General features: G+C 63.3%; 44 protein-coding genes, 4 tRNA genes and 2 pseudogenes (2 of these 50 cut by a window edge). 31 read left to right on the top strand and 19 right to left on the bottom strand.

Features of this window, described 5'->3' with window-relative positions; translation table 11 throughout:
- The 3 genes from ACP691_RS01395 to ACP691_RS01385 all read left to right on the top strand — a co-directional run.
- Positions 1-165, top strand: partial view of a TRAP transporter substrate-binding protein gene (locus ACP691_RS01395; protein WP_426149750.1) — the 3' portion only. 819 nt of this gene lie to the left of the window's left edge; only the last 165 of its 984 coding nucleotides appear in the window; its start codon lies off the left edge, out of view; its stop codon occupies positions 163-165.
- 64 nt (positions 166-229) lie between these two features.
- Positions 230-757 carry a TRAP transporter small permease gene (locus ACP691_RS01390; protein WP_426149749.1) on the top strand — a complete coding sequence of 176 codons (528 nt, stop codon included), beginning with the start codon at positions 230-232 and terminating at the stop codon, positions 755-757.
- The gene (locus ACP691_RS01385; RefSeq protein ID WP_426149748.1) at positions 758-2038 is read left to right on the top strand and encodes a TRAP transporter large permease; all 1281 of its coding nucleotides are present in this window, start codon (positions 758-760) and stop codon (positions 2036-2038) included.
- Between the two features lie 182 nt (positions 2039-2220).
- On the opposite strand, the gene ACP691_RS01380 is transcribed toward ACP691_RS01385, so the two are convergent.
- The 3 genes from ACP691_RS01380 to ptsP are packed head-to-tail and all read right to left on the bottom strand — an operon-like array spanning position 2221 to position 7768.
- Positions 2221-3951 carry a PTS fructose-like transporter subunit IIB gene (locus ACP691_RS01380; RefSeq protein WP_426149747.1) on the bottom strand — a complete coding sequence of 577 codons (1731 nt, stop codon included), beginning with the start codon at positions 3949-3951 and terminating at the stop codon, positions 2221-2223.
- On the bottom strand, positions 3948-4904 hold the full coding sequence (gene pfkB, locus ACP691_RS01375; protein ID WP_426149746.1) for a 1-phosphofructokinase: 957 nt from the start codon (positions 4902-4904) through the stop codon (positions 3948-3950). Before pfkB ends, ACP691_RS01380 begins: the two co-directional genes overlap by 4 nt.
- Complete coding sequence (gene ptsP, locus ACP691_RS01370; RefSeq protein ID WP_426149745.1) at positions 4904-7768, bottom strand: phosphoenolpyruvate--protein phosphotransferase; 2865 nt, start codon at positions 7766-7768, stop codon at positions 4904-4906. The genes pfkB and ptsP overlap by 1 nt, the downstream gene beginning before the upstream one ends.
- A gap of 374 nt (positions 7769-8142) precedes the next feature.
- On the opposite strand from ptsP, the gene cra reads away from it, so the two are divergent.
- Positions 8143-9159 carry a catabolite repressor/activator gene (gene cra, locus ACP691_RS01365; protein WP_426149744.1) on the top strand — a complete coding sequence of 339 codons (1017 nt, stop codon included), beginning with the start codon at positions 8143-8145 and terminating at the stop codon, positions 9157-9159.
- Entirely contained in the window at positions 9156-9962 is an 807-nt protein-coding gene (locus ACP691_RS01360) for a TatD family hydrolase (RefSeq protein WP_426149743.1), read from the top strand. Before cra ends, ACP691_RS01360 begins: the two co-directional genes overlap by 4 nt.
- Before the next feature lie 150 nt (positions 9963-10112).
- On the opposite strand, the gene ampE is transcribed toward ACP691_RS01360, so the two are convergent.
- The 3 genes from ampE to ACP691_RS01345 form a co-directional block, all read right to left on the bottom strand.
- Entirely contained in the window at positions 10113-10946 is an 834-nt protein-coding gene (gene ampE / locus ACP691_RS01355; protein ID WP_426149742.1) for a regulatory signaling modulator protein AmpE, read from the bottom strand.
- Positions 10943-11521 (bottom strand): 1,6-anhydro-N-acetylmuramyl-L-alanine amidase AmpD, encoded by a 579-nt coding sequence (gene ampD, locus ACP691_RS01350; protein ID WP_426149741.1) that lies wholly within the window; start codon positions 11519-11521, stop codon positions 10943-10945. The genes ampE and ampD overlap by 4 nt, the downstream gene beginning before the upstream one ends.
- 80 nt (positions 11522-11601) lie before the next feature.
- Positions 11602-13836, bottom strand: a complete 2235-nt coding sequence (locus ACP691_RS01345) for a DUF1631 domain-containing protein (RefSeq protein WP_426149740.1) — start codon at positions 13834-13836, stop codon at positions 11602-11604.
- A 353-nt stretch (positions 13837-14189) separates the two neighbouring features.
- On the opposite strand from ACP691_RS01345, the gene nadC reads away from it, so the two are divergent.
- Both nadC and ACP691_RS01335 read left to right on the top strand, forming a co-directional pair.
- Positions 14190-15038: a carboxylating nicotinate-nucleotide diphosphorylase gene (nadC, locus tag ACP691_RS01340; protein WP_426149739.1), complete on the top strand. Its 849-nt coding sequence runs from the start codon at positions 14190-14192 to the stop codon at positions 15036-15038.
- A 41-nt stretch (positions 15039-15079) separates the two neighbouring features.
- Complete coding sequence (locus ACP691_RS01335; protein WP_040261712.1) at positions 15080-15625, top strand: cupin domain-containing protein; 546 nt, start codon at positions 15080-15082, stop codon at positions 15623-15625.
- A 14-nt stretch (positions 15626-15639) separates the two neighbouring features.
- On the opposite strand, the gene ACP691_RS01330 is transcribed toward ACP691_RS01335, so the two are convergent.
- On the bottom strand, positions 15640-16416 hold the full coding sequence (locus ACP691_RS01330) for an EAL domain-containing protein (protein WP_426149738.1): 777 nt from the start codon (positions 16414-16416) through the stop codon (positions 15640-15642).
- Between the two features lie 131 nt (positions 16417-16547).
- On the opposite strand from ACP691_RS01330, the pseudogene ACP691_RS01325 reads away from it, so the two are divergent.
- The 7 genes and pseudogenes from ACP691_RS01325 to ACP691_RS01295 form a co-directional block, all read left to right on the top strand.
- A pseudogene (locus ACP691_RS01325) lies at positions 16548-17405 on the top strand (HAMP domain-containing protein); the annotation flags it as partial.
- Between the two features lie 117 nt (positions 17406-17522).
- Positions 17523-18290: a methyl-accepting chemotaxis protein gene (locus ACP691_RS01320; protein ID WP_426150196.1), complete on the top strand. Its 768-nt coding sequence runs from the start codon at positions 17523-17525 to the stop codon at positions 18288-18290.
- A gap of 231 nt (positions 18291-18521) precedes the next feature.
- Positions 18522-19208: pseudogene (locus ACP691_RS01315) on the top strand (HAMP domain-containing protein); the annotation flags it as partial.
- Positions 19200-20063 (top strand): methyl-accepting chemotaxis protein, encoded by an 864-nt coding sequence (locus ACP691_RS01310; protein ID WP_426150195.1) that lies wholly within the window; start codon positions 19200-19202, stop codon positions 20061-20063. The pseudogene ACP691_RS01315 and the gene ACP691_RS01310, both read left to right, overlap by 9 nt.
- Positions 20064-20180: 117 nt before the next feature.
- Positions 20181-21470: an arsenic transporter gene (locus ACP691_RS01305; RefSeq protein ID WP_426149737.1), complete on the top strand. Its 1290-nt coding sequence runs from the start codon at positions 20181-20183 to the stop codon at positions 21468-21470.
- Positions 21471-21605: 135 nt separating this feature from the next.
- Positions 21606-21869, top strand: a complete 264-nt coding sequence (locus tag ACP691_RS01300) for a CopG family ribbon-helix-helix protein (RefSeq protein WP_426149736.1) — start codon at positions 21606-21608, stop codon at positions 21867-21869.
- Between the two features lies 1 nt (position 21870).
- Positions 21871-22122, top strand: coding sequence for a type II toxin-antitoxin system RelE/ParE family toxin (locus tag ACP691_RS01295; protein ID WP_426149735.1), 252 nt, complete (start codon positions 21871-21873; stop codon positions 22120-22122).
- Positions 22123-22319: 197 nt separating this feature from the next.
- Here the strand turns inward: ACP691_RS01295 and ACP691_RS01290 are convergent.
- Together ACP691_RS01290 and ACP691_RS01285 are read right to left on the bottom strand one after the other, a co-directional pair.
- Positions 22320-22395 (bottom strand) — tRNA-Thr (locus ACP691_RS01290).
- 194 nt (positions 22396-22589) lie between these two features.
- A complete protein-coding gene (locus ACP691_RS01285; protein ID WP_426149734.1) occupies positions 22590-23003 on the bottom strand; it encodes a pilin in 414 nt (137 codons plus the stop codon).
- 223 nt (positions 23004-23226) lie between these two features.
- Between ACP691_RS01285 and pilB the strand changes: the two genes are divergently transcribed.
- The 8 genes from pilB to hutH all read left to right on the top strand — a co-directional run bounded on the left by pilB (position 23227) and on the right by hutH (position 31970).
- Positions 23227-24921, top strand: a complete 1695-nt coding sequence (gene pilB / locus ACP691_RS01280; protein WP_426149733.1) for a type IV-A pilus assembly ATPase PilB — start codon at positions 23227-23229, stop codon at positions 24919-24921.
- A gap of 3 nt (positions 24922-24924) precedes the next feature.
- Positions 24925-26151 carry a type II secretion system F family protein gene (locus tag ACP691_RS01275; protein WP_426149732.1) on the top strand — a complete coding sequence of 409 codons (1227 nt, stop codon included), beginning with the start codon at positions 24925-24927 and terminating at the stop codon, positions 26149-26151.
- The gene (locus ACP691_RS01270) at positions 26152-27027 is read left to right on the top strand and encodes a prepilin peptidase (protein ID WP_426149731.1); all 876 of its coding nucleotides are present in this window, start codon (positions 26152-26154) and stop codon (positions 27025-27027) included.
- Entirely contained in the window at positions 27024-27647 is a 624-nt protein-coding gene (coaE, locus tag ACP691_RS01265) for a dephospho-CoA kinase (RefSeq protein ID WP_426149730.1), read from the top strand. Before ACP691_RS01270 ends, coaE begins: the two co-directional genes overlap by 4 nt.
- Complete coding sequence (gene yacG / locus ACP691_RS01260; protein ID WP_426149729.1) at positions 27644-27847, top strand: DNA gyrase inhibitor YacG; 204 nt, start codon at positions 27644-27646, stop codon at positions 27845-27847. The genes coaE and yacG overlap by 4 nt, the downstream gene beginning before the upstream one ends.
- A gap of 89 nt (positions 27848-27936) precedes the next feature.
- Complete coding sequence (locus ACP691_RS01255; protein ID WP_426149728.1) at positions 27937-28566, top strand: DUF1780 domain-containing protein; 630 nt, start codon at positions 27937-27939, stop codon at positions 28564-28566.
- Positions 28567-28871: 305 nt separating this feature from the next.
- Complete coding sequence (locus ACP691_RS01250; RefSeq protein WP_426149727.1) at positions 28872-30170, top strand: NAD(P)/FAD-dependent oxidoreductase; 1299 nt, start codon at positions 28872-28874, stop codon at positions 30168-30170.
- A gap of 267 nt (positions 30171-30437) precedes the next feature.
- A complete protein-coding gene (gene hutH, locus ACP691_RS01245) occupies positions 30438-31970 on the top strand; it encodes a histidine ammonia-lyase (protein ID WP_426149726.1) in 1533 nt (510 codons plus the stop codon).
- 11 nt (positions 31971-31981) lie between these two features.
- Here the strand turns inward: hutH and ACP691_RS01240 are convergent, their stop codons facing one another.
- Positions 31982-33298, bottom strand: coding sequence for an MFS transporter (locus ACP691_RS01240; protein WP_426149725.1), 1317 nt, complete (start codon positions 33296-33298; stop codon positions 31982-31984).
- A 301-nt stretch (positions 33299-33599) separates the two neighbouring features.
- Between ACP691_RS01240 and proC the strand changes: the two genes are divergently transcribed.
- Together proC and ACP691_RS01230 are read left to right on the top strand one after the other, a co-directional pair.
- Entirely contained in the window at positions 33600-34388 is a 789-nt protein-coding gene (gene proC / locus ACP691_RS01235; protein ID WP_426149724.1) for a pyrroline-5-carboxylate reductase, read from the top strand.
- Positions 34389-34534: 146 nt separating this feature from the next.
- The gene (locus tag ACP691_RS01230; protein ID WP_426149723.1) at positions 34535-35560 is read left to right on the top strand and encodes a branched-chain amino acid aminotransferase; all 1026 of its coding nucleotides are present in this window, start codon (positions 34535-34537) and stop codon (positions 35558-35560) included.
- Between the two features lie 109 nt (positions 35561-35669).
- On the opposite strand, the gene ACP691_RS01225 is transcribed toward ACP691_RS01230, so the two are convergent.
- Both ACP691_RS01225 and ACP691_RS01220 read right to left on the bottom strand, forming a co-directional pair.
- Complete coding sequence (locus tag ACP691_RS01225) at positions 35670-36854, bottom strand: aromatic amino acid transaminase (RefSeq protein ID WP_426149722.1); 1185 nt, start codon at positions 36852-36854, stop codon at positions 35670-35672.
- Between the two features lie 164 nt (positions 36855-37018).
- Positions 37019-38320 carry an MFS transporter gene (locus tag ACP691_RS01220; protein ID WP_426149721.1) on the bottom strand — a complete coding sequence of 434 codons (1302 nt, stop codon included), beginning with the start codon at positions 38318-38320 and terminating at the stop codon, positions 37019-37021.
- 298 nt (positions 38321-38618) lie between these two features.
- On the opposite strand from ACP691_RS01220, the gene ACP691_RS01215 reads away from it, so the two are divergent.
- The 3 genes from ACP691_RS01215 (at position 38619) to ACP691_RS01205 (ending at position 46999) form a co-directional block, all read left to right on the top strand.
- The gene (locus tag ACP691_RS01215) at positions 38619-39446 is read left to right on the top strand and encodes an NAD-dependent epimerase/dehydratase family protein (RefSeq protein WP_426149720.1); all 828 of its coding nucleotides are present in this window, start codon (positions 38619-38621) and stop codon (positions 39444-39446) included.
- Between the two features lie 118 nt (positions 39447-39564).
- The gene (locus ACP691_RS01210) at positions 39565-41007 is read left to right on the top strand and encodes a SulP family inorganic anion transporter (RefSeq protein ID WP_426149719.1); all 1443 of its coding nucleotides are present in this window, start codon (positions 39565-39567) and stop codon (positions 41005-41007) included.
- 370 nt (positions 41008-41377) lie between these two features.
- Entirely contained in the window at positions 41378-46999 is a 5622-nt protein-coding gene (locus ACP691_RS01205) for a putative Ig domain-containing protein (RefSeq protein WP_426198491.1), read from the top strand.
- Between the two features lie 141 nt (positions 47000-47140).
- Here the strand turns inward: ACP691_RS01205 and ACP691_RS01200 are convergent, their stop codons facing one another.
- The gene (locus tag ACP691_RS01200) at positions 47141-48865 is read right to left on the bottom strand and encodes an AMP-binding protein (protein WP_426152648.1); all 1725 of its coding nucleotides are present in this window, start codon (positions 48863-48865) and stop codon (positions 47141-47143) included.
- 166 nt (positions 48866-49031) lie between these two features.
- Here ACP691_RS01200 and ACP691_RS01195 point away from each other — a divergent pair, with 166 nt between their 5' ends.
- Positions 49032-49790, top strand: a complete 759-nt coding sequence (locus tag ACP691_RS01195; RefSeq protein ID WP_426152646.1) for a sulfite exporter TauE/SafE family protein — start codon at positions 49032-49034, stop codon at positions 49788-49790.
- Positions 49791-49893: 103 nt separating this feature from the next.
- Here ACP691_RS01195 and ACP691_RS01190 read toward each other — a convergent pair.
- From ACP691_RS01190 to rluD, 6 genes are all read right to left on the bottom strand, one after another.
- A tRNA-Lys gene (locus ACP691_RS01190) sits at positions 49894-49969 on the bottom strand.
- Positions 49970-49974: 5 nt separating this feature from the next.
- Positions 49975-50051 (bottom strand) — tRNA-Pro (locus ACP691_RS01185).
- 4 nt (positions 50052-50055) lie between these two features.
- Positions 50056-50131: transfer RNA gene (locus ACP691_RS01180), tRNA-Asn, on the bottom strand.
- Positions 50132-50403: 272 nt separating this feature from the next.
- The gene (gene clpB / locus ACP691_RS01175; RefSeq protein ID WP_426152644.1) at positions 50404-52968 is read right to left on the bottom strand and encodes an ATP-dependent chaperone ClpB; all 2565 of its coding nucleotides are present in this window, start codon (positions 52966-52968) and stop codon (positions 50404-50406) included.
- Between the two features lie 106 nt (positions 52969-53074).
- Positions 53075-53824, bottom strand: a complete 750-nt coding sequence (gene pgeF, locus ACP691_RS01170) for a peptidoglycan editing factor PgeF (RefSeq protein WP_426152642.1) — start codon at positions 53822-53824, stop codon at positions 53075-53077.
- Positions 53821-54783 carry a 23S rRNA pseudouridine(1911/1915/1917) synthase RluD gene (gene rluD, locus ACP691_RS01165; RefSeq protein WP_426152640.1) on the bottom strand — a complete coding sequence of 321 codons (963 nt, stop codon included), beginning with the start codon at positions 54781-54783 and terminating at the stop codon, positions 53821-53823. Before rluD ends, pgeF begins: the two co-directional genes overlap by 4 nt.
- Before the next feature lie 158 nt (positions 54784-54941).
- On the opposite strand from rluD, the gene ACP691_RS01160 reads away from it, so the two are divergent.
- The 3 genes from ACP691_RS01160 to ACP691_RS01150 all read left to right on the top strand — a co-directional run.
- Positions 54942-55967 (top strand): outer membrane protein assembly factor BamD, encoded by a 1026-nt coding sequence (locus ACP691_RS01160; protein ID WP_426152638.1) that lies wholly within the window; start codon positions 54942-54944, stop codon positions 55965-55967.
- Positions 55968-56116: 149 nt separating this feature from the next.
- On the top strand, positions 56117-56347 hold the full coding sequence (locus ACP691_RS01155) for a PP0621 family protein (RefSeq protein WP_426152636.1): 231 nt from the start codon (positions 56117-56119) through the stop codon (positions 56345-56347).
- A protein-coding gene (locus tag ACP691_RS01150; protein WP_426152634.1) for a sensor histidine kinase crosses the window boundary here: on the top strand, positions 56337-57671 show its 5' portion. The gene runs 270 nt beyond the window's last position; only the first 1335 of its 1605 coding nucleotides appear in the window; it begins with the start codon at positions 56337-56339; its stop codon lies off the right edge, out of view. The genes ACP691_RS01155 and ACP691_RS01150 overlap by 11 nt, the downstream gene beginning before the upstream one ends.

Raw genomic sequence — 57671 nt, 5'->3', positions numbered from 1 at the left:
AAGAAGTCCGCGGAAAGCGAAGCCAAGCTCAAAGCAGCTGGCGTTGAGTTCATTACCCTCAGCCCTGAGCAGAAGAAAGCCTTCTACGATGCCACCGCCCAGGTACGTAGTAAGTACGGCGCGCCCTATGCCGACCTGATCACTCGCATCGAAGCCGTCAAATAACTTCTCCAGCAAAAATGCTTTGGTAAGCGGGTGCATGCCCGCTTGCTGGAGCGGTGGTGAGCCCATGAAAAATACGATTCTACGGTTTAACGACGCACTCTATGGCCTCTGCATCGGTGTGGCTGGCCTGTCGATGCTGGCCATGGCACTGATCATTCCATGGGGTATTTTCGCTCGATACGTCCTTGGGTCTGGCTCCAGCTGGCCTGAACCAACGGCGATCCTGCTAATGGTGGTGTTCACCTTCTTCGGCGCGGCGGCCAGCTACCGAGCCGGCGCGCACATGGCGGTGAGCATGGCCGTCGATCTGATGCAACCCGCCCTGCGCCGCGGCGCCGCGATCCTGGTACAGCTGCTGATGGCACTGGTGTGCATCTTCATGGCGATCAAAGGCCTGAAGCTGTGCCTGAACACCTGGAACCAGTTCATAGGCGAGATGCCCAGCCTGCGCGTAGGGATTTCCTATCTGCCCATTCCAATCGGCGGGGTAATCACCCTGGTGTTCGTGTTGGAAAAGCTGTTTCTAGGCGACCAGAGCCACCGCCGGGTGGTGCGCTTTGACTTGGTTGAAGAAAGCGAAGGAGCGGCGTGAATGGACGCGTTTATCTTGTTAGGCAGCTTTATCCTTCTGATCCTTGTGGGCATGCCGGTGGCCTTTGCGCTAGGCCTGTCGGCATTGATCGGCGCCTGGTGGATTGAAATCCCGTTCGACGCCTTGATGATTCAAGTAGCGGGCGGGGTCAACAAATTCTCGCTATTGGCGATTCCGTTCTTCGTGCTGGCCGGGGCGATCATGGCCGAGGGCGGCATGTCCCGCAGGCTGGTGGCATTTGCCGGTGTACTGGTGGGTTTTGTGCGCGGCGGCCTGTCCCTGGTGAACATTGTCGCCTCTACTTTCTTCGGGGCTATCTCGGGCTCGTCAGTAGCGGACACCGCTTCGGTGGGCTCGGTGCTGATCCCGGAGATGGAGCGCAATGGCTACCCGCGGGACTTCTCCACGGCAGTCACTGTCAGCGGGTCGGTGCAGGCGCTACTGACGCCCCCTAGCCACAACTCGGTGCTTTACTCCTTGGCCGCGGGCGGGACGGTGTCCATCGCCTCGCTGTTCATGGCCGGTATCATGCCCGGGCTGCTGCTGAGCGCGGTCATGATGGGACTCTGCATGCTCTTTGCGCGCAAACGCAATTACCCCAAGGGCGAAGTGATACCGCTGCGCCAGGCATTGAAGATCGCCGGTGAAGCGCTTTGGGGCATGATGGCCATGGTCATCATTCTGGGGGGTATCCTCTCGGGCGTGTTCACCGCCACGGAGTCGGCCGCCATTGCCGTGCTCTGGTCGTTCTTCGTGACCATGTTCATCTATCGCGACTATAAATGGCGCGACCTGCCTAAACTGATGCATCGGGCAGTGCGCACTGTTTCGATCGTGATGATCCTGATCGGCTTTGCCGCCAGCTTTGGCTACATCCTCACGCTGATGGAAATCCCGACGAAGATCACCACTGCGTTCCTGACCCTGTCGGACAACCGCTACGTGATTCTGATGTGCATCAACATCATGCTGCTGTTGCTCGGTACCATGATGGACATGGCCCCGCTGATCCTTATCCTTACCCCGATCCTGCTGCCGGTAATCGTGGGAATAGGCGTGGACCCGGTGCACTTTGGCATGATCATGCTGGTGAATCTGGGCATCGGCCTGATAACCCCGCCCGTGGGCGCGGTGTTGTTCGTGGGCGCTGCGGTAGGCAAGGTCACCATCGAAGCCACGGTCAAGGCCTTGCTGCCGTTTTACCTGGCGCTGTTCCTGGTACTGATGTTGGTGACTTACATCCCTGCCATTTCGCTGTGGCTGCCGAGCGTGGTGCTCTAACCACGCGCTGGCTATGCCGGTAGCAGCAGGCCTTGGCCGCGATTGGCCGCACACTGGGTAACGGTCGTGGCCGAGACCTGCCGCTATGTGGCTCCTGATCGGACAGGAAGGAGCTACTGACGGAATCAAGATGACAACTTCGTGCAGGCCGGCTCGTTTTTTCCAAGCCGGCCCGCGCGGCATCAGGAAGGCGACACCACCAGTTCACCCCCTTCGGCTTTCTTGAGTACCGCGTACACCACGGCGGTGAGCAGGCTGCCCGCCAGGATCGCCAGCAGGTACAGCAGGGCATGGTTCATGGCGTTGGGGATCAACAGCACGAACAGGCCGCCATGGGGTGCCACCAGCTTGCAGCCGAAGTACATGGACAGCGCGCCAGTCAGCGCGCCGCCGACCATGGACGCCGGAATGACCCGCAGCGGGTCCTTGGCGGCGAACGGAATGGCGCCTTCGGAGATGAAGCACAGCCCCAGCACCATGGCCGCCTTGCCCGCTTCCCGCTCGGCCTGGGCGAACTTGCTCCGCGCCAGCAGGCTGGCAAGGCCCAGGCCAATGGGCGGCACCATCCCCGCGGCCATGGTCGCGGCCATGGGGCCGGTGGTCTGGTCAGCCAGCAGCCCGACCGAGAATGCATAGGCGGCCTTGTTGATCGGCCCACCCAGGTCCACGCACATCATTCCACCGAGCAGGATACCCAGCAGCACGGCATTGGCGGTGCCCATGCTGTTGAGGAAGGCGGTGAGCGAGCCGAGCATGTTCGCCACCGGCGCGCCTACCACATACACCATGATCAAGCCGGTGATCAGGCTCGCCAGCAGGGGGATGATCAGGATGGGCTTGAGCGACTCCAGACTGGTGGGCAACCTGGCGGCGCGGCTGACGCCCTTGGCGCTGTAACCGGCGATGAAGCCTGCCAGGATGCCGCCGATGAAGCCCGCCCCCAGGGTACTGGCCAGCAGGCCGCCGATCATCCCGGGCGCCAGGCCCGGGCGGTCAGCGATGGACCAGGCGATATACCCGGCCAGCAGCGGCACCATCAGGGTGAAGGCCGCATCACCGATCTGCTTGAGCGCGGCGGGCAGCGTGCCGGCCTCTTCGAACGCCCTGATGCCGAACACGAAGGACAGTGCGATCAGCAAGCCGCCCGCCACCACCATGGGAAGCATGAACGACACCCCGGTCAGCAGGTGCTTGTACACGCCGCGCTTTTCCTGGGTAGCGGGCGCGGCGCCTTCGCCGCTGGACTCGATCCGGCCTTCAGCCAGGGCCTTGTCCAGCATGGCCTTGGCCTGCTTGAGCGCCACGCCCGTGCCGCAACGGAAGATCCGCTTCCCGGCGAAGCGGTCCGTCGCCACCTCGATGTCGCAGGCCAGCAGCACCACGTCCGCCGCGGCGATGTCCTCGGCGGCCAAAGGGTTGCGGGCGCCCACCGAGCCCTGGGTCTCCACCTTCAGGTCGTAGCCCAGTTGGCTGGCGGCCTGTTGCAGGGCCTCGGCGGCCATGAAGGTATGGGCAACACCGGTCGGGCAGGCGGTGATCGCCACCAGGCGCGGACGCCGGTTCACGGTGGCGCCTGAAGCCGCCTCCGGTGAGGCCTGTGGTTCGTAGGGCCTGGCTTGATCCAGGGCGCGGTCGAGGAAGGCATCCACGTTACCCAGGGCTTCGGCCGGCGTGCTCTGGAACAGACGCTTGCCACGCAGGCGCTCAAGCTCCACCGGGCCCGTGGCGACCACCACCACATAGTCGGCTTCCTCGATGTTCAGGGGTGACAGGTGCCGCTCCGGATGCTGCGGGTCGTGGATTTCCACGCAGGTGCTCCAGCCACGGCGCTGGGCCGCGCCGTCCAGCAGGCGGGCGCTGAGCACGCTGGAGATTCGCCCGTTGGGGCAGGCGGTGATAATGGCCAGCTTCATTGTGGCACCTCCTCGAATGCTGCCAGGGGACGAACGCTCACCCCCGTTTCCAAGCGCGCCAGCGCGGCGCGGTCGGGAATGCCGAAGCCGATCTGGGTCACTGCCATGGCCGCGATAGCGGTGGCGGTGCGCAGGGTCTCAGGCGGCGACTGTGCCTCCAACAACCCGTGCACCATGCCGGCCAGCAGCGAATCCCCGGCGCCGACGGTGCTGGCCACCGCCACCGTGGGCGGCAGGCCATGCAATGCCAGGCCCGGGCTGAACCAGCTCACGCCCTGAGCGCCCTGGGAAATCACCACGTGCTCGATCCCACGCTCGAGCAACGCGGTCGCGGCCTCGGCCTGCTGGCGCAGGTCTTCCACGGGGCTGCCCAGCACCTGGGCCAACTCTTCGGTATTGGGCTTGACCAGCCAGGGCTGGCAGGCCAGGCCGGCCCGCAACGCCGCGCCACTGCTGTCCAGAGCCACCTGCAGGCCGAGGCTACGCAGGACTTCGAGCAGCTGCTGCAGCCATTGCGGGCTGATGCCTTGGGGCAGGCTGCCCGCCACTATCGCCACGGAGCAGCCGTCGGCCAATGCGGGCAAGCGCTCCAGCAAACTGGTCTGTGCTTCGGCGCTGATGACCGGCCCAACGCCGTTGACGTCGGTGACACGGCCATCCCGTTCGGCCAGCTTGATATTGCGCCGGGTCTCCCCCGGCACCCGGACGAAACCGTCATCGAAGCCGCGCTGGCGGAACAAGGCTTCGAAGCGGTCGCTATTGGCCTGGCCAAGAAAGCCGCTGACCCGGATCTGATGGCCGAGGTCGGCCAATACCTGGGCGACGTTCAGGCCCTTGCCAGCGGCATGCACATGCAGGGCCTCACCGCGGTTCACTTCGCCCAGGCGCAGCGTCGGCAGCTCGACTGTCAGGTCCAGGGCCGGGTTGAGGGTAATCGTCAGAATCCTTGCCATCACTGCTTCTCCACCAGGGCGCGTACTTCAGTGGCGCTTGCCGCGCTCAGGGCCCGTTGCGCCAGCCGCTGTGCATCGGGCAGGCTGAGCTCTCGCACGCCGGCCTTGACCTCTGCGATGCTGCGTGCCGACACGCTCAATTCATCCACGCCAAGGCCGACCAGAACAGGCACCGCCAAGGGGTCCGCCGCCAGTTCACCGCACACGCCCACCCATTTGCCGTGGGCATGGGCTGCGCGTACCGTGATGTCGATCAGTTGCAGTACCGCCGGATGCAGGCCGTCTGCCTGAGCGGAGAGGGTCGGATGGCCGCGGTCCATCGCCAAGGTGTACTGGGTCAGGTCGTTGGTGCCGACGCTGAAGAAATCCACCTCGCGGGCCAGTACCGGGGCCAGTAGCGCGGCGGAGGGCACCTCGATCATGATGCCGACCTGCAGGTCCTCGACCGGGTGCGCCTGGCGCAAACGCTCGAGCATATCGCGGCCTTGGCGCCACTCTTCTACTGTGGCGACCATGGGGAACATGATTCGCAACGGGCGGCCTTGGCCGGCGCGCAACAGGGCACGCAGCTGGGTTTCCATCAGCTCGGGCCGCTGCAGCGTCAAACGGATGCCACGCACGCCCAGGAAGGGGTTTTCCTCGGCGGGAATAGGCCAATAGGGCAAGGGTTTGTCGCCTCCGACGTCCAGCGTGCGCACCACCAGCGGGCGGCCTTCGAGGGCATCCAGCACGCGGCGGTATTCGGCTTCCTGGGTCGCCTCGTCCGGGGCCTGGGAATGAGCCATGAAGATCAGCTCGGTGCGCAGCAAGCCAATGCCTTCGGCGCCCTGCTCCACCGCCGCGCTTACGGCAGCGGCCTCGCCCACGTTGGCGCAGACTTCCACAGGGTGGCCATCGGCGGTCAGGGCCGGCTCGTGCCGCCGTTGCGCCGCCGCGGCCAGGCGCTGGGCGCGCTGGTCGCGTTCGATGCGAGCACGTTCCAGCACCTCCGGCTGCGGCGCCACGATCACCGTGCCGCGCTGGCCATCGAGCAGCAAGGGGGTGCCTGGGACGATGCGCAGCACCGCCTCACTGGCACCGACCACGGCCGGGATACCCAGGGCACGGGCGACAATGGCGCTATGGGCGGTCGCCCCGCCGCGGGCAGTCAGGATACCCGCCACCCGGGCCGGGTCCAGGCGCGCCACATCGGACGGGCCTACCTCATCCATCACCAGTACATAGGGTTCGTCCGGTGCCTGTGCGGCCTGCACCCCGCACAGCTGGGCGAGCACCCGGCGGCCAATGTCCCGCAGGTCTGCCGCTCGCTCAGCCAGCAAGGCATCGCCCAGGCTCTCCTGGCGAGCCGCCGCGTTGTCGATCACCGCCACCCAGGCCGCCGCGGCGCTGTCGCCCTGCTGCAAGCGTTGGCTGACGTCCTCGATCAGGTCCGGGTCTTCGAGCATTTCCAGATGGGTCGTGAAGATATCGCGGATGGACTTGGCCGCGCCTCCGGCAATCAGCTGTTGCAGGTCACTGCGCACCTGGCCCACCGCCATCTCCAGACGCTGGCGCTCCGCGCCCGGGCTTTCACCCCGAGCCGGATAATCGAACTGCACGGGCGCTTCCACATGAGCGGGGCCGATGGCAATTCCGGGAGCCGCCGACACCGCGCGCAGCGTACTCCCCGCCGCTGGGGTGGGCATCTGGGAGGTAGGCGGCTGTGGTGCCTGCACCTCTTCGGGCGAGACAACAGGCAAGGGCTCCACGGCTTCGCCCAAGCCTTGCTCGATGGCGGCCAGCAACATAGGCAGGGCGATTTCGGCAATCGCAGGTTCGGCGGCCAGTTCCAGCACCTGCCCACGGCGAGCGCCCAGGCTCAACAGGCGGGAAAGGCTCTTGGCCGAAACCGGCCCCTCGCCGCTACCCATGACACGTATCTGGATCTCACCCTCGAAGCCCTTGGCCAGCTGAGCCAGCTCCTTGGCCGGCCGCGCATGCAGGCCATGGGCGTTGGCCAGGGTTATCCGCGCGCTGGGCCAGTCCGGCGGAATGTCCCCGCCGAGCACTTCCAGCACGGCGCGGCTGTTGGCGGCATGGAACAGTTCCTCCCCGCGCCCGGCGATCAGCAGCGCGCAGAGCCGTTCGAGCAAGGCTTCATGGGCCTCCCCCAGGCTGGCCAGGCAGAACAGGCCATTGACCGCTTGCCCCTGGTAAGTCAAAGGCCGCTCCGGGGTCACGAAGGCCAGCCCCGGGCGCGTTACTTCCTGTTCGCTATGCAGCCACCACAGCCCCTCGCCCAGCGGCAAGGGCGCCAGGCCCTGCACGATGCCGGCGAAGCCGCCGTGGACACAATCGGCCTGGCGCAACAGGCGTGCGCCACGCCATACCAGTTCCTCGAAATCGTCCACGGGCAGGCCAAGGCTGACCATCTGCGCGTCCAGGGCCAAGGCTTGCGGCGCGCCCTGAAGCAGCTTGAGCAAGGCTTCGGGTGTGGCCGCTCGGCGCAGCGCCTCGCCCAGGTCCGTTTCGCCAAGGGCGCGGGTCAGCAGTTGCAGCAGGCGCAGGTGCTCGTCGGACTTGGCCGCGATACCAATGGCCAGGTAAACCCGCTGGCCATCGCCCCAGTCCACCCCTTCGGGAAACTGCAGCAGGCGCACGCCTGTGGTGAATACCTGGTCGCGGGTAGCCGGCGTGCCATGGGGAATGGCGATGCCTTGCCCCAGGTAGGTCGACCCCTGAGCTTCGCGGTCCATCAACCCCTGCAGGTAACCCTCGGCGACCAGGCCATCGGCCACCAGGCGCTCGGCGAGCAAGCGCAGCGCGGCAGGCTTGTCCGAGGCCGTTTGCCCCATGGAAATCTGCTCAGAGGTGAGCTCGAGCATGCTGACTCCTTATCGCGCCGCTTCCTGGGCGCTGTTGTTGTGAGTGTTTCGGCGTGACGCGGCTATGCTCAATACGAAGGCCGGACCGCTACACGCGCGCCATCGGCGCCCTGCCACGGCAGCTGGACAAGGGTAGAGACCACCTGTGCGGTAAGACCTCGCGAGCATGATTTCTATCGCGTTCACGCTAGCTGAAACGTTTAACCTAGCAAACGATGAACGTTACTCGAAATCGCCTCGACAGGGAACGCCTGCCGTCGGCCAGGCTGTGGAAAACTCGCCCCTGCCGCCGCCGCGCAAGATAAGCGACAATGACGAATGCGTTCGACTGGCGCTCATCCGCGGTCAGGGATGCCCATAAAAGGAAACTTGGTTTGAAACTCAGCGATATCGCTCGGCTGGCCGGCGTGTCGGTCACCACTGCCAGCTATGTCATCAATGGCAAGGCGGCACAACAACGCATCAGTGACACCACGGTGGCGCGTGTGCGCGCGGTGGTGGAGGAACACGGCTTTACGCCCAACCCTCAGGCCGCGGGGCTGCGCAGCCAGCGTACGCGCACTTTGGGCTTTATCCTCCCAGACCTGGAAAACCCCAGCTACGCGCGCATCGCCAAGAACCTGGAGCAACAGGCCCGAGCCCGGGGCTATCAGCTGCTGATCGCCAGTTCCGACGACGACCCGGATAGCGAACGACAGTTGCAGAAGCTGTTCCGGGCGCGCCGCTGCGACGCCCTCTTCGTAGCCAGTTGTCTGCCGGCCGCCGATGGCTGCTACCGCGAGATTCAGAGTCGCGGCACGCCCGTCATCGCGATCGACCGACAGATGGACCCAGCCCTCTTCTGTTCGGTGATCAGTGATGATCGTGAAGCCGCCCGCGTGCTTACCGCCAGCTTGCTCAACCCCGCCCTGAGCGGGCCGCCGCCTCGGCATATCGCCCTGATCGGGGCCCGACCGGAGCTGAGCATCAGTCTTGAGCGCGCTGGCGGGTTCGCCGATGCCCTCAATGACTTTTCCGGAACCGTACTGGTACGCGAAGGCGAGGCCTTCAGCCGCGACCGGGGCCAGCGCCTGATGAGCGAGCTGGTGGAAGAGCTCGGCGGCCTGCCAGACGCTTTGGTGACGACCTCCTACGTGCTGCTTCAGGGGGTGTTCGATGAACTGCAGCGCCGCGGTCTGGGCGCTCCCGACCTACGCCTGGGCACTTTCGGCGACACCCAGCTGCTGGACTTCCTCCCGCTACCGATCAATGCCATGGCCCAGCAGCATGAATTGATCGCCGCTCGCGCGCTGGAACTTGCCCTGGGCGCGCTGGAAGAAAAGGTCTGTAGGCCGGGCGTCCATGCCATTGCCCGTACCTTCAAGCAGCGCATCAGAGAGGGCCAGGCGTGAACCTGGTGGATACCCACACCCACCTGGATTTTCCCGATTTCGACGCGGACCGCTCGGCCGTGCTGGATAGCGCCGAGGCGGGGGGCGTAAGCCGTGTGGTGGTATTAGGGGTACATCGCGCCAACTGGGAGCGGGTGTGGCAGCTGGCGCTCACGGATTCCCGGGTCTATGCCGCCTTGGGGCTGCATCCTGTATTCCTGGAGGAGCATCAGCCGCGGCACCTGGATGAACTGCGCCAGTGGCTCGAACGCCTTGCGGGGCATGGACGGCTGTGCGCGCTAGGAGAGTTCGGGCTGGACTATTACCTCAAGGAGCTGGACCGCGAGCGCCAGCAATGGCTGTTCGAGGCTCAGTTGCAGTTGGCGGTGGACTTCGAGCTGCCTGTGCTGTTGCATGTGCGCCATTGCCATGCGGCTGTGATCGCTACCTTGAAGCGCTACAAGCTACCGAGACGTGGGGTGATCCATGCCTTCGCCGGCAGTTGGGAAGAAGCTCGCGAATACCTGAAGCTTGGCTTCAAGCTGGGCCTGGGCGGCGCGCCCACCTGGCCCCAGGCATTGCGTCTGCGCAAGGTGGTGCCGCGCCTCCCCCTGGACAGCATCGTGCTGGAAACCGATTCGCCGGACATGGCGCCAAGCATGTTCCCCGGCCTTCGCAACAGCCCCATTCACTTGCCGGCCATCTGCCAGGCGCTGGCCGAGCTCCTTGGGGTAAGCGCGCAGACACTGGCCGAGGCCAGTACCCGTAATGCCTGGGAGCTGTTGGGGTGGGTAGCAGCCGACGTTGGCCGCGAGCAGACCTGACACCGCGCTATGCCCTGTCGCCGCCAAGGCGGGCTGCTACAAGGTGTGCCGGTATGTCGCCGTAGCAACCGGCCTTGGCCGCGACCAGGTCTCTGGCATCCTGCTACGGCCGGTCGCCGCCAAGGCGGGCTGCTACGGGGGCTGGTTCTTTCAATACAGCAAGGTCCAGAGCGCAAACAGCGCATACCACAGCACTGCCGCCCGTTGCAGTAAAGCCCAGAGCGCGTCCAGGGCAGCCACGGGCTCGCTGGAGCCACCTGGAGCAGCCAGGTCGGCAGCCAGGCGACCGGTATGGGCGACGAAACGGCCAGCGCTACCGTGCCAGTCCAGCAGTTCATGGAGCATCCAGCGACACACCGCGACGAAGTTGCCGACCAGGGCGAAGCTGGCACCGAGCATGCGTGCCGGTAGCCAGTCCAGGGCATGCAGCATCAGCCCGGCGCGCTCGGCCAGGGCCGGGTCCGCGGTGCGTTCGGCAATCAATGCCAGTAGCCGGTAGGCCAGGGCCAGGGCCGGGCCCAGCAGGCTGTACCAGAAGACTACAGAGAAGAAACTGCGCAAGGCCTGGCCCAGCAGCCAGCCTTGGGCCTGTTCAGCCAGGGCCTCGGGGCTCGGCGCGCTGAGACCCAGGTCCCGCTCGGCCACATGCAGCGCTGCCTGCAGGTCGCCTCGGCGCCAGGCATCGCGCAGCGGGCCGGTGGCAACCTTGGGCTCGCCCCGGCCCAGGCTGTAGAGCAACACGACCAGGTGCAACGGTAGCGCCAACCAGCCATAGGCCACCTCGCCCAAGGCCCACAGCAACACCGCGACCAGCGCCACGGGCGGCGCGACCAGCCAGGCCAAGGCCAAGCCCGGCCTGACATTCCCCGAAAGGCGCTCGCGGCGCCGCAGCGCCCGCAGGAACCAGCCGTCGACCTGCACACGCTGACGCAAGGCGGAGAGTTTCTCGATCAAGACAACGAGCAACAGCACCAGAAAACTCACGCGCCTCCCTCCTCGGTGGTCAAGCTGGACAGGTAGCGGCTCCAGTCGAAGGCGGGGCCGGGATCGGTCTTGCGGGTCGGGGCGATATGGCAATGGCCCTGGATACGCGCCGGCACGATGGCCGGATAGCAACGGCGGATCTGCGCGGTCAGGTGAGCGAGGCTTGCGTATTGCGCCTCGGCGTAGGGCTGGTCGTCGGTACCCTCCAGCTCTATGCCCAGGGAAAAGTCATTGCAACCTTCACGCCCGTCGAAGGTGGACACACCGGCATGCCAGGCCCGATCATGGCAGGACACGAACTGAGTGATCGCGCCGTCGCGCTCGATCAGAAAATGCGCCGAAACGGTCATCTGGGCGATGCTTTCGAAATAGGGATGGGCAGCGGCGTCCAGGCGATTCTGGAAAAACGCCTGGACCTGGCCAGTCCCGAATTGCCCTGGCGGCAGGCTGATATTGTGGATCACCAGCAACGACACCTCGTCGCCGGGCCGGGTATTGAAGTTGGGTGACGGGCAATGGCGTGCGCCATGGCACCAACCCGTGACGGGATCCAGACGGACCTCATCGAGGCGCATAAGGGCTCCTTGCGGCAGGCCGATCAGGCGCCCAGTATGCCTTTTCCAGCGAAGCAGCGCAGCGTCGAGGCAGACGTGCCTTACTTTTTGAGTTCCCGCAGCTTACCGACCACCGCATCCAATGCGCGATCGAACAGCAGGTTATCGTCGAGCACCTGGATGGCGCCGCGCTTGAACTCCTCGGCCAGGCCCATGCGGGTTCGCTCCAGCACCTTCATGCCGGTACGGTTCACGAACACATACTTGCCGGTGCTTTCGATGATCGCGGTCAGCTTGCAGCGCAGCCGGGTGTCTTCGTCTTCCTGCAGCTCCACCCAAACGCCTGGGCGGAGGTTATCCACCTGCCGCAGGGCCGGGTCATTTTCAGGCAGGCGCGCCGCCGGCTCCGCCGACGTGGCAGGCTCGCTGCCCTCGAGCACGATTTCATCCGTCACCTGGATCAGGGACGGATCATTGGCCGGGCCCGGCAGGTTCGCGCCCAGTGCCTCGCGCTGGAATGCCTGAACATGCAGGCTTTCCAGCTGGCTGAAGAATTGACTGGTGGCGAAGGGGTCGAAGGCCGAACTGGTCAAGCCCTCGCGCAGCGACTTGAGCAACCCCGGCACCAGTTCCAGCAGGCGCAGGCGGCTGTGCGGGTCGTCATGAGGCACGACGCTCCAGATCAGTTGATCCATGGTCGCCAGCCCGGCTTTCCATTCTTGCGAATCACTGCCGTGCTTGAGCCAGGTCAGCAGCAGGAACTTGCTCCAGGCTTCTTCCAGCAAGCGCACCACCACTTGCGGCAGGGTACGCCCCATCAGGCGGCGATTGAGTTCGGCCTGCACCTGGGCACGGGCCATTTCCGCCCGGGCCCGGCCTTCCTCAGCGTCACGGGTGCGTTGCTCGAGCAGTTCGCTCCGGCGTCGCTCTTCTCCCGTGAACGCAAGGAAGTCCACCAGCAGCTCGGAAAACAGCGCGGGGTCGTCCACGAAGTCGTTGAGAAGCCGTTGCACGATCTGCTCGATGCGTGCGTGCAAGGCATCGCGCTGGGACTCGTCGCGGCTGCTCCAGCCCATGGCGGCGCTGGCGATCTCGTTCAGCAGACGGCGGGCGGGATGCGCCCCGCGACTGAAGAAGCTCTTGTCCAGCACCGCCACCTTGAGCATTGGAATCTGCAGGCGGCCAATCAGCGCCTTGAGGGAATCCGGCAGGTTACGGTCATCCAGGATGAACTCGAAGAGCATGGCCACCAGGTTGATGACGTCCTCGTCCACGCCACCGACTACCCGGAACTTGCCGCTCTTGACGCTTACCCGGGTCAGCAACTGCTCGAGCTGGTAGCGCAGGTCATAGTCTTCGTGCGCGGAAGGGTTGGTGGGCACGTACTGTTGCAGGTGGGACAGCAGACGCAGGAGGTCGTTGGTGGAAATGGGCTGTGCTTCCGCCGAATGTTCCACCTTCGGAGCAACACTGCCACGAACCGCGTGCAGCAGTTCCTGGAGCGCGGAGAACACCTCGCGCACGCTTTCATCCAAGGGAGCCTGGAGAGGCGTCTGCGCGTTCTGAGCGCGCGCCGGCGGCGCTTCCGTCGTGGCCTCGACCCGCTTTCGGGCGGTAACGGGGCGGTCTTCGGCGCGGCGGCTCGGCGCTGCCTTGAGCTCGGGAAGGATGCCGGTGGCGATCAACAGTTGGTTGGCGTCGGCGTACAGGTGGTCGGTATCGCTGAGCACGTACTTGTCGAAGAGCTTGAGAATGATCAGCTTGACCTTGATCTCCACGCCCAGGTTACGTCCGGCCTGCAGAAAGTACTCGCAGAGCATGGCCGGGCCCAGTGGATTGCTGTCGTCGGTCAGCTTGCGCGGCACCAGGGTATTGAGCCGGGTGGTCAGCTGACCCAGGGCCAGGCCATCACGCGCCATGACCTTCCCGACCATGGCATCCAGGGCCACCGTGCGCTCGAGCTCATCGTGCGGCACCAGGGCCAGCTTGTCGTAGGTCACGGCCGACGCACTCGGCTCTCCCAGGTCATACTGGCCGATGCGCACGAACGCTTCATAGAATTTTTCCAGAAAGCCGCGCTCGATATTCTTGCGCTTTAAACGAAGGTCGCGCATGGCTTCGAAGAAGGTGTTCTGGTCGACATTGTTCAAGGCCTTGTCGGCCATCTCGAACAGGGTGTCGTCGGCGTTGTCGAACAACGCCTGCAGGCCGTCCTTGAGTTGCTGGGCGGCTTTATCACGCACCTGCAGCAACACCACGGGCAATCGGGCCAAAGGGGCCGAAGCTGCCTGGTCAGCAGGTACCTTGAGAGGCACCACTTTGCCATCTGTGGGCATGGCTGGCTCCTGGTGTTGAAGGTTGGGCACTATGTAAGTGAGATCGTCCAAGTTTCAGCCCTGCCTCCATCGAGCATGGCCACCTGGATAGAAGCTGAAGGCCACGTCATTCGTGCTGAGCATGGTCCGCCAAACAAGTGGCGTCAATTACAAGGCGCGCCAGGTTGTGAACCAGATCTCAACCCAGTCGAAAGCCCTGCGAGCTGAGTTTTACGATCACATCAATGGACCATTGACCGCTGCGCCGCCGAAAAGTTGCGCCTGAACTCATTTTCCCTGCCGCTATTGAAGTGGGGTACGCAGCCAGGTGCTCTGCCCCTATAATCGGCCCCGAATTTGCCTCGGAGTACCCCATGCCGAACCTACGGATCGCTGACCTGGCCGCGGAAATCGAAGCCAATGTTCGCCGTGCATTGCTCGAAGACGTGGGCAGCGGCGACATCACCGCCCAGCTCATTCCCGCCGAACGGCTGGCCACGGCTCGCATCATTACCCGCGAGGCCTGCGTGATTGCCGGCACGGCCTGGGTGGATGCGGTGTTCCGCCAGCTGGACCCTCGCGTAGTGGTGCACTGGCAGGTGCAGGATGGCGACCGCGCCAGCCCCGACCAGGTCCTGTTCACGGTGGAAGGCCCGGCACGCTCGCTGCTCACGGGCGAGCGTTCGGCATTGAACTTCCTCCAGTTGCTTTCCGGCGTGGCCACTCGGGCACGGACCTACGCCGACCTGGTCAGCCACACCCAGGTGCGCCTGCTCGATACCCGCAAGACCCTGCCGGGGCTGCGCCTGGCGCAGAAATATGCCATTACCTGCGGGGGCTGCCATAACCACCGGATCGGCTTGTACGACGCCTTCCTGATCAAGGAAAACCATATCGCGGCCTGTGGCGGCATTGCCCAGGCAATCGCTACCGCCCGCTCGCTGGCCCCTGGCAAACCCGTGGAGGTGGAAGTGGAAAACCTCGATGAGCTGGAGCAGGCCCTGGCCGGCGGCGCGGACATCATCATGCTCGACGAGCTGAGCCTGGCGGACATGCGCGAGGCCGTGCGACGCACCGCCGGCAAGGCCAGGCTCGAAGCCAGCGGTGGAATCAACGACACTACCCTGCGCCAGATTGCCGAAACCGGAGTGGACTACATCTCCCTCGGTACGCTCACCAAAGATGTGAAGGCGGTCGACCTGTCGATGCGCCTGAGCCTGTAAGCGGCATTGGCCGCGTTTTTCTTCCCATCGATAAGGGTGCTATGGACATCGGGCCACGACTGAAAATGGTGCGTGAACGCCACCAGCTCTCTCAACGAGAACTGGCCAGGCGCAGTGGCGTGACCAACGCCACGATTTCGCTGATCGAACAGAACCGCGTCAGCCCTTCGGTCAGCTCATTGAAAAAGCTGCTCGAAGGGATTCCCATGACCCTGGCGGACTTCTTCACCGCCGACGAAACGCCTGTGGAAAACCCGCATATCTTCCGCGCCGCCAGCCAGCCGGACCTCGGCCGCCATGGCGTGCGCCTGCTGCTGGTGGGCGCGACCGTGAAGAACCGTGAGATGCGCATGCTGCGCGAACTGTATGCGCCTGGCGCGGACAGCGGTGAGCCTATCGTGCATCCTGAAGGCGAAGAATGCGGCCTGGTCACCCGAGGTACCATCGAGCTGACCATCAACGGCGAGGTCAGCATCCTGCAACCTGGCGACGGCTATTACTTCCCTACCACCCTGCCGCACAGTTTCAAGAACATCGGTCAGGACGAGGCGGAAATCATCAGCGCCAACACGCCCGCGAACTTCTAGCCATACCCTGGAGCTCAGAGCCCGGACAGAGGCAGGCAACCTACTTCTGGCCGGGCGAACAGGTATCCCTGCATCAGGTGGATGCCCAGCTCGAGCAGAGCATCGCGTTCCGCTTCGGTCTCCACGCCTTCGGCGATGATCTGGATGCCCAGCCGCCCGGCGGCATGGATGATGCCCGAGACGATGGCTTCACGAACGGGGTCCGCGTCGATGTTGCGAGTGAGCGCCATGTCCAGCTTGATCACCTGGGGCTGGAATTCAGCCAACAGGTTGAGGCCCGAATAACCGGAGCCGAAATCATCGATGGCCGTGGTAAAGCCATGGCGTTCGTACTCGGCGAAGATGCCCTTGAGGTGCTCCGGCTCTTCGACGCGCTCGCCTTCCATCACCTCGAACATCAAGCGGTTCAACGGGAAGCCGAACTGGCGCGAGGCCTCGACTGTGGCCCGGATACAGGCTTCAGGGCGATACACGGCGTTGGGAAAGAAGTTGATGCTCAGCTTGCAGTCGGGAATCCGAGCCAGCCCAAGGCTGGCAGCCAGCTCGATGGCCTTGACCCGGCAAGCCTGGTCGAAACGGTACAGGTTATCGGCATTGACCTTGGCCAGGATCTGCCCGGCGCCCTCCCCTTGTACCCCACGCACCAAGGCTTCGTAAGCGTAGGGTGTGCCGGAGCGTACATCCACAATGGGCTGAAAGGCCATGGTGAAGTCGAAATCGAGCTTCTCCAAGGCACGGCATTGCGCGCACCCCACCGGCACGAAAGGCTGTTCGAAATTGGGCCTTGGCATATGAACTCTCCTGGCATGGGCGGCAATACTGTCATTTAGGCATCATCTTGGCGAGCCTTCTTCGCAGGCTACGAACAGACGACAAAGAAGCCGCCTGTTAGCTTTCGGCCATAACGCAAGATTCTTGCGCCATGCAGACAGGCGGTAGCGTCTACGCTAAAGAGCTGACACGCCTGGCCGATTTGCTAAGCGAGGAACAGGGAAGCTCCAAAGACAACCTTACAGCCCATTTAGCGTTCGAGAATCCCATGTCCTTGAAGACCTCCCTGAAGGCCCAAATGCTGCTTTTGATTGGCGCCAGCCTCCTTGCCATCCTGCTGATCGCCCTGGGCTGCTTTCAGTCCCTGGCCCAAGGCATACGCGACTATCGCGCCCTGGTCGATGGTCCTGTCCACGCGTCTCAACTGGTCGAGGAGACCAACCTGCAGTTCAAGGTCCAGGTACAGGAGTGGAAGAACGTGCTGCTGCGCGGCAAGCAGCCGGCGGACCTGAGCAAATACTGGGGGCAGTTCGAAGAGCGGCATCGCGCCGTGCAAGGCCTGCTGGCCGAGCTGATGGCCGAGCCGGACATGCCCGCCCAGTTCAAGGAGCGTGCCGGCCAATTGCGTGACGGCCATCAAGCCCTGCTGGCTGCCTATACCAAGGGACGCGACGCTTTCATCGCAGCGGGCGCCGACCCTGTAGCCGGTGATCGCGCCGTGCAGGGTATCGACCGGCAAACCACCGATCAACTGAGCCAACTGGCCCAGGATATCGGCAAGGACGCCAAGGCTCAGGCCATTGCCATCAGCAACAGTGCCCAGGAAGCCATATGGCTTGGCGTGTTGATCATGGTGCTGTCGGCCCTGGCCGTGGCGGCGCTTAGCCTGTGGCTGGTGAGCCACCGCCTGGTGGCACCGGTGACCCGGCTGATCGCTTATGTGGCCGACCTGAGCCACGGCAGGTTCAAGGACCGTGTGCAGAACGATCGCCACGATGAACTGGGCCAGCTGGCCACGGCGGCCAATACCTTGCGTGACTTCCTCGATGAAACCTTCAGTCGCCTCAAGCGCAACGCCGCGGACCTGGACGGTGCTAGCTCGGCTTTGTCGCAGATTGCTCGGCAGATGGCCAAGGGCAGCGAAGAACAGTTCAGCCGCACCGACCAGGTGGCCACGGCCATGCATGAAATGTCGGCCACTGCCCAGGAAGTGGCGCGCCATGCCCAGGAAGCGGCTCGCGCCGCCGAGCAGGCCGACCAGTCCGCCCAACAGGGCGACCAGGTCATGCAAGCGACCATCGCGGCTATCGACCATATGCGCAACGAGATCGAAACCACCGCCTCGGTGATCCGCAAGCTCGAGAACGACAGCGGCCGGGTGGGCAAGGTCCTGGAAGTCATCCGTGGCATCGCCGAGCAAACCAACCTGCTGGCCCTCAACGCCGCCATCGAAGCCGCGCGGGCCGGGGAAGCCGGACGCGGGTTCGCCGTGGTGGCCGATGAAGTACGTAGCCTGGCCCAGCGCACTTCGGCCTCCATCAGCGAGATCAACCAGATCATCGATGCCGTGCAACTGGGCACCACGGATGCCGCGCGGGCTATCGAGAACGGCAAGCAGCGTAGCGACCAAAGCGTCGAGCAGATCACCCACACCGGGGCCATGTTGCGCCACATCACCGGCGCCATCGAGGCCATTCGCGGGATGAACCAGCAGATCGCCACGGCGGCCGAGGAACAGACCGCGGTCGCTGAGGACATCTCCCGCAACCTTACCGAGATCACCACGGTAGCGGTGGCCAACCAGGAAAGCGTCCGTGGTACTGAGCAGGCCAGCGGCCGCCTGCACGAGCTGTCCGGCCAGCTCGGCGCGCTCACCGCGCGTCTGGGGGGCTGAAATCCTTAATCGAGCTGTTGCATAGGAGACGGGACTCAGGCAGCACTCCGAAAGCCGCCTGACCTCACTGTCTACGCTGGCATCGGGCGCGGGCAAGCCCTGTGGCGGCTTGGTTCAGGGAAGCTAGACTTCCCTCCAGGCAGTCGGCTCGGGAGTTCCCGCGTGAAGATACGCAGCAAGATCATTCTGTCTGGCCTTATCAGCCTGTTGTCCGTGGTGGTACTGGCCTTGATGGCAACCTTCTGCTATCGGCAGATCCTGGGCGCGCTCGACGAAAACGAGACCAGCCTACAGGCCCTGCGCCAACACCTGCAGGCCGACATGATGCATGACGCCATCCGTGGCGACGTTCTGGCCGCGCTGCTGGCCGGTACCACGGACAGCCAGGGTGGCCAGGCGGCGCGTGAGTCCTTCAAGGAGCACGCGCAAACACTTCGCGACTCCGTGCAGGCCAACGCCCGCGCGCCCTTGCCCCCGGCACTGCTCGAGCCGCTTCAGCAATTGCCCGGCCAGGCCCAGGCCTACACTCAGAGCGCCGAGGCCTTGATCGAAGCCGCGCTCTCCGCCCCTGGCAAGGTCGACGCCCTGCGCCCGGGCTTCACCCAAGCCTTCGAGGCGCTGGAAACACACAATGCGGCCCTGAGCGACATGATCGAGGCCAACGCCACGGCAACCCGTGATCAACAGGACTATACCCTTGCCTCGGCGGCGCGCTGGCTGGCCGGCTGCCTGGTGATCATTCTCCTGGCGCTGGGGTTTCTCTGCCGGCAGGTACTGAGCGGCGTACTGCGGCCGCTGGAAGGTATCGTCGATTCGGCCCGCGCCATTGCTGGCGGAGACTTGCGCCAGCCGCCCAAGCCGCGGGCCAGCTCCGATGAAATGGGTGAGCTGGTGGCGGCGATCAGCGACATGCAAGCCAACCTGCGCCAGATGATCAGCACCGTGCGCCATGAAAGCCAGGCGCTTCAAAGCGCTTCCCGGCAATTGGGCGAAACGGCGGGGGCCGTGGTGGCGAGCGCCGATGAGCAGGCCCACAACGCCGCCAGCGTCGCCACCGGCATGGGCCAGATGATGGCCAACATCACCCAGGTGTCCGGCCATGCCGACACCGCCCGCGCCCTGTCGGCGCAATCCGAGGACCTGGCCAGCAGCGGCGGCCAGGTGATTCTCGGCGTGGTGGAAAGCATGACCCGCATCGCCGATGCGGTGCGACAGTCGGCCACGAGCATCGCATCCCTGGACGCTTCTTCGGAAGAAATTCATTCGATTATCCAAGTCATCAAGAGCATTGCCGAGCAAACCAACCTGCTGGCGCTCAACGCGGCCATCGAAGCGGCGCGGGCCGGTGAAGCCGGGCGCGGTTTCGCCGTGGTGGCCGATGAAGTCCGCGGGCTGGCGGCGCGCACGTCGCGCTCCACCCAGGAAATCACCGCCATGATCGAGCGGCTGCGCGGCAGCGCCCAGGACGCTGCCGGCAATATGCAGGCATGCGTGACCCGGGTGAACGAAGGGGTGTCCCTGGCCGAGCGCGCCGGGGTGTCCATCAATGAAATCCGCGCCGGGGCGCACAATGCCGCCGAACGCGTGCAGGACATCTCCACCACCATCAACGAGCAAACCCACGCCAGCGACGAGATGGCCCAGCGGGTGACCGCCATCGCCGAACGCTCGCGCAGCTACACCGGCGCCATGCAAGGGCTGCAGGAAACGGCCGAACTGCTCAACGCGGCGGCCGCGGCCATGCAGGCCTCAGTGGCGCGCTTCCGGGTCTAGCTCCGTCCAAGCCAGGCCTACCGCGGCAGTCATGTCACTGCAGCGAACCGGCGGCCTGGCGTAGAATCCTCCAACTCGGGTTCCCGCGCGCTCCTTCCCCCTGATGGATACTTCTTGATGCTGACCGCAGCCTGCATTTTCGTGCTGACCCTGACCCTGGTGATCTGGCAGCCGAAAGGCCTGGGCGTGGGCTGGAGCGCCGCCGGGGGCGCGGTACTGGCGCTGCTCAGCGGCGCGGTCAGCCTGCATGATGTGCCGACGGTGTGGCATGTGGTCTGGAACGCGACTGCCACCTTCATTGCCATCATCGTCATCAGCCTGCTGCTGGACGAGGCCGGCTTCTTCGAATGGGCTGCCTTGCATATGGCCCGCTGGGGCCACGGCCGTGGCCATCAGCTGTTCGCCCTGATCATGCTGCTGGGGGCGGCGGTTTCGGCGATATTCGCCAACGACGGCGCGGCCCTGATTTTGACGCCCATCGTGATCGCCATGCTGCTGGCCCTTGGCTTCGGTCCGGCCACCACCCTGGCATTCGTAATGGCGGCGGGCTTCATCGCCGATACCGCCAGCGTGCCCATGGTAGTGTCGAACCTGGTGAACATCGTTTCGGCGGACTTCTTCGGTCTCGGCTTCGGCGCCTACGCCTCGGTGATGTGGCCGGTGAACCTGGTCAGCGTGGCCGCCACCCTGCTGGTGCTGTGGCTGTTCTACCGCAAGGACATCCCCACCCGCTTCGATCCCAGGGCCCTGGGCGAACCCCGCGCCGCCATCCGCGACCGCGCCACCTTCAGCGCCGGCTGCTGGGTGCTGGTGCTGCTGCTGGTCGGGCTGTTCGCCCTGGAGCCCTTGGGCGTGCCCATCAGTGCCGTGGCGGCCCTGTGCGCGGTGATCCTACTGGGGATCGCCGGTCGGGGCCGGCACATTTCCACCCGCAAAGTATTGCGTCACGCCCCTTGGCAGATCGTGGTGTTTTCCCTGGGGATGTACCTGGTGGTCTATGGCCTGCGCAATGCCGGGCTGACCGACGCCCTGGCCGGGCTGCTCGACCGCTTCGCCGAGCACGGGCTATGGGCCGCGACCTTCGGCACCGGCATCACCGCCGCCCTGCTCTCCTCGGTGATGAACAACCTGCCCAGCGTACTGATAGGCGCGCTGTCCATACAGGACAGCCAGGCCAGCGGCGTGATCCAGCAGGCCATGGTGTACGCCAATGTGGTGGGCTGCGACTTGGGCCCGAAGATCACCCCCATCGGCAGCCTGGCCACCCTGCTTTGGCTGCATGTGCTGGCGCAGAAGAACATCCGGATCGGCTGGGGCTACTACTTCAAAGTAGGCAGCCTGCTGACGCTGCCCATCCTGCTGGCGACCTTGGCGGCGTTGGCGCTACGCCTGAGTGTGGCGGACTGAGCCAGGGGGCGTTGTCCTCAGCGGGTGACCGCGTTGGCTGGCACCCCACCAAAGCATTTGAACTTCATCAGTGAACTGTCTACACTCACGCCATCTGTATACAGCGTATACACCTATGAATTTGGGGAGGTAAGCATGGCAGCCTCTGTGTTGTCTTTTCGAATCGAACCGGAGTTTGTTTCCCGCCTCGATGCGTTAGCCGCAGCGACGGATCGAGACCGCCAATACCATTTAAAGAGAGCCGTTGCCCGCTATCTGGAAGACGAATCGTGGCACGTCAAAGCTATCGCGGAAGGGATCGCGGAAGCTGAAGCAGGACATCTCACAGATCTCGAGATCATCAAGCGTAAGTGGGTAGCACGTGCCGAAGCTGCATCTGACACCGAAAGCGGAAAGTGACTTGGAAGCCATCCATGAGCACTATTCGCTCAAGATAGGCGCAAAACGCGCGGCAGTCGTCTTGCTGGACATGATCGAAACGCTAGACATGCTCCGTGCCTTTCCGCATGTGGGGCGTGCAGGGCGAGTACCAGATACGCGAGAGCTCATCTTCAGCGATTATCCTTTTCTGGCCGCTTATCGTGTAAAAGAAGGCAAAGTAGAAATATTCAGAATTCTTCATCAGCGCACCGAATCCGCTACGCATTGGTGAGGGTTCAAGCGGGCACGTTGCCACCTGAAAACCGCCGGGGCGCGCTCGTCGGAGCACACTCACGAACCGTGTTTGTGGGGCAAGCGGGGATCTGTAGCGCCTCTCTCAACTGATGCGCTGGAGGCAACCGACAGAATCGAAGATGGGTAAGTGATGACTTAAGAGCCTGGCCCAACGGGACGTGACCAAGCGGGAGATGGTGCCGGAGACAGGAATCGAACCTGCGACCTTCGCGTTACGAGTGCGCTGCTCTACCGACTGAGCTACACCGGCGTGTTCGGGTGCTGAACTTACCATTTACCTCGAACGGAGGCAACCTTACAGAAAGCATAGGTAAATCAGCAAGCTAGAGCTGAAAGCACGGTAACTCAAATATCATTCGCTTTGTAGGCTCCGCGTCAAGATCTGAAGTAGACAGACTGAACCGGAAACGCCATGTGGGTTACCGGTTCAGCTCATTGATTGCGTTAACTACCGCCGCACATCTTCGGAACTAGTCCTTTATCCGTGACAGTGCTGGAGCATGTCCAGACGCCGGTAGTGGCTCGACTGTACGTTACCTTCAGGCCATTAACAGTAGCAGGTGCGTTTTTTAGGGTACAAGTAACAGTAGTAGCGTCGGTAAGGCTACCGACGACGGCTATGTCTGAACAGTTTTCAGTCACTGCACTGGCTCCGGTGAGAGCCAACGTTGGGACCGTGCCGCTATTGATGTTGTCGTCTATAGCGGTTCTCAAAGCCGCAATCTCTGCAATTCCTGCTGTTACTTTAGCTTTAGCTTGATAACGACTGTATGCAGGTATAGCAATGGATGCCAAGATCCCGATGATCGCGACCACGATCATCAGTTCGATCAGGGTGAAACCCTTCTGGTTATTCATACTCGTTCTCCTAATGCGAGAAGGCCTTGTGCCTGGTAGGGAAAGAGCAACCCCCATGCCAAACCCTCGGGTACCATGCTGGCGCCCGCTTCGGCGTGGTGGCCATATTGGAGCCATCATCGTGCAGCGGCGCAAACTGACGTTTTTTGTCACCTTGTCCCCAGTATTTGGCACCCGTGGGTGGACTAGGCTATAAACGTGCGACCGAAGGAGTCTGGCTACCATGAACGACATCGCCCTCACCGGCCTGGCCAAGCAGTTGGTCGCTGCGGAACTGTTGAACGAGAAAAACGCGCAGCAGGCGTTCCAGCAGGCTCAACGCAACAAGATCCCGCTCGTGCATTACCTGGTGCAAACCAAGCTGGTGAAAGGTCGCGACATCGCCGAACTGGCGGCGGACCAGTTCGGCATGGCGGTGCTGGACATCGGCACCGTGGATAAAGAAGCCTTCCCCCAGGGCGTGGTCAACGAACGCCTGATTCGCCAGCACCGCGCCCTGCCCTTGTGGCGTCGCAGCAACAAGCTGTTCATCGCCCTGTCGGACCCGACCAACCAGCAGGCCATCACGGACATCCAGTTCAACACCGGCATGAACGTCGAAGCCATCCTGGTGGAAGACGACAAGCTCAGCGATGCCATCGAGCGCTTCTTTGAAAGCACCACCGGCCTTGAAGACCTGGCCGACGTGGACCTGGACGGGCTGGACGTCGAAGCGGTCAACGACGGCCGCGACGAAGCCCCGGGGGGGGACGCGGATGACGCCCCGGTGGTGCGCTTCGTCAACAAGATGCTGCTGGACGCCATTCGCAGCGGCTCGTCGGACCTTCACTTCGAGCCTTATGAACGTGCCTACCGGGTGCGCTTTCGTACCGACGGCATGCTGCGCGAAGTCGCCCGCCCGCCCATCAGCCTGGCCGGGCGTATCGCCGCGCGCCTGAAGGTGATGGCCAGCCTGGATATCTCCGAGCGGCGCAAGCCGCAGGACGGGCGTATCAAGATGCGCATTTCCAAGAGCAAGGCGATCGACTTCCGGGTGAACACCCTGCCCACGCTGTGGGGCGAGAAGATCGTGATGCGGATCCTGGACCCGACCAGCGCCCAGCTGGGCATCGACGCCCTGGGCTATGAGGAAAACCAGAAGCAGCTGTACCTCGAAGCCCTGGGCCAGCCTCAGGGGATGATCCTGGTCACCGGCCCCACCGGCTCGGGTAAAACCGTGTCGCTCTACACCGGCTTGAACATCCTCAATACCGTGGATATCAACATTTCCACCGCCGAGGACCCGGTGGAAATCAACATGGAAGGCATCAACCAGGTCAACGTGAACCCGCGCCAAGGGCTGGATTTCGCTTCCGCCCTGCGCTCGTTCCTGCGTCAGGACCCGGACGTGATCATGGTGGGGGAAATCCGCGACCTGGAAACTGCGGAAATCGCCATCAAGGCCGCGCAAACCGGTCACCTGGTGCTTTCCACCCTGCACACCAACAGCGCGGCGGAAACCCTCACGCGCTTGCAGAACATGGGCGTGGCGGGCTTCAACATCGCCACCTCGGTGAACCTGATCATCGCCCAGCGGCTGGCTCGCAAGCTGTGCCCCAACTGCAAGCAGGAAGCGAACATCCCTCGGGACGCCCTCATCGAGGAAGGCTTCCCGCCGGAAAGCATCGGCACATTCAAGGTGTACGAGCCCAAGGGCTGCGATCAATGCAACAATGGCTACCGGGGCCGCCAGGGCATCTATGAGGTGGTGAAGAACACCCCTGCCCTGCAACGCTTGATCATGGAGGCGGCCAACTCCATCGACATCGCCGCGCAAATGCGCCAGGAAGGCTTCGCGGACCTGCGTCAGTCGGGCTTGGCGAAGGTTATGCAAGGGGTGACCAGCCTCGAGGAAGTCAACCGGGTGACCAAGGACTAAGCCATGGCAGTCAAGGTGGCGAAAGCCGCGCAGCCCAGCGTGTTCAGCTGGGAAGGGGTAGACCGCAAGGGCAACCGCATCAAGGGCGAGTTGACCAGCCTCAACGTGGCTCTGGTGAAGGCCCAGCTGCGCCGCCAAGGCATAGTGCCTGGCAAGGTCAAGAAGAAGTCCAGCTCGGTGTTCAGCCGGGGCAAAAAGATCAAACCGCTGGACATCGCCTTCTTCACTCGCCAGATGGCGACCATGATGCGTGCCGGGGTGCCGCTGCTGCAGGCCTTCGACATCATCGCCGAGGGTGTGGACAAGCAAAGCATGCGCGACCTGGTCAACGACTTGAAACAGGAAGTGGCCGCCGGCAACAGCTTCGCCAGTGCCCTGCGCCGCAAGCCGGAATACTTCGACGACCTGTACTGCAACCTGGTAAACGCGGGTGAGCAGGCCGGTGCCCTGGAGACACTGCTGGACAGGGTCGCCACCTACAAGGAAAAAACCGAGGCCCTCAAGGCCAAGATCAAGAAGGCCATGACCTATCCCATCGCGGTGCTGGTGGTGGCTTTCATCGTGTCCGGCATTCTGTTGATCAAAGTGGTGCCGCAGTTCCAGAGCGTGTTCCAGGGCTTTGGCGCGGAGCTGCCGGCCTTTACCCAGATGGTGATCAACCTGTCCGAGCTACTGCAGAACTGGTGGTATATCGTGTTGCCCGCCTTGATTGGCGTCGGTCTATTGTTCCGCCGGGCCTACAAGAAAAACGTCAAGTTCCGCGACGCTGTGGATCGCGGCCTGCTGAAGATGCCCATCATCGGGCAGATCCTCTACAAGAGTTCGGTGGCCCGCTACGCCCGCACCCTCTCCACCACTTTCGCCGCCGGTGTGCCGCTGGTGGAAGCGTTGGATTCGGTCGCTGGGGCCACCGGCAACGTGGTGTTCCGCAATGCGGTCTTCCAGGTGCGCCAGGATGTGTCCACGGGCATGCAGCTCAACGCCTCCATGCGTTCTACGGGCACCTTCCCCAACATGGCGGTGCAGATGACCGCCATCGGTGAAGAGTCCGGCGCCCTGGACGAAATGCTCGGCAAGGTGGCCAGCTACTACGAGGAGGAAGTGGACAATGCCGTGTCCAGCCTCACCACGCTCATGGAGCCGATGATCATGGCGGTGCTCGGCGTGCTCGTCGGCGGCCTGGTCATCGCCATGTACCTTCCTATCTTCCAGCTCGGTTCCGTCGTTTAAATGCCAGCTTTCGACCTCCTGGCCAGCTCACCGCTGGCCACCACCCTCTGCGCCCTGCTGCTGGGCCTGCTGGTAGGCAGTTTCCTCAACGTGGTAATCCACCGCCTGCCCATCATGATGAACGCCGAGTGGCGCGCCCAGGCCAGGGAATACCTGCAGATGCCGCCTCTGCCTGCCGAGCCCCGCTACAACCTGATGGTGCCGCGCTCGGCCTGCCCCCACTGCGGTCACCGGATCAGCGCTGTGGAAAACATTCCGGTATTGAGCTACCTGTGGCTGCGCGGGCGCTGCGCGGGTTGCAGGGCTTCCATCTCGCCTCGCTACCCCCTGGTAGAGCTGGCCAGCGGCCTGCTGAGCGCCTTCGTCGCCTGGCACTTCGGCGCCACTTGGCAAGCGGGCGCCGTGCTGCTGCTGACCTGGGGCTTGCTGGCCATGAGCCTGATCGACGTGGACCATCAGCTACTGCCGGATGCCCTGGTGCTGCCGCTGCTATGGCTGGGGTTGATCGTCAATGCCCTTGGCCTGTTCGTGCCCCTGAGCGATGCCCTCTGGGGCGCCGTGGCCGGTTACCTGAGCCTGTGGCTGGTATTTCAGGCCTTTCGCTTGCTCACCGGCAAGGAAGGCATGGGCCATGGGGACTTCAAACTCTTGGCTCTGATTGGCGCCTGGGGCGGCTGGCAGGTATTGCCCTTGACCATCCTGCTGTCTTCGGCGGTGGGCGCTATACTGGGCGCCCTGATGCTGCGGGCCCGAGGGCAGAGCCATGCCACGCCCATCCCCTTCGGCCCCTACCTGGCCGTGGCAGGCTGGATCGCGCTGATCTGGGGGGCGGACATCACAGCGTCTTATCTTCAGTTCGCGGGGTTCGCTCAATGACCAGAGAAAACACCCACCCCTGGGTACTGGGCCTGACGGGTGGGATCGGCAGCGGCAAGAGCGCTGCGGCCGAGCGTTTCGCCTTCCATGGCCTGGAGGTGGTAGACGCGGACCAGGCGTCGCGCTGGGTCGTGGAGCCCGGCCGGCCGGCGCTGGCTGCCTTGGCCGAGCACTTCGGCCCAGGCGTGTTGCAGGAAGATGGCTGCCTGGACCGCAAAGCCCTGCGCCAGCGCATCTTCAGCGATACGGATGCGCGCCTGTGGGTGGAAAAACTGCTGCACCCGCTGATCGCCGAGGAGATCGCCAGCCGCTTGCGTGATGCCCGTTCCGCCTATGCAGTGTTCGTATCGCCGCTGATGATCGAGTCCGGGCAATACCGGCTGGCCAACCGCCTGCTGGTGATAGACGCACCCCGGGAGCTGCAACTGGCGCGCACCCTCAGCCGTGACGGCAGCAGCCTGGCCCAGGTGGAAGCCATTCTTGCGGCCCAGGCTACCCGGGAAGATCGCCGTGCCCTGGCCGACGACGTGATTCTCAACGACGACAGCCTCGAGGCCCTGCACGCCGAGGTAGACCGGCTACACCTTGTTTATTTGTCTTTGGCGGAAACGTACTCATGAGTCAACCCACCCTTGTCAATTGCCCCACCTGTGGCGCGCCCGTGGAATGGAGCGCCGCGTCCCCCAATCGCCCGTTCTGCTCGGACCGCTGCAAGCTGATCGACCTTGGCGCCTGGGCCGCGGAAGAACACAAGATCGCTGGCCGTGGAGAATCCGAGGATGAACTGTTCTCCGAAAGCCTGCCGCCCAGCCAGCACTAAGCCCGACCAGGCCTGCCCCGGCATGTTTGGGGGTTGTAGTAGCCCGCCTTGGCTGTTACAGATAGCCCAAGCTGCGATGAGGCAAGGCCATGGACGATTCAGACTACCTGCGCCTGTTGACCACCCAGGCTGAACAGGCCAATGCAATGCTGTCCAACGCCCGCAAGTGGGAGCGCGAGCGCTGGGTATGCCAGCGTTTGTTGCAGGGCCTGAACATCGCATATGGCGCCGAAGAGTTCCTGCCGGTGGGCCAGGAACCGCCAGACGTCCTGTTTCGCGACGCCAACTTCGAAGTGTTCTTCGTGCTCGATGAAGGCCGCCGGCTCAATGACGAATGGCGCCAGGAACTGCAGCGCCGACGCAGCGCGTTTTCCCTGAGTCAACTGGTGCGCCGGGAGGCCAAGCCCAAGCGAATCCGCGCCCCGGAACTGTTGGCGCGGCTGGCCCCTACGTTGCGCAAGAAAGCCCATAACTACCTCGAGCGTGGCTTGGACCTCGGCCAGCTGGACATGGTGGCCTTCGCCAGTCTCAAGCGCGAGGTGCTCAACCTCAACAGCCACTTTCCGCCGCCTACTGAGTACCTGCGACAGGGCTGGCGCTCCCTTTCCCTGGTAGGCCCCAACTTCGCCCGGGTGCTGTTCGCTCACCCCGGCGCGCCTGATTTCCTGCGGGCCAACCTGGGGCGAAGCATTCTTTTCGACGTGGGTATCACCTTGTAACACCACTGCCCATGGCGCCTGGCCCGTCAGAATGTTACAAATAGCGCATTGCGTAGAACCTGCCGGCCTTCCCCATGCCCGCCCCCTCTTCCACCGCCTCGATACCTCTGGCCACCTGGGTGCAGCCTTCGTTTCGACCACTGTGCAACATTTTGCCCAGTGTCGCGGTCTACTCGCGCAACCTGAATTCCGCCACCCCCTGGCCGGGCGCTCGAAGCTGCCTAGCGCTCGCCCCGACCAGATGCCGCCGCCTCCCTGTTGCACGCGGCATGGCTACCGTTTTTTCAACCTTACGAGATACCTCCATGAAACATCGCATCGTGATCGTTGGCGGCGGCGCCGGCGGCCTGGAACTGGCGACCCGCCTGGGTAAGAGCCTGGGCAAGCGCGGCAAGGCCTGCGTGACTCTGGTGGACGCCAACCTCACCCATATCTGGAAACCCTTGCTGCACGAAGTCGCGGCAGGTTCCTTGAATTCGTCTGGTGACGAGCTCAACTACCTGGCCCAGGCCAAGTGGAACCACTTCGAATTCCAGCTGGGCCGCATGAGCGGACTGGACCGGGCCAACCAGCGCATCACCCTGGCAGCCACCCTTGACGAGCGCGGAGTGGAACTGGTGCCGGAGCGCGAGCTGGCCTACGACACCCTGGTGATCGCGGTGGGCAGTACTACCAATGACTTCGGTACCAAGGGCGCAGCCGAGCACTGCCTGTTCCTGGATACCCGCCAACAGGCCGAGCGCTTCCATCAGCAGTTGCTCAATGCCTACCTGCGCGCGCATGCCCAGGACGAAGGCCATCAGGAAGAAATCACGGTCGCCATCGTCGGAGCAGGCGCCACCGGGGTGGAGCTGGCCGCCGAGTTGCACCATGCGGCACATGAGCTGGCCGCCTACGGTCTGGGGCGGATTCGCCCGGAGAACATGCGCATCACCTTGATCGAAGCGGGCCCTCGGGTATTGCCGGCACTGCCTGAACGCATCAGCGCTCCGGTGCATCGCACCCTGGAGAAACTGGGCGTGACCGTGCTCACCGGCGCGGCCGTGAGCGAGGTGACCGAGCACAGTCTGCTGACCACTGACGGCAAGGTGATTCCGGCGCGCCTGAAGGTGTGGGCCGCCGGCATTCGCGCACCTGGTTTCCTGGAAAACATCGATGGGCTGGAAACCAACCGGATCAATCAGCTCCAGGTGCGGCCTACCCTGCAGACCACACGGGATGACAATATCTTCGCCTTCGGCGATTGCGCCGCCTGCCCGCAACCGGACAGCGACCGCAACGTGCCGCCTCGGGCCCAGGCCGCGCACCAGCAGGCTTCGCTCTTGGTCAAATCCCTCAAGCAGCGTCTTGAAGGCGGGCAACTGCCTGAATACCGCTACACCGACTACGGCTCGCTGATTTCCCTCTCACGTTTCTCGGCAGTAGGCAACCTGATGGGCAACCTTACCGGCAGCGTCATGCTCGAAGGCTGGCTGGCGCGCATGTTCTACGTGTCCTTGTATCGCATGCACCAGATGGCGCTCTATGGCCCGTTCCGCACTGCCATGTCCATGCTGGGCAGCCGATTGGGCCGTGGCACCGAGCCAAGGCTGAAGCTGCACTGACCTGGGGAATGCACCTTGGCAGGAGGTAGCGAGGCTGCCGAATACCAGGCTCCCGCCGAGGCCCATTCCCCAGCTGGCGCTGGGTCCCACCGGGGCTGCATGCATCTCGGTGGGAGGTAGCGAAGCTGCCGAATACCAGCCCCCCCGGCCAGCGTCCTCATTCCCCAGCTGGCGCTGGGTCCAACAGTGGCTGTGACAAATGCCCCTTGCCATACCTGTATATACAGGTTTAGATAAGAGCATTGCCACGTATCAGGACAGCCTGCCATGCCCGCGCCCTTGCTTATCCAGCCCGGCCAGTTCGATCTCGCTCAGTTGCGAGACATTTTCCATCACCAAGTACCCTTCGAACTGGATCCGGCCGCGCGTGCCACGGTAGACGAAGCCGCCGCCGCCGTGACCCGCATCATCGCCAGCAAGCGTACGGTGTATGGCATCAACACGGGCTTCGGGCTGCTGGCGCGTACCTCCATCGCTGAGCAATCCCTGACTCGCCTGCAACGCAACCTGCTACTCAGCCACTGTACCGGTACCGGACCATTGCTGGACGACGCCACGGTCGGCCTGATCCTGGCGCTGAAAGTAGCATCCCTGGCCCGAGGCTTCTCCGGTGTGCGCTGGGAAGTGATCGAAGGCTTGCGCAGGCTCTACGAGGCGGGCGTATATCCTTGCGTGCCATCCCAAGGCTCGGTGGGCGCTTCGGGGGACCTGGCGCCTTTGGCACACTTGGCGGCGGTACTCATAGGCGTGGGCCGGGTGCGCCACCAAGGCCATGAGATGGATGCCAACGAAGGCCTGGCCCTGGCTGGCCTGAAGCCGTTGGAGCTGGGCCCGAAGGAAGGCCTGGCCCTGATCAACGGCACGCAGGTATCCACCGCGCTGGCGCTGCGCGGTCTGTTCGCCGCCGAGCGCTTGTTCAGCGCCGCGGTGGTAGCCGGCAGCCTGACGGTGGAGGCGCTCAAGGGTTCGGACGTACCCTTCGACCCGCGCATCCAGGCGGTTCGTGGCCAGCCAGGGCAAATCGACGCGGCCGCCTTCTATCGCGAGCTGTTGGCCGGTAGCCAGATCCGCGAATCCCACCGCGACTGCCCTCGCGTGCAAGACCCTTATTCCCTGCGCTGTCAGCCCCAGGTCATGGGCGCCTGCCTGGATCACCTGCGCTTTGCTGCGGGTGTGTTCCTGCGTGAAGCCAATGCCGTGTCCGATAACCCGCTGGTGTTCAGCGCTGAAGGCGACGTACTTTCCGGCGGCAACTTCCATGCCGAGCCGGTGGCCATGGCCGCTGACGTGCTGGCGCTGGCCATCTCGGAAATCGGCGCGCTTTCCGAACGGCGCACCGCCCAGCTGGTGGACCCGGCTCTATCTGGCCTGCCGGCCTTTCTGGTCAAGGAAGGCGGGCTCAATTCCGGTTTCATGATCGCTCAGGTCACCGCTGCCGCCCTGGCTTCGGAAAACAAGACCCTCGCCCATCCCGCTTCGGTGGACAGCCTGCCCACCTCTGCCAACCAGGAAGACCACGTGTCCATGGCCACCTTCGCCGCCCGCCGCCTGCTGGACATGGCCGGTAACAGCAGCGCCGTGGTAGCGATCGAACTGCTGGGCGCAGCCCAGGGCGTGGACCTCCTTGCCCCTCTGAGTCCCTCCGCCAAGCTGGCCCAGGTAATGAGCCTGGTCCGCTCGGAAGTGGAGCACTATCACGAGGACCGCTATTTCGCCCCGGATATCGCCTGCGCCCGTGCCTGGGTGGAAAACGGCGCCTTTGAGCGCTGGCTGCCGGCTTCGCGCCTGTACCAAGCGTGAGCCGCTGGGGGTCAGGCTCGCTCAGGCGCCGGCGCGGCCAGGTCGCGCTCCTTGACTCGCCCTACACAGAGCACCGCTAGCAGGGAAATGGCCGCTGTCGCCAGCAGGTACAGCGCTACAGGCTGCCATCGCCCCTGGTATTCGCTAAGCAGCCAGGTGGCGATCAAAGGAGCGGTGCCGCCTGCCAAGGCTGCCCCGAGCTGGTAGCCCAGGGTGATTCCGGTGTAGCGCACCCGGGTACTGAAGATTTCCGATGAGAGCGTGCCCAGCACGGCGGTGATCGGTGCCCAGAGCAGCCCCAGCGCCACGACCGTAGCCAACGTCAGCCCCCAGACGGCACGAGTATCGAGCAGGATGAAATAGGGATAGACAAAGGCTGCGCTGAGCAGGATGCCCAAAGTATAGACGGTTCGCCGCCCAAGGCGGTCGGATAGCCAGCCCATGACCGGAATACTGAAGCTGGCCACCACCGCGGCGATCATTACCGCGTGCAGAGCGTCGATCTTGTTGTAGCCAAGATTGCTTGTGGCGTAGCTGACCACGAAGGTAGAAAAGATATAGAAGGGTGCGGTTTCCACCACTTTCAGCCCGGCGGCTATCAATACGGCGCGCCAATGTTGCTGCAGGGTTTCGACGATGGGCATGCGCGCGACATTGCCGCTGGCCTTGGCTGCTTCGAAATCCGGGGTTTCACCGATACCGGAACGAATCCACAGGCCAAGAAACACTAGCCCGGCGCTCAGCAGGAAGGGAATCCGCCATCCCCAGCTGAGAAAGTCCTCTTCAGGCAGCAAAGCCATCAAGCTCACCGCCAGGGTCGCCAACAACATACCGATGGTCACGCCAACCTGAGGGATGCTACCGAATAGCCCTTTACGATGGGCCGGCGCGTACTCGTAGGCCAGTAGCAGTGCCCCGCCCCATTCACCGCCAATGCCCAGCCCCTGTATCACGCGCAAGAGCACCAGCAGGATGGGCGCGGCGATACCGATACTGGCGTACGTCGGCAGCAAGCCGATGGCCACCGTTGCTCCGCCCATCAAAGAGAGCGTAAGGACCAGCGTTTTCTTACGGCCAATACGGTCGCCGATGTGAGCGAAGACTACCCCGCCGATTGGACGAATGAAGAAGGTCAACGAGAACGTGAGGTAAGAAAGCAGCAGAGCAACCACGGGCTCGAAGCTTGGGAAAAACAGCTTGTTGAAAACCAACGAAGCGGCTGTGCCATAGAGAAAGTAGTCGAACCATTCGATCGAACTTCCCGTCAGGCTGGCAACGAGAGCGCGACCGCCACCTTGGGGCGCGGGCGAGTGATGACGCGAGGCCATAAAGACTCCGGATTTATTATTAGGTTGCGCTTTTAGTGCAACCACTTACCTCTATGAGTTGCACCTCGACCAGCGCATCTTATGCAAGCTATCTCAGCCTCCGCAATAGCCCCAGCTGGCCTTAACAGGATTTTTTCTCGAAAAATCTATATTAAAAAGGCTTATTTTCCATTCCTTATCCATATATCAGAAATTAATACGGTAGTGCTGAAAGGTTTAATCACCACATTTGGCGCAACCTGGTTGCACCCATGCCGTTCTTGTCGCTAGGCTGATAAAAAACCAACCACGGAGTTACGGCATGAATGTGTTATTTGTAGGTTATGGCCAAATGGGCAGCGCCATGGGCAAGGCTTGGCATATGGCCGGCCTGGTTCAGAACCTCTATGCCGTAGATCCCCATCTGCCCCTGGACGCCACTGCACAAGCCGTCCCTGATCCGGAGGCTTTCGATGCCGCCCTCGACGTTATCGTGCTGGCGGTCAAACCAGCCATGGCTGGCTCGGCCCTGGCCAGCCTGCCCAAGCGGTTGTTGAATGACTGCGTCATAATTTCCGTGGCGGCGGGCGTGACCTTGGCCACCTTACGCGAAGCAATCGATGACGCCTGCCCAGTGGTAAGGGTTATGCCCAATACTCCAATGCTTCTGGGGGCCGGTTGCACCGGACTGTACGCCGGCAATGACCTGCCTGAAGCCAAGCGGCAGGTGATCACCCAGCTGTTCGAGGCCGTTGGCAGCGCCCATTGGGTACAACGCGAGCCGCAACTGGATGCGGTTACCGCCATCAGCGGCAGCGGCCCGGCTTACTATCACCTGTTCAGCGAAGCCCTGGCTGCCGCTGGCGAAGCCTTGGGGCTGGACCCGGAGCTGGCGAGGCGACTTGCCGTGGACACCGCCTTCGGCGCGGCCACGCAGCAACGCCAGCCCCAAGCCGACCTTGTGCAGCTACGGCGGGCCATTACATCCCCGAACGGCACCACCGCGGCGGCCATCGGGGTGTTCGAACGCGACCAGGCCCTGCGCGCCCTGGTCCAGAGCGCCGCCCGAGCCGCGGCACAGCGAGCCGAGGCCTTGTCCCGCGGCGAATGAAACGGTTTCACAAGCGCGTGAGCGCCTTTGATGAACACTGCGCGAAAGGCTGGGCGAAAGCTCGGACAAACGCGCAGAAATCATTATTATCCCTAGGTAGAGAACGGCCAGTGGTGAGCGGGCCGAATTAGCCGATCGAGGGTGTCATGGGCAACGAAAGCATCAATTGGGACAAGCTGGGCTTCGACTACATCAAGACGGACCTGCGTTACCTGGCCTACTGGCGTGACGGTGCCTGGCAGCCCGGCGAGCTGACCGAAGACAACGTGCTGCACATCAGCGAAGGGTCCACCGCCCTGCACTACGGTCAGCAATGCTTCGAAGGCCTGAAGGCCTACCGCGCCGAGGACGGCTCGATCAACCTGTTCCGCCCTGACCAGAACGCCCTGCGCATGCAGCGCAGCTGCAACCGGCTACTGATGCCCGAGGTATCCGTCGAGCAGTTCATCCAGGCTTGCCAGCAAGTCGTGAAGGCCAATGAGCGCTTCATCCCGCCTTATGGGACCGGCGGCGCTCTTTACCTGCGCCCCTTCGTCATCGGTGTAGGCGACAACATTGGCGTGCGCACCGCACCGGAGTTCATCTTCTGTGTGTTCGCCGTACCGGTGGGCCCGTACTTCAAGGGCGGCATGAAGCCTCACAACTTCGTGATCTCCGGCTACGACCGCGCCGCGCCCAACGGCACCGGCGCCGCCAAGGTCGGAGGCAACTACGCCGCCAGCCTGATGCCAGGCGCCGAGGCCAAGAAGCACAGCTTCGCCGACTGCATCTACCTGGACCCGCAAACCCATAGCAAGATCGAGGAAGTGGGCTCGGCGAACTTCTTCGGCATTACCCAGGACGGCAAGCAGTTCGTCACGCCCAAGTCCAGCTCGGTGCTGCCGGGCATCACCCGCCTATCGTTGCTGGAGCTGGCCAAGATCCGTCTGGGCCTGGAAGTGATCGAAGGCGACGTGCATATCGACCAGCTCGACCGCTTCGCCGAAGCCGGCGCCTGCGGTACCGCCGCGGTGATCACCCCTATCGGCGGCATCGAGTACAAGGGCAAGCTGCATGTGTTCCACAGCCAGACCGAAGTCGGCCCGGTCACCCAGCGCCTGTACAAGGAGCTGACCGGTATCCAGACCGGCGAGATCGAAGGGCCGCAAGGCTGGATCGTCAAGGTCGACTGATCCGCGCTTCGAGAGTCACAAATCCCCGCCATGCGCGGGGATTTGTATTTTGCAATGACCTGGTCGCGGCTGAGCCTGCGTGGCCCAGGCCGCCAATAGTCAGGCTGCCCTACATCACCGCGGCGAACGCCTCGACCACCCGCTCCAGATTGCTCGGGCTCAAGCCAGCGATGCAGATACGTCCGGTTTCCACCGCGTATACGCCATGCTCGGCCTTGAGTCGACGCACTTGCTCGGCATTTAGGCCGGTGTAGGCGAACATGCCTTCCTGATGGGCCAAAAAGCCGAAGTCCCGTTCGGGCAAGCGTTTGCTCAGGCCTTCCACCAGGGCGCCACGCATGGCGGTGATGCGCTCGCGCATTTCGGCCAGCTCGGCCTGCCATTGCCGATTGAGCCCAGCATCACCCAGCACGCGGGCCACGATGCTGGCACCGAACATGGGCGGGCTGGAATAGTTGCGACGTACATGCAGCTTGAGCTGGCCGAGTACCAGCGCCTGACTGTCCAACGTGGTATGGACGCTCAACGCCCCTACCCGCTCCCCATAGAGGGAGAAGGTCTTGGAGAACGAGCTGGATACCAGGAACTCCATGCCTCGGCGCGCGCACTCACGGATGAGCCAGGCGTCTTCGTCCAGGCCCTTGCCGAAGCCTTGGTAGGCGATGTCCAGGAAAGGAATCGCATCCCGGGCCTGGAGCGCGTCGAGCATCTTCACCCAATGCTCGCGCTCTGGCTGGACGCCCGTGGGGTTATGACAGCAGGGGTGAAGCACCACTATCGCTTTGGGCGGCAGGTTTTCCAAGGCCTGGAGTGCGCCTTCGAAATCGAACGCCTTGCGATTCGGCTCGAAGTACGGATAGCGGTTCACCTTGAAGCCCGCCCCCTGGAAGATGCCAAGATGATTGTCCCAGGTAGGGTCCGATACCCAGACCTGTGAATCCGGCCAGGCGGTTTTCAGGAAATCCGCGCCTACCTTGAGCGCGCCAGAGCCGCCTACGGTCTGGATCGCCGCGATTGCATGACGGTTGCGGTCGACACTATCGGCGAACAGCAGCTGTTCGACCACCCGACGGTAGGCCGGCGCGCCTTCCATGGGCAAGTAACTGCGGGGCTGGTGCTCGGCCACCAGCAGCTCTTCGGCCTGCTGCACGGAAGGCAGCAAAGGCACGCGGCCCAGCTCGTCATAATAGATGCCGACGCCCAGATTGACCTTGCCCGGCCGCGTATCCTCGGCGAACTCACCCATCAGCCCCAATATCGGATCGCCCGCGTACAGGGGCAAGTGCTCGAACATTCTCCACCTCGTCTTGTTTTCATCTGGCCCACTGGCGGACCCGCGCATCGCCGGGAGATTAGCCCACAGGGGGCCGCCAGGGGTCAAGGCGCCAGATGCAATGCGGCCGCCCCATGCGCGAGGCATGGCGGCGGCCGCTGGGTTCGGGCTAGTGATGCGCCAGATCAGACCACGGCGGGGCGACCCTGGACATCCGCGTCGACCAAGGGCTCGGGCGGCTTGACCAATTCCCGCGCCACGGTCCACACGATTACGGCGGCGATGATATCGAACACCGCCAGCACCACGAACAGCGGACTGTAGCCAATCTTGGTGACCAATACGCCGAACACCATGGTGAAGGCCGCGGCACCCAGGTAGCCGAACATGCCGCCCATGCCGGTGGCGGTGGCCACTTCGTTCTTGCCGAAGGAGTCCGAAGTGATGGAATAGAGCGCGCCAGAGAGGGTCTGGTGAGCGAAACCACCGATACACAGCAGCATGATGGCAGTGTACGGGCTTTCCACCAGGCCGATGCAGGCCGGGCCGATCATGCAGGACGCGCCGAACAGCAGCACCATCTTGCGCGAGGTGAACAGGGACACCCCGCAGTGCTTGTGGAAGAAGGGGCTCAGGTAGCCGCCCAGCACGCAGCCCAGGTCCGCGGCCAAGAAGGGCAGCCAGGCGAACATGGCGATTTCCTTGATGTTCATGTGCCGCTCGGTCATCAGGTATAGCGGAATCCACGCATTGAAGGTCTGCCAGGCCGGCTCGGACAGAATGCGGGCCGAAGCGATGGCGTAGAAGTTGCGGCTGCCAATGATTTTCTTCCAGCTGCCCTTCTGCGGCGTGGCTTCCTTGAAGTGCGCCTCCTGGCCCGAAAGGATGTACTGGCGCTCGGCCTCGCCGAGTCGGCGCTGATCACGGGGGTGCTTGTAGAGCAGCAGCCAGAGGAAGCTCCAGGCGATACCCAGGCCACCGACGATCAGGAATGCCAGTTGCCAGCCACTCTGCAGGATGGCCCAGACGACCAGGGGTGGCGCCAGCAGCGCGCCGATGGACGAGCCGATGTTGAACCAGCCGATGGCCACGGAGCGTTCCTTGGCGGGGAACCATTCAGTGGTGGCCTTGACCCCCGCGGGCAAACCGGCGGCTTCGGTCAGGCCCAGCAGCCCACGCAAGAAGGCCATGCTCTGCCATCCCGTTGCCAGGGCAGCGGCGGCGCAGGCGGCGGACCAGGCCAAGGCAAAGGTGAAGAAGCCCATCTTGGTCCCGATGGCATCGAGTATGTAGCCGGCCACCGGCTGCATGAAGGCGTAGCACAGCTGCCAGGCCACCACGATATTGGCGTACTGCTCGGTAGAGATGGTGAGTTCTTTCATCAGGGTGGGCGCAGCCACCGACAGGGTGTTGCGGGCCAGATAGTTGACGATGAGCCCGGCCGTCACCAGGCCGACCATCCACCAACGGATGCCTTTGATTTTCATAGGCTGAAACTCTTTGTATTGTTTTTGTCGAGAAAAAGCGTAACGACATATGTCGTCGTACTTGTCGGCATTTTATAGAGCCGCGCCTAGGGAGTGTCAAACAAAGAATGAGGATTTTTGGGTCGTGCCTGTACGATTTCATCTAATGATCGCGAGCCACAGACGACCCGCTGTTTAGCGGTTTTATGTAGGTGGAGGCTGACTTTCACGTTGACAGCGCAAGGCGCCGGACAAATAATCGTCGGCCTTGTACGACAACCTACCGCAAAAAAAAACAACAACCCGAGATTGGCAGTCCATGGCGGAATTCAACGCAATAGAAAGGCACCCCTTCAATCGCATCCTCTTGACAGGAGCCGCCGGAGGGCTTGGCCAGGTGCTCCGTACCCGCGTCCGTCCTTTCGCCCATCAGGTGCGGCTGTCTGACATCAGCCAGATGGCTCCCGCCGAGGGAAGCTTCGAAGAAGTGGCCACCTGCGATCTGGCGGACAAGGCGGCAGTGGACCGGCTGGTCGAAGGCTGCGATGCCATTCTGCATTTTGGCGGGGTATCCACCGAGCATGCTTTCGAAACCATCCTGGGGGCGAACATCTGCGGCGTCTTCCATCTTTACGAAGCCGCTCGCCGTCACGGGGTGAAACGCGTGATCTTCGCCAGTTCCAACCATGTGATCGGTTTCTATCGCCAAAGCGACCGCCTCGACGCCCTCAGCCCACCTCGCCCGGACAGCTACTATGGTTTGTCCAAGGCATTCGGCGAAGACCTGGCCACCTTCTATTACGATCGCTACGGCATCGAGACGGTAAGCATCCGCATAGGCTCGTCCTTTCCCGAGCCTCAGAACGTTCGCATGCTCGACACCTGGCTCAGCTACGACGACCTGGTGCAACTGGTAGAACGCGGCCTGTTCACTGAACAGGTCGGCCATACCATCGTCTATGGCGCCTCGGCGAATCGAAACCTGTGGTGGGACAACCGCTACGCCGCCCACCTCGGCTATGCCCCCAAGGACAGCTCGGAACCCTGGCGCGCCACCATCGAGGCACTGCCACCGCTGGCCGCGGATGACCCCGTGCGGCATTACCAGGGCGGAGCCTTTGTCGCCGCCGGCCCCTTCGAAGGCTGAGTCGCTGGTCAAGGCAGGCGTCATTCCTTATATTGCCCGCATTCCAATAAAAGCCCCGACCCGTCGCTGCCACCCCAGCGGCGTGCCGGGGCTTTGCGTTTCCAGTGCCTGAGGTTTTATGACGTTTACCACTCTCCGCCGCGATGCCCTCGCCGGGCTCACCACGGCCTTCGCCCTGGTGCCCGAATGCATCGCTTTCGCCCTGGTGGCGCACCTTAATCCATTGATGGGCCTCTACGGCGCCTTCTTCATTTGCACCATCACCGCCTTGTTCGGTGGGCGTCCCGGCATGATTTCCGGGGCCGCCGGCTCCATGGCGGTGGTGATCGTGGCCCTGGTGGTGCAGCACGGCGCGCAGTATCTGCTGGCCACAGTGGTACTGGGCGGCCTGCTGATGATGGTGTTCGGCGCGCTGCGCCTGGGCAAGCTGATCCGCATGGTGCCGCACCCGGTCATGCTCGGCTTCGTCAACGGGCTGGCCATCGTCATCGCCCTGGCCCAGCTGGAACACTTTAAGGAAGGCGAGCATTGGCTGCAAGGTACTGCGCTATGGGTGATGCTGGGCCTGGTGGGCCTGACCATGGTGGTCGTCTGGCTGCTACCACGTCTCACCCGGGCGGTACCTCCCGCCCTGGTGGCCATCCTGGGGGTTGGGGTGCTGGCCTACGCGCTGCAGCTGCCGACCCGAACCCTTGGCGACATGGCCCACATCGCCGGCGGCCTACCGCAGTGGCAACTACCTCAGGTGCCCTGGACCCTGGAAACCTTGCGCATCGTCCTTCCCTACGCGGTACTGATGGCCTCGGTCGGCCTGTTGGAAACCTTGCTCACGCTGAACCTGACAGATGAAATCACCGAAACCCGTGGCCAGCCAAACCGTGAGTGTGTGGCCCTGGGAGTGGCCAACCTGACGTCCGGACTGTTTGGCGGGATGGGTGGCTGCGCCATGATCGGCCAGACCATGATCAACCTGTCTTCCGGTGGCCGTGGGCGACTGTCTGGGGTAGTCAGCGGCATCATGATGCTGATGTTCATCCTGTTCCTGTCGCCCTGGATCGAGCGCATCCCCTTGGCTGCGTTGGTGGGAGTGATGTTCGTGGTTGCCCAGCAAACCTTTGCCTGGGGCTCTTTGCGCGTACTGGGCAAGATTCCGCAGCAGGATGCGCTGGTGGTGGTCGCAGTGACCTTGATCACGGTGTTCACCGACCTGGCGACGGCGGTGCTCTGCGGTGTGGTCATCGCTGCCCTGAGTTTCGCCTGGCAGCATGCCCATGAGATCCGGGGTGAATTTGTCGATGAAGGAGGCCAGCGTCGCTATCGCGTGCATGGCACGCTCTTCTTCGCATCGACCACACAGTTCCAGGCGCTGTTCGAGCCTGCATCCGATCCTATGAGCGTGGTGGTCGACTGCACGGACCTCAGAGTGGCGGACCACTCAGGCATCGCCGCCCTTGAAGCACTGTTGACCCGTTATCGCAGCCAAGGGCGCGACCTGGCCCTGACAAACCTCTCCCCCCGTTGCGACGCCTTGCTCAATCGAGCCGGCGTCAGCGCTTCCTGATCCTCGAATAATCCAGGCTCCCGATTACGGGAGCCTGCGAAGCGAGCGAAGGCTCTCCCTCAGGCATTGGCGCTCATTCGAGCCACTCCCAGCCAAGCTTTTTTCCTCTCCGCACCTCTGTCAAAAACGCCAAAAAATAATCAGCAAACTATTGTTTTTTTGACGATACGCCTCGTAACAAAACCCTTACAGGGGCATGACGCACCTTTTTCGACGTAAAAATGACGGATTCACCTTGTTAAGTGGATGGATTGACGCCTGTCGATGGAAGGAAGGATCGATTTCTGCGAACTGTGTCATACAACTTCGGCACTAGGCGCTGACTTCTTGGCATCGCCGCCTTATTCCTTCCCAGGACCGGAGCAACCTCATGATTTTCAATGTAAAGGATTTTGGCGCTGTCGGCGACGGAGTCACGGACGATACCGCGGCCATGCAAGCGGCTATCGACGCCGCGGCTGCCGCAGGCGGCGGCACTGTATTCGTGCCTAGCGGCACCTACATCGTTTCGGCTGGGGAAGAGCCTTCCGATGGTTGCCTGATGCTCAAGAGCAACGTGTACATGGAAGGCGAAGGCGCGGGCAAGACCACGGTCAAGGTGGCCGATGGCAGCGATACCAAGATCACCGGCGTGATCCGCTCGGCCTATGGCGAGGAAACCCATGACTTCGGCCTGAGCAACCTGACCATCGACGGTAACCGTGACAATACCACCGGCAAGATCGATGGCTGGTTCAATGGCTATATTCCGGGCCAGGACGGCCACGACAGCAATGTCACCCTCAGCGGGGTGGAAATCATGAACTGCTCAGGGTATGGCTTCGACCCGCACGAGCAGACCATCAACATGCTGATCGAGAACTGTGTCTCCCACGGCAACGGCCTGGACGGCTTCGTGGCCGACTACATGATCGACACCAAGTATGTGAACAACGTGGCCTATGACAACGACCGCCACGGGTTCAACGTCGTCACCAGTACGAACGACTTCACCATGACCGGCAACGTGGCCTATGGCAATGGTGGCAACGGCATCGTGGTGCAACGCGGCAGTGAGAACATTCCCTCGCCTCACGACATCGTCATCGAAGGCGGCAGCGTCTACGGCAACGGCGCCGAGGGCGTGCTGGTCAAGCTTTCCAGCGAAGTCAGCGTCAGCGGGGTGGACATTCACGATAACGGCGGCTCAGGCGTACGCATCTACGGCAGCACCGGCGTGACCGTGACCGGCAATACCCTGACGAACAATGGGCTCAATGCTCCAATGCCGGAAGTGGTCATCCAGAGCTACGACGATACCACCGGTGTTTCGGGCAAGTTCTTCCCCGGCAGTGACAACCAGATCATCGACAACACCATCACCGGCGGCGCCAACTCCACCTATGGCGTGGCCGAGCGTGACGAGGACGGCACTGACCGCAACGTCATCGTGGGCAATGACATTGCCAACACCACCAAGGGCGCCACCCTGACCTACGGCGACGGCAGCTATGTAGGCGGCACCCTGCCCACCTACACGATCGAAGGCACCAGTGGGGCAGACACACTCAATGGCACGGCCAGCAACGAATTGTTCCTGGCCGGTGCCGGCAAGGATGTGATCAATGCAGGAGCAGGCGACGACATCCTGATAGGTGGCGCCGGGGTGGACAAGCTGACCGGCGGCGCCGGTGCCGACACCTTCCGCTTCACGGCCCTGACCGACAGCTACCGCACCACCAGTGCCTCGTCCAGCGACCTCATTACCGACTTCGACGTGGCCACCGACAAGATCGACCTTGCGGACCTGGGCTTCAAAGGCCTGGGCGACGGCAACAATGGCACCCTGCTGGTGCAATACAACAGCAGCACCAATCGCACCTACATCAAGAGCTATGAAGCCGACGCCAACGGCAACCGCTTCGAGCTGGTGCTCGAAGGCAACCTGGCGAACACCCTGACAGCGAGCAACTTCGTGTTCCAGCGGGTGTTGGACGGCACCAGTGGCAGCGACACCCTCACCGGCACCAGCGGCACCGACACCCTCAACGGCCTGGCCGGTGAAGACACGCTCAACGGCGGCGGCGGAAATGACCTGATCAATGGCGGCGCCGGGGCCGACACCCTCACCGGCGGCGCGGGCGCCGATACCTTCGTGTACGCCAGCCGCCTGGACAGCTACCGCAACTACAACACCGGTGGCGCCACGGTTACGGACCTGATCACAGACTTCGACGTGGCCAGCGACAAGATCGACCTCTCCGCGCTGGGTATCACTGGTCTGGGCGACGGTCGCAACGGCACCGTATACCTGACCCTCAACAGCGCGGGAACCAAGACCTATATCAAATCGCTCGAGCCGGATGCCACGGGCAACCGCTTCGAAATCGCCTTGAACGGCAACTACACCACCAGCCTGACCGCCGGGAATTTTGTCTTTAGTACGGTGACTCCTGTGAACCATGCGCCCGTTGTGGCCCTTCCCCTGGCCGATAAAAATGCCAGCGAAAACACGCCCTTCTTCTACGTTGTGCCTGAAACCAGCTTCAGCGATGCCGACAACGATACCCTCGGCTATTCGGCCAAGATGGCCGACGGCAGTGCCCTGCCCAGCTGGCTGACCTTCGACCCCGCTACCCGTACCTTCAGCGGTACGCCAGACAGCAGCTCCGCTGGTAGCTTCGACGTGGTGGTTACCGCCGACGACGGCAAGGGCGGCACTGTCAGCGACACCTTCAACCTCACGGTACAGGACGTACCGGAAAACAATGGCGTGTACAACGGCACCTCCGGCAAGGACACGCTCACGGGTACCGATGCCATCGAGCAATTCCTCGGCCTCGACGGCAACGATACGATCAACGCCGGCGGCGGCAACGACCTGTTGGTAGGCGGCTCTGGCGCGGACAAGCTTACCGGTGGCGCGGGCGCGGACGTGTTCCGTTACACCACGGTGCTGGACAGCTACCGCACCGACAGCACCAGCGCTACGGACCTAATCACTGACTTCGACGTCAGCGTAGACAGAATCGACCTCTCCGCGCTGGGCTTCAGCGGCCTGGGGACCGGCTACGGTGGCACGCTGAACATCTCCTATAACGCCAGCACCAACCGTACTTACATCAAGGACCGCGATGCCGACGCCAACGGCAACCGCTTCGAACTGGCGCTGCAAGGCAATTACCTGAATACGCTCACTGCCGCCAACTTCGTGTTCGCTTCGGAAACCCCACCGGTAAACCATGCGCCAGTGGTGACCGACCCGTTGCTGGACAGCACGGCCACCGAGAACACGCCCTACAGCTATACCCTGTCGCGCAGCGCCTTCACCGATGCCGACAACGAGGCCCTGACCTATACCGCCACCCTGCAGGATGGCTCGCCCTTGCCTGCCTGGCTGACCTTCGACCCGAGCACCCTGACCTTTAGCGGCGTTCCGGATGACCTCGCCGCCGGCACCTACAACTTCCTGGTAACCGCCACCGACCCACGCGGCGCCTCGGCCAGTGACGTGTTCGCCCTGACCGTGGCCAACGCGCCACCCGTTACCCTGACCGGCACCGACGCCAGCGAAACGCTATCGGGCACCGAGCACGACGACCTTATCCTCGGCCTGGACGGCGCCGATGTGCTCAAGGGCAATGGCGGCCATGACGTGCTGGACGGCGGCGCAGGCCGCGACACGCTCACCGGCGGCGCCGGCGCCGACAGCTTCCGCTACAGCGCGCTGAGCGACAGCTATCGCGACTATGACACCGGCGGCGTCACGGCAACGGACACCATTACCGATTTCACCGTTGGCGTGGACAAGATCGACGTCAGCGCCCTGGGCTTCCTCGGCCTCGGCAGCGGTGAAAACCACACGCTGTACATCACCACCAACAGCGACGGCACCAAGACCTACATCAAGTCCGCCGAGGCCGACGACCAAGGCAACCGCTTCGAGATCGCCTTGCAGGGCAACTATGCCGACACCCTCACCGCCGACGACTTCGTCTTCGCCGAGCGTGCCCAGCAGGACATCCTGTTCCTGCCGACACTGGGCCAGTCCAACGCCCGCCTGCTGCGCATGACCGAGGATGACGACCAGTCCGGCATCACCGAGATGGTCAACGACCTGACCAAATACACGGATTACGACGTTCGCAGCCAATTCACCGATGCCGATGGCAACGGCATCGACGTCGCCGTCGGGGGCAGCACGGTGTGCGGCCTGTCTACCGGCACCGCGGAAGAATTGCGCCTGTCCTGGTGGCTGACCGATACCGACCAGCCTGGCCCGGCCCTGCTGCGCGCGGTATCGCTGCTGCAGGAGCAGCTGGCGTCGCTCAAGGCCATCGACAACGTGACCATGGGCATCGTCTGGGGCCAGGGTGAAGAAGCCGCCCAGGAGATCGCCCGCGCCGCCGACCCGGCTGCCCAGGCCGAACTGTACAAGGCCTCGACGCTCAAGGTGTTCGACTACCTGCATGAGCAGCTGGGAGACTTCAAGGTCTACATGATGGAGACCGGCCACTACGACGCCGATGCCGCGCGGGTACGTGGCTACGACGAAGCGAAGATCGCCAGCATCCAGCAAGGCGTAGTCGCCGTGCGCGCCGTGCAGGAAGCCATCGCCGCCGAGCGCGCCGACGTGGACCTGGCCGTGGACTACACCGACCTGCCCCTGCGTGAGGAAGCGGACCCGGTCACTTACCCGGACGATGTCTGGCACCTGCACGAAGAAAGCGCCGAGATCGTGGGCCAGCGCCTGGCGGACTACATTGCCGATGACCTGGGCTACCAGGGCGACGCCACCGACAACCGCACCGCCGAGGACGTGTACGACGAGGTGGCCAGCCAGAAAGGCGGCTACATCCTCGGGACGGACCAGGATGACACCCTGGTCGGCAGCGCCTATGACGATACCCTCGATGGCGACCTGGGCGCCGACACCCTCAATGGTGGCGATGGCAAGGACGTCTACATCGTGGACAACCCCAACGATGTTGTCATCGAAACCAATGATGCGGCCGCCCAGATCGACACGGTCGAGGCTTCGGTAAGCTGGACCCTGAGCGCCAATGTCGAATACCTGGTCTTGACCGGCTACTCGGCCATCGACGGCACCGGTAACGCGCTGCGCAACTTCATTACCGGTAACGACGCGGCCAACGTCCTCGACGGCAAGGAAGGGGCCGACAGCATGACCGGGGGCAACGGTTCAGACACCTACTACGTCGACAACATCGACGACACCGTAGTCGAAAAGAACAGCGACAGCACCATCGGCGGTACGGACACCATCTACAGCAGCCTGGCCAGCTACACCCTGGCCAACAATGTGGAAAACATGGTGATCAATACCGACGGCGCCGCCAACGCCATCGGCAATGGCCTGGACAACATCCTCTTCTCCGGCAGCGGCGATAACCTGCTCGACGGTCGCGCGGGAACAGACACGGCCTCTTATGCCTATGCCCTGGGCGGCGTAACGGTTGCCCTGAACACCAGCTCGCAGCAGAACACCGGCGGCGCTGGGCTGGACACCCTCAAGTACATCGAGAACCTGAGCGGTAGCCAGTTCGACGATAGCCTGACGGGCAGCAGCACGGCCAACGTCCTCGATGGCGGCGCCGGTAATGACGTATTGGTCGGTGGCGGTGGCGACGACACCCTGATCGGCGGGGCCGGCACCGACTCCCTTACCGGCGGCACCGGGGCCGACACTTACAAGTTCGCGGCTTTGTCCGACCTGGGCCTGGGCGACCTGCGCGACCTGATCCTGGGCTTCAAGACCTCCGAAGGGGACAAGATCGACCTGACCGGACTGGATGCCGATACCTCCACTCCAGACGCCAAGGAACAGTTCACCTTCATCGGTACCCAGGCCTTTGACAGCACCAACGCTGCTGGCCAGCTGCGCTTCGAGAACGGCATCCTGTACGGCAGCGTCAACGCCGATGCCAGCGCCGAGTTCGAAATCCAGCTGGTCGGGGTGAAGGAGCTGCATCAGAGCGACTTCACGGCGTAAGGAAAACGGGAACAGCGAGCCTGGCGGATCGACCTCCTATTGCGGGGCTTCGCCAGCTCCGCTGGCGCCCACCGCAGATCCCGATTGCAGTAGGTTGCTGGCATCGAAGGCTTTAGCGCATAGGGCCAGCTTCGTTGGCTTCTACAAGCCTTGAACGAAATCCTCCTCATGGAACGCCAAGGGCCTGCGGCCCTGGGCATCCAGGGTCAGCTCCCGCTGGCGCAGTTCCACCCGCCTGATTTTCCCGGAGATGGTCTTGGGCAGCTCGCTCACGAACTCGATCCGGCGCACCCGCTTGTAAGGCGCCAACTGACCTCGCACGAAGGCGAACAAGGCCTGGGCCAGGGCGGCATCGCCATCATAACCGGGTGCCAGGATCAAGAACGCCTTGGGCACATTCAACCGCAGCGGGTCCGGGCTAGGGACCACGGCTACCTCCACCACCGCCGGATGTTCGATCAAGGCACTCTCCAGCTCGAAAGGGCTGATGCGGTAGTCGGACGATTTGAATACGTCATCGGCGCGGCCCACGAAGGTCACATAGCCGTCTGCGTCATGCTGCGCGGTATCGCCCGTGCGATAGTAGCCATCACGCATGGCTTGAGCCGTTTTCTCAGGGTCATCGGCATAGCCCAGCATCAGACCCAGGGGCGCGGGCTGCAGCGGCAGGGCCACCTCTCCTTCCTGGGCCGGCCGGCCATCGCCATCGAGCAGGGCCAGGCGGTACCCGGGCAGCGGGCGCCCCATCGATCCCGGCTTGAGCAATTGCCCAGGAGTGTTGCCGATGATCGCCGTGGTTTCGGACTGGCCGAAGCCATCGCGCAGCCAAAGCCCCCAGGCCGCGTACACCTGTTCGAGAATTTCCGGGTTCAAGGGTTCGCCCGCCCCGACCAGCTCGCGCAAGCTCAGGCGCGGGCGCACCTTGGCCAGGTCTTCCTGGATCAGCATTCGCCATACCGTCGGCGGCGCGCAAAGGCTGGTCACCGGGTAGGCCTGCAACACGTCCAGCAAGCCCTTGGCGCTGAATCGCTCCACGTTGTGGATAAAGACGCAGGCACCGGCATTCCAGGGCGCGAAGAACGAACTCCAGGCGTGCTTGGCCCAGCCGGGCGAGGAGATATTCAGGTGCATGTCGCCCGGCAGCAGCCCGATCCAGTACAGGGTAGACAAGTGGCCTACCGGGTAGCTTTGGTGGCTGTGCAGCACCATTTTCGGCTTGGAGGTAGTGCCGGAGGTGAAGTACAGCAGCAGCGGGTCGCAGGCTTGGGTCTGGCCCGACGGAGTGAACTCGGTGCTCAGCACATAAGCCTGGGCCAATGGCTCCCAGCCCGGCGCGCTGCCGCCGGCAACGATACGTGTGCAGCCTAGGCCCAGTTCGGCGAACTTGTGCAGGTTGGCCGGGTTCGCCACGATATGCCGTATACGCCCGCGCTCAAGCCGATCAGCCAGGTCTTCGCAGGTCAGCAAGGCGGTGGCCGGGACCACCACGGCGCCCAGCTTGGCGGCCGCCAGCATCAACTCCCACAAGGCCACCTCGTTGCCCAGCATCAGCAAGAGGCGTTCGCCGCGCTTTACGCCCAAGGCACGTAGGTAATTGGCCACCTGGTTGGAGCGCGCCCGCATCTGCTCGAAGGAATAACACTCCTGCTCGCCTTTTTCGCGGACGATCAGCAGCGCCGGGGCGGTGTTGCCCCTGGCCATGTCATCGAAATAGTCCAGCGCCCAATTGAAACGATCCAACCGGGGCCATTGGAACTCCCGAATAGCGGCTGCGTAGTCGGTGCGGTGCCGCAGCAGGAGGTCGCGCGCTTCGAGAAAGGCAGCGGCCGAAGCCTGCCGTGGCGATAGCCGAGTGGGGGCGTCCATGAACGAACCTGTTCTTGTTGTTGTGGTTAAGCTGAGTATAGGCAGATGGCCCTGAAAGGAGCTTTGCGCAAAAAGGCCGGTTGGATATGTAAAAAACCGGCCGGGCGACTTAAGGTGTCAGGCTTCAGGCGGCCACGAGGCCGCTCTTTTCGCATGGAGCACTGACATGTTCGACCTCACGGGGCTGAGCCTCTCGGCTTACCTGATCATTTTCGCGACCTTGGCGGTAGGCTATGTCATCTTCGGCATTGCCGGCTTCGGCACGGCATTGGTGGTCAGCCCGGTGCTGGCGTTCTATGTACCTGTTCCAAAGATTGTTCCCCTGCTGGCCCTGCTGGACTTTTGCGCGGCGGCGGTCAACGTAGGCCGGGACGGACGCAAGGCGAACTGGCAGGAGCTTCGCCGACTGTTGCCATTGATGGTAGTCGGCAGTCTGATTGGCGCGGCCATTCTCCTGAACACACGCCCTGATGTGTTGTTGCTGGGCCTGGGCGTCTTCGTGGTCGGCTATGCCCTCTACTCGTTGAGCGGAGTGCGTCCCCAGCACCAATTCAGCCCCGCCGCGGCGGTGCCTTTCGGTACCGTCGGTGGGGTGTTCAGCGCGTTGTTCGGCAGCGGTGGGTTCGTGTACATCATCTATCTGACCGGGCGCATCGCCGACAAAACATCCATCCGGCTGACGCAAACCACGCTCATCGGTTTCAGCACCTTCACCCGGGTCGTGCTCTTCGCACTGGCCGGGGTGTACCTGGACACCAGCCTGCTATGGCTCGCCCTGCTGCTCGCCCCCGGCATGCTGGCCGGTACCGCCATTGGCAGACGTATCACCTTGAAGATGTCCCGGGAACAGTTCATTCGGGTCATCAACCTGGTGGTACTGGCGTCGGGGGTTATGTTGCTGGTTCGATATTTCGCAGCGGCGTAGGCGCACGGGGCTGGCGGGGTGGCCGATGTGCAGGCCATTCGGCAGCTGAGCTGCCTCCAACAACTAGAAAAAAAAGGCACCCTATTGGGTGCCTTTTTCTATATGGTGGGTCGTGTAGGATTCGAACCTACGACCAATTGGTTAAAAGCCAACTGCTCTACCAACTGAGCTAACGACCCAAAAATGGTCGGGGTGAGGGGATTCGAACTCCTGACATCCTGCTCCCAAAGCAGGCGCGCTACCGGACTGCGCTACACCCCGAAGTTGGCTCCGCGACCTGGACTCGAACCAGGGACCCAATGATTAACAGTCATTTGCTCTACCGACTGAGCTATCGCGGAACTACATACAACGGTCTTACCTTTACATCATTACTACTGAAGGGCTTGGCCTTCATCCCAGCTAGCGTCTCGCTTATTACGTTCGCTTGTCTGAGGCGCGCCATTCTACACCTTCGTTTTGCCTTGTCAACCCCTGTTTTAGCAGTAAGGTGCTGATTTCCAACTCCTTTCTACCACCGGTAGAAACCGGTTCCCCCATGGGCGACTCAAGCGGGGCGCATGATATATAACATCGCCGGTGGGTGCAAGCCTTTGTACCCACCGGCGTGCAATCAGGCGAAAACGATTTCCTCACCGCTGACCTTGGCCTGGATCGAGCTGCCGGGCAGGAAGGCCCCGCTGAGAATCAGCTGCGCCAGCGGATTCTCGATCCAGCGCTGAATGGCGCGTTTGAGCGGCCGCGCGCCATACACCGGGTCGTAGCCCACGGCGATCAGCTTGTCCAGGGCCTCGGCGCTCAGCTCCAGGGTCAGATCCCGCTCCGCCAGACGGCTACGCAGCCGGCCCAGCTGGATCTGCGTAATGCCGGCGATCTGTTCACGCCCAAGAGGCTCGAAGATCACCACTTCGTCCACACGGTTGATGAATTCCGGGCGGAAGTGCGAACCGAGCGCATCCATCACCGCAGCCCGCTGGGCCTCGCGATCCCCCACCAGCTCCTGGATACGCGCCGAGCCCAGGTTGGACGTCATCACCACCACGGTGTTGCGGAAGTCCACGGTACGGCCATGGCTGTCGGTCAGGCGGCCGTCTTCCAGCACCTGCAGCAAGATGTTGAATACATCCGGATGCGCCTTTTCCACTTCATCGAGCAGCACGACGGAATACGGCTTGCGACGTACCGCTTCGGTCAGGTAGCCGCCCTCCTCGTAACCGACGTATCCGGGCGGCGCCCCGATCAGGCGAGCCACGGAGTGTTTCTCCATGAACTCGGACATGTCGATTCGCACCATGGCTTCTTCGGTGTCGAAGAGAAACTCCGCCAAGGCCTTGCACAGTTCGGTCTTGCCCACGCCGGTGGGGCCTAGGAACATGAACGAGCCACTGGGGCGATTCGGGTCCGCCAGGCCCGCGCGCGAGCGACGCACCGCGTTGGCCACGGCCACCACGGCTTCGTCCTGGCCGATCACGCGCTGGTGCAAAAGGCTTTCCATCTTCAGCAGCTTCTCGCGTTCGCCCTCGAGCATCTTGGCCACGGGGATGCCGGTCCACTTGGACACCACCTCGGCGATCTCTTCCTCGGTGACCTTGCTGCGCAGCAGCTGGTTTTCCGGCTTGCCGTGCTGGTCGACCATCTGCAGGCTGCGCTCCAGGTCCGGAATCACTCCGTACTGCAGCTCGGCCATGCGGCTGAGATCGCCCCGACGACGCGCGGCTTCCAGTTCCTGGCGAGACTGTTCGATTTTCTGCTGGATCTGCGCGGAGCCTTGCACCTCGGCCTTTTCCGAAACCCACACTTCTTCGAGGTCCGCGTATTCACGCTCCAGCCGAGCGATGTCTTCGGTGAGCTTTTCCAGGCGCTTGCGGGCAGCCTCGTCTTCCTCTTTCTTCAACGCCTGGGATTCCACCTTGAGCTGGATCAGGCGACGCTCCAGACGGTCGAGCTGCTCGGGCTTGGAGTCGATCTCCATGCGGATGCGGCTGGCCGCTTCATCGATCAGGTCAATGGCCTTGTCGGGCAACTGACGGTCTGTGATGTAGCGATGGCTCAGCTTGGCCGCGGCGATGATCGCGCCATCGGTGATGGCTACCTTGTGGTGAACCTCATAACGCTCCTTGAGGCCGCGCAGGATGGCAATGGTGTCTTCCTCGCTGGGCTCATCGACCAATACTTTCTGGAAACGCCGCTCCAGCGCCGCGTCCTTCTCGATGTACTGGCGGTACTCGTTCAGCGTAGTGGCGCCGACGCAGTGCAGCTCGCCCCGGGCCAGGGCCGGCTTGAGCATGTTGCCCGCATCCATGGATCCCTCGCCCTTGCCGGCGCCGACCATGGTATGCAGCTCATCGATGAACAGGATCACCTGCCCTTCCTGCTTGCTCAGTTCATTGAGCACAGCCTTGAGCCGCTCCTCGAACTCTCCGCGGAACTTCGCGCCGGCGATCAGCGAGCCCATGTCCAGGGACAACAGCCGCTTGCCCTTGAGCCCATCGGGCACTTCGCCATTGATGATGCGCTGGGCCAGCCCCTCGGCGATGGCGGTCTTACCCACGCCGGGCTCGCCGATCAGCACCGGGTTGTTCTTGGTGCGCCGCTGCAGGACCTGCACCGTGCGGCGGATTTCGTCGTCACGGCCGATCACCGGGTCCAGCTTGCCTTCCTCGGCGCGGCGGGTCAGGTCGACGGTGTACTTTTCCAGGGCCTTGCGCGACTCCTCGGCGTTCGGGTCATTGACCGCCTCGCCACCGCGCAGGTTGTTGATGGCATTCTCTAGCGCCTTCTTGCTGACGCCTTGGGCCAATAGCAGCTTGCCGACCTTGGTGTTTTCATCCATCGCGGCCAGCAGCACCAGTTCGCTGGAAATGAACTGGTCACCCTTCTGCTGGGCGAGGCGATCGGCCTGATTCAAGAGGCGCGCCATGTCTGGCGACATGTTCACGTCACCCGTGGGGTTCTGGATCTTCGGGAGCCGGTCCAGCTCCTTGGTCAGCTCTTTGCGCAGGCTGGCCACATCGAAGCCCACCTGCATCAACAGCGGCTTGATGGAGCCGCCCTGCTGGTCGATCAGTGCCTGCAACAGGTGAGCCGGCTCGATGGCGGGATGGTCCAGCCCGACGGCCAGGGACTGGGAGTCCGACAGCGCCAACTGCAGCTTGCTGGTCAAACGGTCTATACGCATGGATATACCTTCCTTTGAGAGGCAGGCCGGAGCGATAACCGGCTCCGTATAGATGACGAGACAACCTGCCCGAGATACCGCTTAGATAGGGGCGATTGTTCAAGATTCAAGCAGAAGGGGTTGGCTCCAGCCAAACCAGGGAGGCGAAGCGGCCAGTGCAGGAGGCACGCCGATAGGAGAACCAGCGCTCGTCATCGACGGTGCACAGGCCGCCGCCATAGACTGCCTGTACGCCAACGGCCGCCAGACGCAGGCGCGCCAGGGCATAGATGTCCGCCATCAACTTGCCGGGGTTGGCCCCAGGCCTGAAGGCCGAGTGCGCTGCGGGATGGTGAGCAGTGAAGGCATCGCGCACTTCTTCGCCCACTTCGAAGGCGGCCGGCCCGATGGCGGGGCCCAGCCAGACCAGGATCTCTTGCGCGGGAACCTCAAGGCTGGCGACCGTGGCTTCGAGCACGCCGTTGGCCAATCCGCGCCAGCCGGCATGCGCGGCGGCAACCCGGGTGCCGGCCCGATCGGTGAAGAGCGCGGGAAGACAATCGGCGGTCATCACCGTGCACGCCACGCCTGGCGTGGCCGACCAACTGGCATCGGCTTCAGGCTGCTCGCCCGGGTGCGCCTCCACCACGTTCACCCCATGCACCTGGCGCAGCCAGGCTGGGCGAACACCACACAGCTCACTCAAGCGACGACGGTTCTCCGTAACCGCGGCGAGGTTATCTCCAACATGATCGCCCAGGTTGAGCTGGGCATAGACCCCTTGGCTGACCCCACCGGCCCGCGTGGTGACGCAGGCACGGACCTGGGCGGGCGCCGGCCAGTCCGGCAGAAGCAGGCTGCCGGCCAGGTCGGTCATCCGACGAAGGCCTCGCGGTCCTGCTTGAGCAGGGAAGTAAGCCAGACGAAATCATCGGGCAGCGGGGACTCCCAGCCCATGCGTTCACCGGTCACCGGGTGATCCAGCTCGAGGAAGCGGGCGTGCAAGGCCTGGCGCGGGAACGTCTTGAGAGCCTCCACCAGGCTGGGGCTAGCGGCCGGCGGAATACGGAAGCGGCCGCCGTAGACAGGGTCCCCTACCAAGGGAAAACCCACGTGGGCCATGTGCACGCGAATCTGGTGGGTGCGACCCGTTTCCAGCTTCACTCGCACATGGGTATGGGAGCGATAGCGGTCCAGCACGCGATAATGGCTCACCGCCGGCTTGCCGTTGTCCATCACGCCCATGCGCTGGCGCTGGGTACCGTGACGGCCGATGGGCGCGTTGATCTTGCCGCCCGCGGTCACGACGCCCACCACCACGCATTCATAGATGCGGCTGACGCTGCGCTTCTGCAACTGAGCGACCAGGTGGGTCTGCGCCTGCAGCGTCTTGGCCACCACCATCAGGCCGGTGGTGTCCTTGTCCAGGCGGTGGACGATGCCGGCCCGTGGTACGTTGACGATGTCCGGCACGTGGTGCAGCAGCGCATTGAGCAACGTGCCGTCGGCGTGCCCGGCGGCGGGGTGGACCACCAGCCCGGCGGGCTTGTTGATCACCAGGATCTGCTCGTCTTCGTAGACGATATCCAGCTCGATGGCCTGGGCGACCCATTCGCCCTGGGCTTCCTGCTCGGCTTCCAGGGCCAGGACGGCACCGCCATGGACCACGTCTCGCGGCCGCAGCACGGCCCCGTCGACGGTCAGGCGGCCTTCCTTGATCCAGGCGGACAGGCGCGAGCGGGAAAACTCCGCGAACAGTTGGGCGGCGACCTGGTCGAGGCGCTGGCCTCCCAGGTCGGAGGTGACTTCGGCGGTCAGCCGGATGATCTCAGGCATGCTTGGCTACACAGGAAACAGCGCGACCGCACAGCCTTTGGTTTCGGCTGCGCGCTTGTGGTTAAATACGGCGTCTTTCGTCCCGGAGGTTCACGGGACGCTCATCATAACAGGACGGCCGCGCCCAAGACAGCGGCCGTTAAGGGACGCAAGCCGCCATGCAAGTGAAACACCTGCTGCTGATCGCCATCGTCGGCCTTACCGCCGCCTGTTCTTCGAACAAGGAAGTGGTCGACGAGAACCTGAGCGAAGTCGAGCTGTACCAGCAGGCGCAGACCGACCTGGACAACCACAGCTACACCAGCGCGACGGCCAAGCTCAAGGCGCTGGAATCCCGTTATCCGTTCGGCCGCTACGCGGACCAGGCCCAGCTGGAACTGATCTACGCCAACTACAAGAATGCCGAGCCGGAGGCCGCCAAGTCCGCCGCCGAGCGCTTCATTCGCCTGCACCCGCAACACCCGAACGTGGACTACGCCTACTACCTCAAGGGCCTGACTTCCTTCGATCAGGACCGCGGCATCGTCGCCCGCTTCCTGCCCCTGGACATGACCAAGCGCGACCCGGGCGCGGCGCGCGATTCCTATAACGAATTCGCCCAGCTCACCAGTCGCTACCCCAACAGCCGCTACGCCCCGGACGCCAAGCAGCGCATGATCTACCTGCGCAACCTGCTGGCCGCCTATGAAATCCATGTGGCGCACTACTACATCACTCGCCAGGCCTACGTGGCCGCGGCCAACCGCGGGCGCTACGTGGTGGAGAACTTCCAGGAAACCCCGGCCGTCGGCGATGGCCTGGCGGTGATGACCGAGGCCTACCAGCACCTGCGCCTGGATGACCTGGCGCAAACCAGCCTGGAAACGCTCAAGTACAACTACCCGGACCACCCGAGCCTCAAGGACGGCCAGTTCGTGCCGCTCAAGGAAGAAGCCGACAACCGCTCCTGGCTGTCCAAGGCGACCCTGGGCCTGATCGACGGCAACGATACGCCGCCACCGCCCAGCGAGAGCCGCGCCAATCAGGAACTGACCAAGCAGTACCAGGACGCCAAGGACAACATCCCGCGTGAGCTGCTGCCGGCCGATGAGGGTGGCAGCGCCGACGAGCCAACCGCCGCGGCCGATGCGCCCAAGCCGCACCGTTCCTGGTTCAGTCGCCTGACCTTCGGTCTCTTCGACTAATGGTTCCGAGCCGGGCGATGCCCGGCTCGGCTCAAGAGGGCAGGCGCCAGCGCCGCTGGCGCCTGCCAAACCCGCCTCCCGTCACGCTGGCCCTGCCTACCTCCCCTTGGCTACACTGCGTCCCTTCCTTTCGCAGAAGCCTCGTCATCATGATTCGCCTGCTCTTCTGGATCGCCATTATCTTTCTTGCCGTCTGGCTGTGGCGCACTTTCAAGTCCTCGAAAGCGCGTCCGTCGCAAACGGCCCAGGTGGAGCTGCCGATGGTGCGTTGCGCCCATTGCGGCGTGCACTTGCCCAGCGACCGCGCCTTGGCGGACGGCAGCTTGCGCTATTGCAGCCGCGCTCACCTGGAGCAAGGGCCCGCCCCGCGTGACCGCTGAAACCAGCCGTGCCGGGCAGGCTCAGGCGCGGCGGATGCTGCGCCTGTACCACCTGTATCGCCTAGTGATCGGCATCAGCCTGGTGCTGCTGATTTCCAGCGACATGGACAACCGGCTGCTGGAACTGGCGGATGGGCAACTGTTTCGCCTGGGTAGCTGGCTGTACCTGATCTTCAACCTGTTGGTGACCCTGAGTTTCGGCAGCGCGCAGCGGCCCGCCAAGCTCTTCAGCCTTTCGGCGGCAGACGTATTTCTGCTGTCTGGTCTGTTCTATGCCGGCGGGGGCACCGCCAGCGGCATCGGCAACCTGATGATCGCCTCCGTGGCCATGAGCAACCTGTTGTTGCGTGGCCGCCTGGGGTTATTGATCGCGGCCCTGGCGTCCATCGGCATTATCTACCTGACCTTCTACCTGAGCTTCACCCGCGCGGCCGCCGCCAATGACTACGTACAGGCCGGCTCGCTGGGCGTACTCTGCTTCGCCGTGGCGCTGATCGTGCAGGGCCTGAGCCACCTGCTGCGTACCAGTGAAATCCTGGCTGAGCAAAGGGCCAGCGATGTCAACAACCTGGAAGAGCTCAATGCGCTCATCCTCCAGCGGATGCGTACCGGTATTCTCGTGCTCGATGCCCAGCATCGGGTACAGCTGGCCAACCAGGGTGCCCTTGCCCTTTTCGGCCAGGTCACCCTGGCCGGGCAACTGATCAGCCTGCACGCCCCCGACCTGATCGAGCGCTTGCTGCAGTGGCGGGTGAACCCGACCTTGCGCGTGAAGAGCATCAAGCTCAAGGCCGATGGCCCACCGGTGCAGGTCAGCTTCATCGCCTTGAGCCGTGGCGCCGGCCAGCAGACGTTGGTCTTTCTGGAAGACCTTTCCCAGATTGCCCAGCAGGCCCAGCAGCTCAAGCTGGCGGCGCTGGGGCGCCTCACCGCGGGCATCGCCCACGAGGTGCGCAACCCCCTGGGCGCGATCAGCCACGCCGGGCAGTTGCTGCAGGAGTCCGAAGACCTCAACGACCCGGACAGGCGCCTGGTGCAGATCATTCTGGATCAATCCAAGCGCATGAACCTGGTGATCGAGAACGTGCTGCAACTTTCCCGACGCCGCCCGGCGGAGCCGGAAATGCTGGACCTGGCTCAGTGGCTGCGAGCCTTCGCCGAAGAATTCATGGCCACAGCCCCGGCCGAACAACGCCTGCACGTGGAAATCGCCGACGGGCACGCCGAACGGCCTATCGAGACCCGCATGGACCCTCATCACCTGACCCAGGTAGTGACCAACCTGGTACAGAACGGCTTGCGCTATAGTGGCCTGAACCATACC

This window comes from Pseudomonas sp. DC3200b2, assembly GCF_049895785.1.
Taxonomy (GTDB): Bacteria; Pseudomonadota; Gammaproteobacteria; order Pseudomonadales; family Pseudomonadaceae; genus Aquipseudomonas; species Aquipseudomonas massiliensis.
The sequence above is the reverse complement of the archived record's forward strand: the minus strand, read 5'-3'. Positions and strand labels throughout refer to the sequence as shown.

What these genes read in the sequence shown, in the direction of transcription:
- ACP691_RS01160 (WP_426152638.1), top strand. Translation starts at nt 54,942, where the DNA reads ATGCAAGTGAAACACCTGCTGCTGATCGCCATCGTCGGCCTTACCGCC.
- ptsP (WP_426149745.1), bottom strand. Translation starts at nt 7,768, where the DNA reads ATGCTCGAGCTCACCTCTGAGCAGATTTCCATGGGGCAAACGGCCTCG.
- ACP691_RS01255 (WP_426149728.1), top strand. Translation starts at nt 27,937, where the DNA reads ATGGACGATTCAGACTACCTGCGCCTGTTGACCACCCAGGCTGAACAG.
- ACP691_RS01300 (WP_426149736.1), top strand. Translation starts at nt 21,606, where the DNA reads ATGGCAGCCTCTGTGTTGTCTTTTCGAATCGAACCGGAGTTTGTTTCC.
- ACP691_RS01320 (WP_426150196.1), top strand. Translation starts at nt 17,523, where the DNA reads ATGGCCAAGGGCAGCGAAGAACAGTTCAGCCGCACCGACCAGGTGGCC.
- ACP691_RS01210 (WP_426149719.1), top strand. Translation starts at nt 39,565, where the DNA reads ATGACGTTTACCACTCTCCGCCGCGATGCCCTCGCCGGGCTCACCACG.
- ACP691_RS01270 (WP_426149731.1), top strand. Translation starts at nt 26,152, where the DNA reads ATGCCAGCTTTCGACCTCCTGGCCAGCTCACCGCTGGCCACCACCCTC.
- ACP691_RS01220 (WP_426149721.1), bottom strand. Translation starts at nt 38,320, where the DNA reads ATGAAAATCAAAGGCATCCGTTGGTGGATGGTCGGCCTGGTGACGGCC.
- pilB (WP_426149733.1), top strand. Translation starts at nt 23,227, where the DNA reads ATGAACGACATCGCCCTCACCGGCCTGGCCAAGCAGTTGGTCGCTGCG.
- ACP691_RS01240 (WP_426149725.1), bottom strand. Translation starts at nt 33,298, where the DNA reads ATGGCCTCGCGTCATCACTCGCCCGCGCCCCAAGGTGGCGGTCGCGCT.
- ACP691_RS01195 (WP_426152646.1), top strand. Translation starts at nt 49,032, where the DNA reads ATGTTCGACCTCACGGGGCTGAGCCTCTCGGCTTACCTGATCATTTTC.
- ACP691_RS01305 (WP_426149737.1), top strand. Translation starts at nt 20,181, where the DNA reads ATGCTGACCGCAGCCTGCATTTTCGTGCTGACCCTGACCCTGGTGATC.
- ACP691_RS01215 (WP_426149720.1), top strand. Translation starts at nt 38,619, where the DNA reads ATGGCGGAATTCAACGCAATAGAAAGGCACCCCTTCAATCGCATCCTC.
- ACP691_RS01335 (WP_040261712.1), top strand. Translation starts at nt 15,080, where the DNA reads ATGGACATCGGGCCACGACTGAAAATGGTGCGTGAACGCCACCAGCTC.
- ACP691_RS01385 (WP_426149748.1), top strand. Translation starts at nt 758, where the DNA reads ATGGACGCGTTTATCTTGTTAGGCAGCTTTATCCTTCTGATCCTTGTG.
- ACP691_RS01230 (WP_426149723.1), top strand. Translation starts at nt 34,535, where the DNA reads ATGGGCAACGAAAGCATCAATTGGGACAAGCTGGGCTTCGACTACATC.
- ACP691_RS01345 (WP_426149740.1), bottom strand. Translation starts at nt 13,836, where the DNA reads ATGCCCACAGATGGCAAAGTGGTGCCTCTCAAGGTACCTGCTGACCAG.
- ACP691_RS01205 (WP_426198491.1), top strand. Translation starts at nt 41,378, where the DNA reads ATGATTTTCAATGTAAAGGATTTTGGCGCTGTCGGCGACGGAGTCACG.
- hutH (WP_426149726.1), top strand. Translation starts at nt 30,438, where the DNA reads ATGCCCGCGCCCTTGCTTATCCAGCCCGGCCAGTTCGATCTCGCTCAG.
- ACP691_RS01200 (WP_426152648.1), bottom strand. Translation starts at nt 48,865, where the DNA reads ATGGACGCCCCCACTCGGCTATCGCCACGGCAGGCTTCGGCCGCTGCC.
- ACP691_RS01225 (WP_426149722.1), bottom strand. Translation starts at nt 36,854, where the DNA reads ATGTTCGAGCACTTGCCCCTGTACGCGGGCGATCCGATATTGGGGCTG.
- ACP691_RS01310 (WP_426150195.1), top strand. Translation starts at nt 19,200, where the DNA reads ATGCAAGCCAACCTGCGCCAGATGATCAGCACCGTGCGCCATGAAAGC.
- ACP691_RS01285 (WP_426149734.1), bottom strand. Translation starts at nt 23,003, where the DNA reads ATGAATAACCAGAAGGGTTTCACCCTGATCGAACTGATGATCGTGGTC.
- proC (WP_426149724.1), top strand. Translation starts at nt 33,600, where the DNA reads ATGAATGTGTTATTTGTAGGTTATGGCCAAATGGGCAGCGCCATGGGC.
- pgeF (WP_426152642.1), bottom strand. Translation starts at nt 53,824, where the DNA reads ATGACCGACCTGGCCGGCAGCCTGCTTCTGCCGGACTGGCCGGCGCCC.
- clpB (WP_426152644.1), bottom strand. Translation starts at nt 52,968, where the DNA reads ATGCGTATAGACCGTTTGACCAGCAAGCTGCAGTTGGCGCTGTCGGAC.
- ampD (WP_426149741.1), bottom strand. Translation starts at nt 11,521, where the DNA reads ATGCGCCTCGATGAGGTCCGTCTGGATCCCGTCACGGGTTGGTGCCAT.
- yacG (WP_426149729.1), top strand. Translation starts at nt 27,644, where the DNA reads ATGAGTCAACCCACCCTTGTCAATTGCCCCACCTGTGGCGCGCCCGTG.
- coaE (WP_426149730.1), top strand. Translation starts at nt 27,024, where the DNA reads ATGACCAGAGAAAACACCCACCCCTGGGTACTGGGCCTGACGGGTGGG.
- ACP691_RS01275 (WP_426149732.1), top strand. Translation starts at nt 24,925, where the DNA reads ATGGCAGTCAAGGTGGCGAAAGCCGCGCAGCCCAGCGTGTTCAGCTGG.
- ACP691_RS01390 (WP_426149749.1), top strand. Translation starts at nt 230, where the DNA reads ATGAAAAATACGATTCTACGGTTTAACGACGCACTCTATGGCCTCTGC.
- ACP691_RS01330 (WP_426149738.1), bottom strand. Translation starts at nt 16,416, where the DNA reads ATGCCAAGGCCCAATTTCGAACAGCCTTTCGTGCCGGTGGGGTGCGCG.
- ACP691_RS01250 (WP_426149727.1), top strand. Translation starts at nt 28,872, where the DNA reads ATGAAACATCGCATCGTGATCGTTGGCGGCGGCGCCGGCGGCCTGGAA.
- pfkB (WP_426149746.1), bottom strand. Translation starts at nt 4,904, where the DNA reads ATGGCAAGGATTCTGACGATTACCCTCAACCCGGCCCTGGACCTGACA.
- ACP691_RS01155 (WP_426152636.1), top strand. Translation starts at nt 56,117, where the DNA reads ATGATTCGCCTGCTCTTCTGGATCGCCATTATCTTTCTTGCCGTCTGG.
- ACP691_RS01380 (WP_426149747.1), bottom strand. Translation starts at nt 3,951, where the DNA reads ATGAAGCTGGCCATTATCACCGCCTGCCCCAACGGGCGAATCTCCAGC.
- nadC (WP_426149739.1), top strand. Translation starts at nt 14,190, where the DNA reads ATGCCGAACCTACGGATCGCTGACCTGGCCGCGGAAATCGAAGCCAAT.
- rluD (WP_426152640.1), bottom strand. Translation starts at nt 54,783, where the DNA reads ATGCCTGAGATCATCCGGCTGACCGCCGAAGTCACCTCCGACCTGGGA.